This is a genomic window from Streptomyces sp. NPDC000594, from assembly GCF_040299965.1.
Classification (GTDB): domain Bacteria; phylum Actinomycetota; class Actinomycetes; order Streptomycetales; family Streptomycetaceae; genus Streptomyces.
Map to the genome: position 1 here is coordinate 1 of NZ_JBEPCY010000050.1, position 45,356 is coordinate 45,356.

A 45,356-nucleotide genomic window follows, 5' to 3' on the forward strand; every position below is an offset into this window, starting at 1 on the left:
CCCGGCAGATACCGTGCTCGCAGCAGACCTCCACGGGAAAGGGCCGACCGGATGCAGGTAAAGGAAAACTTCATGATCACGTGACAACGCCGCAGGTCACGAAGTATCCGCCCCGCCCGCGCAGGGGTAGTCCGACGCCGACCGGATGGACGCCATGGCCGAGGTCATCCGCCCCGCCCGCGCAGGGGTAGTCCCGGGAGCCAGTCACCTGCGGTCACTGCGGGCCGATCCGCCCCGCCCGCGCAGGGGTAGTCCGAAGGTGGACGATGTCCGCCGCTCGGCCAAGGAATCCGCCCCGCCCGCGCAGGGGTAGTCCCTCAAGACGGGCGCGCTGCGCTGGCTGGCGGCCATCCGCCCCGCCCGCGCAGGGGTAGCTCCACCACCCCGTACACAGCGGGGGCCCGGAACGCATCCGCCCCGCCCGCGCAGGGTCGTTCGAACGGCAAGACCACGCTGGGCGGCGGTATTGCGTCTCCTGTTGTCCATCAAAACGCGGAACCTGCAACGGCGTCCGCTGTGACGGCGCGGCGGTCCTGGAGGTGCTTGAGTTCGGCGAATCGGCCGCCTGCGGCGAGGAGCTGGCCGTAGGTGCCGGTTTCGGTGATTTGCCCGTTATGGAGGACGATGACGCGGTCGGCGACGGCGGCGTTGGCGAGGCGGTGGGTGATGAACAGGGTGGCCGCGCGGCCGTGGGCGAGGGTACGCAGGCGGGTGAAGAGCTGGTGTTCGGCGCGGGCGTCGAGGGCGGAGGTGGGTTCGTCCATGACGACGACGGGCGCGTCCTTGTGGAAGCCGCGGGCGACGGCGAGGCGCTGCCACTGGCCGCCGGAGAGGTCGTGGCCGCCCCACCAGGAGCGGGCGAGGGATGTGTCGAGGCCGTCGGGGAGCTGAGCGAGGACGGTGTCGGCGCCGGCGTTGCGGGCGGCTTCGTGGACGGCCGGGTCACCGTGGGGGTGGGGCTGGCCGAGGGTGATGTTCTGGCGGGCGGTGAGGGACCAGCGGGTGTAGTCCTGGGGGACGAGGGCGATGGTCTGCCACAGGCTGTTGGGGTCGAGATCGGTGGTGGGGTGTCCGTCCCAGGTGACGGTGCCGTGGGTGGGGAGGATCAGGCCGGTAAGAAGGCGGGCGAGGGTGGATTTGCCGGAACCGTTCTCGCCGACGAGGGCGATGACCTCGCCGCGCCGGATGGTCAGATCGACCGTGTCGACGGCGGGGGTGGTGGCGCGGGGGTAGGTGAAGGTGAGGCCGCGGGCTTCGATCACGTCCGGGCCGTGCGGTGGGGCGGGGAGTGTGCCGCGGTTCATGGCCCAGGCGGGGGCTGTGTCGACGAAGGCGGCCCAGTCGCTGACGTAGAGGCCGGTGGTGAACAGGGACGCCGACGCCCGGACGCTGCCGGTGAGGGCGCTGTTCGCGGTGCGGACGGCCAGGACGGTGGTCGCGGCGGCGGCCACGCTCATGTGCCCGTTCAGCATCAGGAACACAATGCACCCCCAGACGGCGGCCGTGGCGACGGCGGCGAGGAGGTCGCCGGTGCCCTGGGCGAGCGCACCGCGCCGCGCGCCGGTGTACTGCTCGGCCTCCAGGCGGCGGGAAGTCGCCCGGTACTGGTCGAGGAGGAAGGTGTCCATGGTGTAGGCGCGGACTTCCGGGGCGGTGGAGCCGTCGGTGGCGTACTGGGCCAGGACTCCGCGGAGCCGGCTGTCGGCGAGATTGCGGTGGGCGGTGGCGTGCTGGATCTGCGCCGCTTTCACCGCCCCCCACACCCGGGGGACGACGGCCAGGAGCATCACGGGCAGCAGCATGGCGTTCAGGGCGGCGACCACGGTGGTGGCGGCGGCGAGCTGCGCGGCCGCGGAGATGAAGCCCTGCGCGCCGTGGACGAGTTCGCCGCTCTTCTTGGCGCCCTCGGTCGCGGCGAACCTCGTCTTGTCGAATGCGGGGTCGTGGTAGGCGCCGAGTTCGGCGCGGGTGGAGGCGGTGATGACGGCGAGGTCGGCCTCGCGGTGGACCTGGGGGGCGAGGCGGGTGGCGGCGAGGCGGGTGCCGGCGTCCGCGAGGTAGGCGAGGCCGGTCGCGGCGGTGACGACGATCAGCGCCGGGGCCGCGTCCTGAAGACGCCCTGCTGCGCTGCCCGGGGCGAGGAGGTGGGCGAGGAGGTCGGCGGTCGCCCGCAGCGCGGCCGCGGTGAGCACCGCACAGGCGAGGGTTCCGGCCAGCAGGAACAGGACACAGCGCCGGTCGGCGTACCAGCCCAGGCGCCAGGCCCGGGCGAGCGCACCCGGCAACCGGGCCGCAATCGCCCGGGCGGTCACCGTGGCTTTGCGGGTCTCGTGTGTGTCTTCCTTCAGCCGCATCACCGGCGGCGCGCCCGCCCCGGCGGCCGGGGCGGTGGGGGTGGGCGCGGCTGGGGTCTGGGCGGGGAGGGGAGTCGTGGGATTCACGGCTCCATCGAAGGATCCCCGCCGAAGGGCGATCAAATCAATTCCCTTGCCCGGCTGCTGCGTTGTGGCTGCTCTCGGGGCCTGTGGGGTCACCTCGCCGAGCGGGTGATTCCACTCGTTCGGGTGAACTTCCAGTAGGGGTTCAGGTGCGGTGGACGGCGGTCCACGGGTGGTCGCCGCCGTTGTCCTCCTCGGTGCCGACCGGTGTTCCGTCGAGGGTCTCGGCCCAGGAGTGGAAGCCGGACGGGAGCGCGCGGGCTCCGTGGACGAGGCGGCAGCGACGGCCGGTCAGAGCGGTGGCCAGCACGGTGGCCGCCGCCCGGTCCTTGCAGTCGATCTGCCCCCGCCACCACCCCAGCCGGCAGGCCGTAACCGCGCGGTGCACGGCCTTGACGCGCGCCGCACCGGCGGGCGGGAGGGGCCGGGCGGTACGGGCCAGCGCGATGCGGGCCCTGATTCGCCAGCCTGGCGGAAGCACCCGGACGGCGACCACCAGGGTCAGGGCCAGGGCGGCGGTCAGCCGCAGCGGCCACCGCGACCGCTCGGGCACGACGAGCACCCGCGTCACCGCCGCCACCCCCACCACGAAGCACGGCGCCCCGGCTTCTTGCGGACGCTGGCGGTGAGAAGACCCGCGGACCGTATCTGGTCGAGCCCGGCGCCGACGGCCGCGCGCGTCGCCGCCGGGTCGCCGCCGGGGCCGGTCAGCTCCTCGGCCAAGACGTCCAGGTCCTCTCCCTCGACCGCGGCGTCCCAGATCCGGGCCATCGCACCGTCGAGGATCCACCAGGTGTCGGTCCGCAGGCTCAGAACGGCCGTCGCCCCCGGTATCCGGGCCCAGTGCACCCCGCGGTCCGGGGTCAGCACGCGACCACCGCCCCACGCCCGGCACCCTCGTGGTCCTCGCGGGCGGCGAGCCAGTGACACGCCATCACCAGCCGCTGCACACTGAACAACGCGAGCGATCCGTGCCCGCCGAGACCGGCGAGCGCCGCCACGGCCCGGGAGGCGTCCACCAGACCGCCCGTGACAAACGGGCTGGCGGTGATCAGGTCGGCGAGCTCCCGCTCCCGCCGCCGCGCACCGGCGATGAGCTGCCGGGAGAACGAGCCCTTCGACGTTGCCCGCCAGCCACACCGGTATCTCCGGGATCGCGGCGGCCAGCAGCGGCTTGAAGGTGGTGACGCTGCGCCGCTGAAGGGGGTCGATGGCGAACGCCGCCCGTGCGACCCGGTCGTCCAGGTAAGGGTGTGCGGGGCGGATGCCCCAGCTCGCGGCCAGTGGAAGGGTGTCCCGGCAGTCGGCGCCGATCATCCGCAGCGCGTCCCACTGCGCCGCGACATCCGCCCGCTCCTCCACCAGGCCCGAGGCGGCCTCCTCCACCAGTGCTGCCACCCGGTCCCGGCCCTCGCCGGTGAGCCAACCGGTGAACGGAGCTACGCGGCACCACTGCCACCACGGCGCCGGCACCGGGAACGAACCCGGCACGGACCGGCGGATGGCCGTCGCGGTCTCCCGCAGGGAACCGGCGTGCCCCAGATCCGCCGCCCGCACCACCGCCCGCCATGCCTGCTGCGGCGAGCGGTTACGCCCCCGGGCCCACATGGTCACCTCCCGCCGCGCCTCCCGCCGCCGCCCCGACTGCACCAAGGCGGTGAACCCCGCGCTGCACGAATCCAGCACCACATCACCCCCATGCCCGGATAAATGCACCGGCCACCCCGCGACCGGCCCCAGATACAGCCGCTGCTGGCCCATCACCAGACTCATCGCCGCCGGCCGCTCCGTCACCGGCTGCCCCGCCGACCAGGTGAACGGCAGCTCGTCCGCCGCGCCCTCACCGACCTGGAGCGGCACCCCGACATACGCCGCCACGCGTCGCGCGTACTCCAGGTCCTCGGCGCTGCAGTACGGATCGTGATACGTGACGGCGCAGATCTCCCCGTGTCCGGCGGCCAGGATCGCCACCGCCGAGGAGTCCAGCCCACCGGAGATGTCCACGCCCGCCCGGCCGCCCGCCATGCTCATCCGGGCACGGACTGCGTCCCGCAGTGCCTCGCCGAACGCCGGCGCCCCCTCGGCCAGGGACAGATGCGCCTGCGGGCCGCGCACATCCACCAGCTCCAGCCGCCCCGGGGCCAGGAACAACCCGTATCCGCCGGGCACGGCCCGGATGCCCTCATACAGAGTCCGCCCGGGCCAGTGCTCCGGCCCCACCGCCATCTGCGCCGCCACCATCGAGAGGTCGACAGCGGCGCCGACCTCACCGGCGAGCCTCCCGATACTCGTGGACCACACGACCCCGGACCCCGTCGGGGCGTAGAAGACCGGGTGCGCTCCGGACAGGTCCCCGCACACGAACAACTCCTCGCCTCGGTGCGCGAGCACCCAGCCGCCCCCGGCCTCGCCTGCGAGAGCGGCCAACTCAGCCCACCGGCCGTTGCCGGCCGTGTCCAGCAACGCCTCGCGGAGCGTGCCGATGGTCCCGGGATCAGCGGTCACGGCCACCCGGACCCGGTCCCCCGCCAGGAGGGCGATCCGCCCTCGCTGCCCGATACGGACACCGGGCACGCCGTCCAGGCGGTTGCCCGTACCCCGCCCGGCATCCGGCGGCCTCCCGCCCATGAGCCACCCCTCCTGCACGAGCCCCACCCCTGTTCTCTTCGCTGCGGAGACGGACCCGGGCGGGCCGGTGGTTCACCGGCCCGCCCGGACAAGGACGCGCTGTGTCAGTTGGAGCTCTCGAAGTAGTTGGTCCCGCCGGTGTCGGCATCGTTGAAGTTCTGCTGCCCCAGCGTGGACTCCTCAGCGCTGACGCCGGGCCGGAAGGCCGAAGACGGGGACCGGGGAGGTGATCGTCACCCCCGGCTCGGCCAGCTGTACGGAAGAACTGATGGACGTGGACATGGCACTTCCTCCAAAAGGGAGATCTCATCCGGATCGTGGAGCGCAGCCTGCTCGTGCTCCGGCATCCGGCCGGTGCGCGGGCTGCGGCGTGCCCTCACTGTCCCGGAAGTGCCCGATCCCCGTGAAGGGGAGCGCTGTTGCTCCGCGTTGCCTCCTGTTGCCTCGTGTTGCTTCCCCGAGGCGGGGTCTTCCCCACCGGCCCCGCACGCGGTAGGAGGAAAGGGTCCGGAGGGAATCCGGCTCCCGGGAGGCTATGTGTCCGTGCTCACCATCGACCACCTGCATCCGCTCACCGCGCTGATCGCCCGTGACGGCACGACCGCCGGTGCCTGGCTCCACCGGGTCGCCGACCGGCACCGCGCCCTCGACTTCGGGGCCATGGCCTGCCGCCGGGAGAAGGTCACCCGCTGGACCCGCGACGGCGTCACCCCCGACCGCACCGCCCTGCTGGCCATCGCCAGTCTCCACGGCATTCCCGAGGCCGACGTCCACCGCTGCGGATGGCCGGACTTCCTCCACCTCGCCCTCGACGACGACCGGCCCTACCTGGAATCACCGTGGACCGCGGAGGGTACGGTCACCCTACTGACGGAAGTGGGAGGCCCTGTGGACCGTCGCGGCGTTCTGATCGCCACGTCCAGCACCCTGGCCGCAGCCGTAGCCCAGTGGAGCACCGCCGAACCGGCCCTCGCCACCACAGGCCGCAACCGACGCGTCGGACACCAGTCCGCCGATCTCTTCGAGACTCGCCTCGACGCCCTGCGCCGCCTCGACGACGAACTCGGCGCCCACCACGTCCACGACGCCGCCCTCGTCGAGCTCCGCCTCATCACCGGCCTCCTGAAAAATGCCTCCTACACCGGGGAAACCGGCTGCCGCCTCTTATCCGCCGCAGCGGAAGCCGCCCGCATCGCCGGATGGTGCGCCTACGACACCGGCCACCACCGCGCCGCCGAACGTCACTTCCTCACCTCTCTCAGAGCCGCGGCCTCGGCGGGCGATACCACCCGCGGGGCCGTCACCCTCGCCTTCTGGGCCAACCTCCGCTACAGCAACGGTGACCCCACCGGAGCCCTCCATCTCATCGACGGCGCCCTCTCCCATCGCCGCACCATCACCTCACCCCGCGCGCTGGCCATGCTCCACGCCCGCGCCGCCCGAGCCCACTCCACGGCCGGAGACCACCGCGCCGCCTGGCGGCGGATCGACGCCGCCTTCGCCGCCTACACCCACGCCGACACCCCCGAAGCCGACCTCCCCTCCCTCTACTGGATCACAGCGGGCGAGCTCCACCAGGTCGCTGCCAGCACCGCCCTCGCCCTCCACACACCGAAGAAAGCACTCGCGCACTTCGACGCGGCCGTCACCCACCACGACCCCTACGACCCCGAGCGCGAGCTCCGCGGAACCGTGATCTACCAGGCCCGCCACACCGCGGCCCACATCGCCATCGGCGACATCGACGCCGCCCTCGACACCGGCCACCGGATCCTCGCCGCCATCGACGGCATCGACTCCCCCCGCAGCACCGCCGCCCTCCACCAGGTACGCGACCACCTCACACCGCACCGGCACATACCCGCCGTCAACGACTTCCTCGGTCAATCGAGCCGGCCACCCGCCCCACCGCAGTAGAGCCACACACGGCGCAGACACGCTCCCGGGAGCCTCACCGTCCACCGGCCCGACCCTACTCAGGACGTGGTCGGCCGCCTGCCCCGGGCAACGACGGGAGAGGGCCCCCAGAAAGGTCCGTCCCGCCCGCACAGGGCAGGGCCGGCGGGTGTGCCACCGATGAGCTGGTTCGAAGTGTTTTGAGCGCGGTGGCCTCTGGCCCGGGGTCGACCCCGGGCCAAGGCTCGACCACCGACGCCCTGGTCCACCCGCCAAGGCTGTGGTCGTCCTGGTCGAGGCGCCGAAGCCAGCAGGGTCCGTCGAATGCGGCTGCCAGGCCGACTGATAGCGAGGCCGGCCCGGCCGCCCGGTACAAGGCGCTGACACCAGATGCTCCGGTTCCGACGAACCGACCCCGCTGGCACAGCTCCGACAGATACCGTGCGCTCAGCAGAACCTCCACGGTGAAGGTTCGCCTAGATGCAGGTAAACGAAAACGGCATGATCACGTAACAACGCCGCAGCTCACGAAGTGTCTGCCCCGCCCGCGCAGGGGTCGCTCTCCCGCACTGTGGCCCCGCGCGGGGGCGCACGGACGACAGTGCTCTGTTCGTCGGTGCGTGGAGTCTCTACGCTGATGGGCAGAGGCGGGAACTGCCTGTGTGGGATCGGGAGTTGGCCGTTTCGGCGGTGCGGATCATGACAGCGCCTGTGGGGATGGCGGCCGGCCAGAGGGCGTTCGTACAGGAGTTGGTATGGGGGCGGCTGGGCCGGACCGCCCTGGGCGCCGCCGCGTTGACCCGGCTCCAGGAGGAGCCCTCGGAAGGCTCGGCGGGGATCGTCGTCTCCGTACTGGCCGACGAGCTCCGGGCCGATCCGGACTTCGCCGGGCTGCTGACCCGGCCCGCCCGGACACACCCGCCCGCGGCCGAGGTACGGAGGGTTTGGCTCCTGGGGGTCCTCGCGCCGGTCCTGCTGTATGTCGCCAACGCCGCCGTACCGTAAAACTGGCCGAGCGCGCTGTACCTCGTCCTCCTGCTCGCGTCCTTGGCCCTGACCACTTACGGAACCTGGCGCGGAGCCTCCCTGCTCCGGCGTCGCACGGACAGCGGCATGCTCAGGGCCGGGACACTGCTGTCCGCACTGATCCTCCTCAGGATCCTTCTCGTACTGGTGCTCGGCTGACACTCGCTGGATACCGGCCCGGGACCCGGCGACCCTGTCCTCGGCGGCCGGACCTCGCCCCACCGCCGGCCTGACAAGCCAGTTGACTGCAGGGGCCTACCCGTCCAATCGGTCGCGGAGGACCTGGAGCCCAGTGGCCCCATCCGCCCCACCCGCGCAGGGGTCGTCCGCTCTGACCCTTCCACCACTCGAAATGGCGCCCACCCGCCCCGCCTGCGCAGGGGCCTGGCGGGGAGCGCCGGTGGGTGCGCCACCAATGCACTGGTTCGAAGTGCTTCGAGCGCGGTGGCCTCTGGCCCGGGGTCGTCCCCGGGGCCAGGTCTCGACCACCGACGCCGGCGAAGTTGTCGGTACGCCCGCCCGGACACTTTATTGTCGGCGGCGGTTGAGCACTCCGATGAGAGCGGCAAGGTCGCCGGCGCCGGCCGGGTCATCCGCGTAGCGGGTGGTCTGGAGGGGACCGACCTCAGGAAGGACGATGCCCTCCCGGGTCAGAACATGGACCAAGGTCAAAAGCGCGGCGCGGGCATTGCCATCAGTGAAGGGGTGGAAGAACGCCACATCGAGGTAGGCGCGGGCCGCGCGGGCCGCCGGCGGGATGTCCGGGTCGTTTGTCTCGCGCAGGCAGGAATCAAAATCGGCTTGGGTGCGCGGAGTCAGGCCGTAGCGCTCGCGGCCGGCCTTCGCATAGGCGTCGCTCACGCGGAACGGTGCCTCTGGTGCACCAAGGACTTCGCGCTGCCAACCGGCCAGCAGGGCGAAGTCCAGCGGGGCGCGGCGTGCGGCATCTTCTCGGGCCAAGGCGTATGCGGCGAGCAGACGCTCGGCGCGAACCGGGTCGCGCCGACGCACCGGCCCCTCGCACCAGGACCGGAACCCATCACGGTCGGGCGGGACCCGCTGTAGGGCCGGTGCACATTGCCAGTCGACCTCGCGGCGCACGCGCAGCCAGATTGAAAGGCTGTCAGTAGCGGTCATGGAGTTCCTCCAGTGCCGCCCTCTCACGATGGTCCTGGTACGGGGTGTGGCCGGTAAGGCCGACGGCGAGGTCCTCGCCGACGGATTCGATCAGCGTCCGCTCCGGGTAGACCCAGCTCTTGAACCGGCCACCGATCGCCTTCTCCACTGCTTGCGCGGCTTGGGCCCGGTCCATGCCAGTGCTGGTGAGGAACCAGCCCAGGACGATCGAGGTCTGGCCGCGCCAGGCATTGTCCGCGCCCGAGTCCAGCGCGTGGGTCACGAGCCGGGCGCAGGCCCGTTCCAGGTGCCAGCTGCGATCCTCGGGTGAGGCGTCCGGCGGCGGCGCCAGCTCGGCGAAGCGCTGGGCCGTCCGCTCCAGCCACTCCCGCCACTCCCGCAGCGCGGCTACGACGCGTGCTGCGGTCTCGTCGGGAGTCGTCACCGAGCCCGGCCCGCTGACCCAGTTGCCGATGGGCCCGCCGTCGCGATAGCACCAGCTCCATCCCCACGCCCAGGTGCCGTATCGCTCCCGAAGAACCGCGTCTACCTGGCTCTCACACCAACGTTCGCCCTGCCACCAGCCGGCCATGCCGGAGAGCACGGGCGGCACCCACGCGCGGACCAGCGAGCGGAGACGAGCGTCTTCGGTCTCATCCCAGGCGAACGGGTGACGAGCCGGGTCGAATTCGTCCCAGTTCCGAATGTCCTCGTAGGTGACGTGAGGCACGCGGTTGTCGGGGAAGGGCAGGGTGTCACGGTTGTACGTCAGGGCTGGCCACTCTTCCTGTTCGATGTGATCGGCCTACGAGTCTCGGCTCGTAGCCCCTGCCATCGCGAATGGTTTTCGGACCCCACCCCGTACGGCCATCCGTACAGAACCTGTAGCCCGCTCTCATCGTCGCCGACCGATGGTTCGCGCAGGGGCCGGAGCCCGGCCCCGGCCGGGCGGAAGAACGCGTACCGGCCGAGGAAGTTAATGTGGTCGAACTGCGGTGGTGAGAGGTGGGCGAGGAGGTCGTCGGTGACGGGGAAGCCGTCGGCAGCCAGATGCTTGGCCGCCCGGTCCAGGTAGAGGCTGTTCCACAGGACTACAGCGCTCAGGGCCAGGCCGCGCGGGGAGCCCCCCCCCCAGCCACCGCCACCATCTCGGTGTGCGCAGTCCTCCCCGACCAGGCCCCTCCCGGCGGTCGATCGAGTGGTTGCCACCGTCGCGCTCGCCGCCGCCCTGGGCCTGCTGCGCTGCACTCCCGTCCGCGTTCCTCTCACCGCGGGCCGCTTCCTCGCTCGCCTCCCGTACGGACGGCTGGCCACCCCGGCCCGGGCCAACGTGCTGTTCGCCGTCCGCTGGGCGGCCCGTGCCTTGCCGGCCCACGCGGCCTGTCCGGAGGAGTCCGTCGCCCGCTACTGACTGGTGTGCTGCGCGGCCACCGTGTCGCGTGGGCGATCGGCGCCCGGCCCGCGCCCGCCGGCGCTCACGCCTGGAACGAGACCACGGACACTGTGATCGGGCAGAGCCCCGAGGACCGGCTCTGGAACCACCCCCCGCCCTGGGCATCTCAAGGAGCCGCTCGAACTTCTCGCCGAACCCGTAGGCCGTGCACACCGCCGGCCAGACCTGGCGGCACGGGATGCTCTGCCCGGACTACCAGTTCCCGCCTGTGGAGACCAAGGTGCTCGTCACCCGGGCGACATCCGCCGTGCCGAGCCCGGACACTGGACGGCGCACCACCATCTCCCGCACCAGGAACGGAGCGTAGACAGCCCACCGAAGGATTTCGCGCAACGTTCAGATGCTCCTCACCGTGGCTGAGCCCGGTGACCGTGTAGGGCGCCAGCCGGGCGACGCGTCCGGGTCGGGGCCCGACCTCGCGTACACGCCGAGACGGCCGTCCGGCGCTCGTACATCGCACCCGTGGTGATTACCGCCGGGAACGTCCACCGGCCGTGACGATGGAGGCTCAGTATCGCGCTGATCGAGCGAGCGCGGGCACTGGGAGGCGCAGATCTCACACCAGATCCCTGGGGAGTGCGATGGCTGGGCACAGCGGCCGTCCGGTGTACTCGTTCGGCTCATGTAACGGTGCCGCTGGCGAGACTGCGCGTGCGGATCGGGGCAGTGTGGGCGGTGGAGTCCGCCCGGGAGCCCTTCGCACGTCGACCGGGCGGACCACCCCAGCAGCGACGGCCTGGATTTCGACGGTGGCACCGTAGTGCGGGCTCCGCACGTCGGCGACTGCGCGGGCGGGCCGGGGTGTGAGCCGAGCCATGGGCATGGCTCGAGTAGAACTCGGGCCACTGGGTGATGTTGGTGACGTATATGGTCACCGAGATCAAGTGGTCGCCAATCCGTGCCGATTGCGGCCAAGCAGTTGTCGAGTTGTGCAGGACCATCCGCACCTGGGTGTCGAACGGCTCCGTCGCTGCGGGGGTGCCGTCTCCGTGGCAGCGGGAGCTGACCGGATACGTGGGCGACGCCGTTGTGGACCGCGACGTGCGAGTGGTGGCCGAGCGGGGCGATCACGGCAGTGCTGTTGGCCAGACCCACTTGGACCAGCCGCGCCCACAGGCTGTGGTGGCGGTCCGGGGTGTACTTACCCGTGAGGCTATGGACGCGGCGGCCCCGGAGCGGTCGTATGACGGCGAGAGGCTCCCGGTATGGCACCGGGCGCCTCTCGCGGGTACTCAGGGGCGGGCGCCGGGTTTGTTGACGACGCCCCAGGCGGCGCGGGCGCTGACCATCTCTCCGTCGTCGCGGGTCTGCCCGAGGTAGGCGTAGCTCTCGGGGTCGAAGAGGATCTCTTGTTTGCCCTGCCAGCCCGAGGATGTCTTCTCGGCGTAGTGCACGCTCACGGCGATCGCCGCGCGGCCGAGCGGGTCCTTGACACCGGTCGTCACCCGAGTGCCGGGGATCTTCGCGAGAGCCCGGAACAGGCCTGCCTGGACGTTCGGCGGGATCAGCACCGACCGGTACAGGACATCGATCTCCCGCCAGTCGCGCTGTGCGCGCGACTCCCCGCTGATGGAGCCGATGGCGTGCTCCTCGCGGATGCGCTTCATCATGCGGTCGGGGTCGCTCGGCAGGGTGGCGAGGAAGCGGTAGAACTGCCGCTGGGAGCGGTCGTCGTACCCCTCCCGCTTCCACTTCTCCTCCTGGTTGGGGCCGTACCAGACCTGGAGCTCGTCCGGGTCGAAGTCCGAGATGTCACCGGCCCTGGGGATGCCGGGCAGACTGGCATGTCCGGTGCCGTCCCAGCGGGTCCACTCCTCGCTGCTCTGCGGCTTGCCCCGGACGAAGAAGGTGCTCTTCTCGTACACCCACTGCTTAGGGCCTGGTTCGGTGCTGTCGTGCTTCTCGACGGTCGCGGCGGCCAGTTCGAGAGTGTCGGCGGAGGCTCCCGCAGACAGCACCTGGGGGCGCTTCCCGGCGGAGGTGCGGGGGCTGTCCTCGGGCAGGATCGCGACGATCCCGGCGGTCACGGCGAGGGCCCCTGCGGCGGCGACGCCGACCAGGACCATGCGGCGCCGGGGAAGAGCTGCCCGTCCTCGGCGGGTCTCCTGCCGGAAGGCTGCGGTGAGCCGGGCCCGAGGCGCGGTGAGCCGGTCGGCGTCGGGAAGGGGGACGCCGGCGCGCAGGTCGCGGATTTCGGAGAGCTCGTTCATGCGGGGTCACCTTCGTGTATGCGAGCTTCGATGAGGGGGCCGCCGGCCGCGCCGGTTGCGGTGCGCAGCTTGCGGCGGGCGCGGTTGAGGCGGGAGCGGACGGTGCCGACGGGAATGTCGAGGGCTTCGGCGATCTCCTGGTAGCTGAGGTCGGCCCAGGCGAAGAGCAGCAGGACGTGCCGGTCACCCGTGGAGAGGCGGGCCAGTGCCCCGGCCAGTGGGCGGGCGGCGGCCTCGGCGGCCAGGCGGTCGTCGGCGGAATCGGTCCAGGTGTCGGCGACCGGGTCGTGGCCGGTGCGGGCGAGCAGCTTCAGTGCCCTGACCTCCTCCCGGCGCTGTCGGCCGATCTGCTTGGCGGCGATGCCGTACAGCCAGGGCCGCGCGCCGGCGCGGGCCGGGTCGAACCGGGCCCGTATCCGAAAGGCCGTCAAAAACGTTTCGGCGGTGACGTCGTCGGCTGCGTCCCGGCCCAGTCGTCGGGCGACGTACTGGTGGATCGCCGGGGCGTGACGCTCGAAGAGCGCCGCGAAACACTCGGGTTCGGCGAGTGAGGCCGCGATGAGATCGGCGTCGCCGCCGGCCGAGTCGGTCATGGACTGTCCGTCCGTCGGTGGGGTCGGTGAGTGTCGGGATGGCGGGTGTTCACACCTGTACTTGCCGATCCGCGGCAAACGGGTTCACGCCTGGCTTCGTGGATGGAGACGGGCTGTGGCCCACTTCGTGTAACGGTGTCGCGCACCGTGCCCAAGGTGTCCGAGATCATGTCCCCTCTGGCGCCGCCGGCGACGACGTTGTATGACGAGCTCCAGTTCGCGGCGAGCTTCGCCCGCGCCCTGAAGCCGTCGGTGCCGCTCCCGTCGTACCGCCACAGGATTCGCCCTGAGTCAAAAGAATCACCAGCCGCACGGGACCCGTTCCGGCCGGGCACCGTACGCTGCTGGTCAGCCGTACTCGTCAACTTCCCACACGATTGACTCGTCGAGGGGCCGGGCCGCAGGCCCCTGTGATGACCCGTCTGTGCCTGCGCAGGGCCCGCCCACGGGGACAGCCAGCTACGGACATCCCGTAGCTGGTTGTTCTCCCCGCGCGGGCTGGTTCGCTCAGGAGCGTCGTGGTGGGGCCGAACCCGTCGAGGAGTCGACGGCATGGCCGGCCACGATGTCCTCCGGAAAGCCGCTCGCCTCTCGGGCCAGGACCGGCCGTCGGGGAACGTCCCACTCTGAGGGAAGCGCGCAGGGGATGCAGCCCCGGCAGGGCTCGGTCGGGCCGGGATCCTTGGACAACGGTGACCTCCCAGCCCTGGGGGTCGTTCCTGGGGTCCGGGGCTCGATCTTCGGCGCCCTGGTCCGCCCCACCGAGGGCGTGCCCGACCTGGCCGTGGGTGTTGAAGGTCTCGAGGTCATCATTCCCGGCTGTGTCGGAGCAGCTCACCGGCACCGCCGTCGTGAGGGAGTCGTCGCTCCTGGCCTGGGGCCTGGTATGAAGCTCCGGCGCCACCTGTCCGGTTCGGTGAACCACCGGCGCCGAGCTGCCCCCGGCAGATACGGTGCGCTCAGCAGACGACCACGGGGAAGGACTCGTCCGGATGCAGGTAAACGAAAACAGCATGATCACGTGACAACGCCGCAGCTCACGAAGGATCCGCCCCGCCCGCGCAGGGGTCGTCCCCCGGCGCGGACTTTCTGGACCGGCCCGACGGCATCCGCCCCGCCCGCGCAGGGGTCGTCCGCGCGGGCCTGGGTCGAGCACAACGAGCGGGAGATCCGCCCCGCCCGCGCAGGGGTCGTCCCAGGAAACTGCCCGGGGGGGGGGGGAGCTGGGTCATCATCCGCCCCGCCCGCGCAGGGGTAGCTCGTGCTGGCCTCAGCTTGTTCTTTGTCTACGGACTCAGGTTGATGTCGTGAGAGCCAGGATGCCTGGGCGGTCGTTAATGGTTTGCTGTGTTGTTCGGCGATCGGAAGACTTCCGCTCATGCTTACGACTGCACGTGCCCTGGCGCTTGAGCACTTCCAGTGGATCGGTGGTCACGCGGATGTGTGGGCGATCTTTCGGGATGCCAGGGCACTGGCCACGGTAGTCGCCGGTCTTGTCGAACCGTTCAGGGATGAGCAGATCACAGCAGTCTGCGGGATCGAGTCGCGGGGGTTCCTTCTCGGCGGTGCCGCGGCCGTCGAGCTCGGCGTCGGTTTCGTTCCCATCCGGAAGGGCGAGGGTCTCTTCCCAGGCGACAAAGTGGTGCGTCAGTCGTCTCCCGACTACCGACGCCTTCGTCATACGCTGCGACTTCAGCGGTCCTCGCTGGGACCGGAAGACCGGGTTCTGCTGGTTGACGACTGGATCGAGACCGGAAGCCAGGCTGCGGCCGTCAAGAGCATGGTCGAGGAGTGCGGATCCACCTGGGTGGGCTGCAGCGTCATCGTTGATCAGCTCACCGGTGCGCCGAGGAACCCCCTCGGCGCCATTCGGGGGCTGTTGACTGCGCAAGAACTTCCTCCGTGCGAGTCCTGAGCTCAGCCTCCCAACTTCGAACCGATCTCGAACTTGAGGCAGTTTTGCGCAGTTCACCGGACCGGTGACGTTGATGTCGCCCCAGGCGGTGCCCGTCATGATGTTCGTCTGGTCGCCCTCCTCATTGATCCGGACGAGGCCGCCTCAGGACCGCCACCGTTCTGTGGCCGACGGCCACCCACCGAGCTCGGGGATTCCTGGCCTGGAAGGAGTCGCGTCCCTCAAGATCGTGGCCTCCGGGTTTGCGGGAGGCGCTCGGCCGGCAGGCTTTCCCGTTTGGCGTCGTCCCCGTCCGCCCGGTACGGCATTCCGGCATCAGCTGGTTCGGCTTCGGGTGAACCGGCGGCGCAGAGGCAGCCCCGGCAGATACCGTGCTCACAGCAGGCCTCCGCGGGAAAGGACCGACCGGATGCAGGTAAAGGAAAACTCCATGATCACGTGACAACACCGCAGCTCACGAAGTACCCGCCCCGCCCGCGCAGGGGTCGTCCGCCGCTCGGGCGGTAGCATCGGGCCCACGTCCCACCCGCCCCGCCCGCGCAGGGGTCGTCCACGCCGAGCCCGCGCCGCCGAACTCCGCAGCGAACCCGCCCCCGCCCGCGCAGGGGTAGCTCGCTCAGCCGGGCGGCGGCGACATGGTCCAGCCGCATCCGCCCCGCCCGCGCAGGCGTAGCTCGGGGGAACCGCAAGTGACCGCAACCCTTGGTCGCCTCCTGCCTGCGCGGGCTCGATCCCTCTGCGCGACCAGCGCGCCATGGCCGGCCCTTCGTCGGACTCGCCATGGGTGTGGGTGCTGGGGCTCTCAAGATCGTGGCCTCCGGGTTTGCGGGAGGCGCTCGGTCGCCGGGCTGTCCACTTTGGCGTCGTCCCCGTCCGCCCGGTACGACGGTCCGGCATCAGCTGGTCCGGCTTCGGGTGAACCGGCGACGCAGACGCAGCCCGGCAGATACCGTGCCCACAGCAGACCTCCCCAGGAGAGGTCCGACCAGATGCAAGTAAGAGGTCGCGCGGATAGGCGGCCGCTTGGCCGGCGTTGAGGGCGTGGACTCCAGCTAGGCTCAGAAGACCACCGGTTACAGAGCGCTATGAAGGAGCCATGGCCGTCACCTACTTGATGCTCGCGCGGCTGCCTGAAGGGGGCTTGGGCGCCTTCGACGCTTATGAAAGGGCTGTCCTGCCCCTTCTTGCCGAGCATGGAGGGCGTCTTGAGCGCCGACTTCGCACTCTGGACGATCAGGTCGAGGCCCACCTCATAACCTTTCCCAACAGCGAGGATCTCGCTGCCTACCGGGCGGATCCCCGGCGTGCTGCCGCTGCACCGCTGCTGGAGTCGTCCGGGGCAGCCGTCGAACTGCTCGCGGTCCGCGACATTTAGTAGGTGTCCTTCAACCGGGGGCGCCCCGAGTTCACCACCATGCCATCGATACGATCATGACCATGACGGCAGCGGAACCGACCATCGTCGCGACCTCCGGAGGACACCGGATCGGAGGCCGTACCAGGGTGGTGTTCGACGCCCTGGTACATCATGCGATCGACCTCTCCGGAGTCCATGGCCGACGCCCGCGCATCCTGTACGTCGGCACCGCCATCGGAGACGCCGAGCACTTCACCGCCCGTATGGCCGAGGCTGCCCGGGTAGCGGGATTCGATCTGACGCCTCTCCACCTGTTCCCCATGCCCAACGTGGAGGACGTCGAGGGCACCGTCCTCGACCACGACGTGGTCTGGGTCATGGGAGGCTCCGTGGTCAACCTGCTCGCGGTCTGGAGAGCGCACGGCCTGGACCACATCATGCACAAGGCATGGCAGGCCGGCGTCGTACTCAGCGGCGTCAGCGCGGGATCCCTCTGCTGGTTCCAGGGAGGCCCCACCGACTCGTTCGGACCAGAGCTGCGCCCGGTCACGAACGCGCTCGGGTTCCTGCCGTACAGCAACGGTGTCCACTACAACTCGGACGAGGGCCGACGTCCGCTGACGCACCGGCTTGTGGCTGAAGGCACCCTGCCGACGGCCCACTGCACGGACGACGGAGTCGGTCTGGTCTACCGCGGAACCGAGCTGGTGGAGGCCGTGACAGAAATACCGGGACGCGGCGCCTATCTGGTCACACGTGACGGGAACAGAGCCGTGGAGGAACGCATCGAGCCCCGCAGGCTGCCCGCCCACCGAGGATGACCCGCATCCCCACCCACAATCCCGACCGTCCGGCCGGGAATCACCCCGAAGATCCGGCACCAGATGCTCCTGATTCCGGTCCCGGCGAACCGGCGACACAGACCCGGCCCCGGCAGATACGGTTCGCTCAGCAGAAGCCCCACGGCGAAGGAGTCCGCGCGAAGGCAGGTAAAGGAAAACAGCATGATCACGTGACAACGCCCCAGGTCACAAAGGGTCTTCCCCGCCCGCGCAGGGGTCGTCCCTCGCTCCCGGGGCCAGTCCTCACCGGCCGGGTGTCCGCCCCGCCTGCGCAGGGGTCGCTCGTACTACCCCACCGGCAGGGGCGTTGTTGTCGAACTCCTACGACCCACCTGACCGGATCCCAGACGCTGCTCATGAACCTCACGTTCATGAGCAGCGCTCCCGGGGACGCCTTCCCCGCCACCGAGTACAGGGCTGCCTCGCCCCGCACGGATCGGAGCAGTCCTTGTATGTGCTCTCCGGCCCGAGGCGCGGCGTCGCGACTACGGAGTCCGGTGCCGACAGCCGCCTCCGCCGACCGGTTCGGTTCCCACCCGCCTCGGGCTCCTGCGGGGAACTGGTCCCATGGAGCTTGCCTGCTCCGCAGCGCTGGAGGGTGCCGCCCCGGCGGGCGTGATCGAATCTTCGACAGCCGTACGGTCATCCCCGGCCCAGCACCACAGGAGCAACGCGTCGGTGACGACCTCGCCCGAACTTGTCCCGTCGATGGGCGGTGTCTGCTCCAACTGGCGCCGCCGCGCAAACGGATGCCGCCGACCGGGGAAACCAGTCCGTGCCGGTCACCTGCCGGAGGTCGCCGCCGTGGTGGGCTTGACTGCGGCCAGTCTCTGGCGAGCCCGCCAACGCCGGTGGCCGGCACGGCCGACCCTGCGCTGGAGGACCTGTGCCCGACACCCCCACCCCGATCCCCATCCCTGTGTTCACCGAGTACGCCTGGCACCTCCCGTGCCCCCGGTGTGACGCCGAGGCCCGCCAACCGTGTCACGCTCCCCGCAAGCAGAGCCGGCGCGACCGGATCAACCGCCTCCTGGCCCGGAGCGGCCGTGACCCGGTTGCCGCGCCCGAGTACGGGTTCATGCACGCGGAACGTGCCCAGGCCGGTGTCCGTCACCGCGCCCGGGACATCGGTGCCGCGCCCTGGCCCGAGGACCGAGTCCCAGGTGTCCGGTACGACACTATCGATCGCGGCGAACCCCGGGACCTACCATCACGCCCGGACTTTCCCGAGCTGATCCTGGACCCTCATGATGTCGACCGGGTCGGTCGTGCCCGGCTCGGCGCCAGCCGGTACGAACGGGGGGCCGTTGCCTGGCCGTACGGCTTGGACGATGGTGTGGTCCGCGCGGTACGGAAGGACCCCGAGCGCCTGGCCACCGCTCTCACTCGTCTGGCTGTCGCCCGGTCCACCCTCGTGTCCTGGGCCGAGCACTACGGGCTCAAGTCCTCCCGCCGGGAACCGTGCTGCACACGCTGGCTCACCCGACCCGCTCACCGGGTATGCCGCCGCGACCCGATGACCGGCGACCGGGACTGCTGGGACGGGGACTCCTACGGCTGCGGCTGGCGTGACCATCCGATGGCCTGGACGACCAGCGAGGGACGGCCCGCCGCCCTCACCTCGGCCCCGTATCTGCCCCGCGAGGACGTTGCCGCGGAACTCGACTCCCTCACCGCGCGGGACAAGCGCCTGGCCTGGACCTCGGGCGGGCCCGGCTGGTACGGATTCCACACCCACCAGGTCATCACCTGGCGCCGGGACCTCCTCGGCGACATCGCCACCGCCGACCAGATCCGCAACGCCACCCAAGCCGCCCTAGACCCCACGCCAGCCGGAATCACTCCGCCCGAACGGGGGTAGGTCCGCAGACGGGTCACCTGCTCACGTGAGCAGGTGACCCGCCCCGCCAGCACGGAAGCGGCTCGGCATCAGAGCGAGCGAAAGCATGCCGGCGTACCGGACCAAGCAGGCCGCGTCGTGGGCGGACCGGCTGCCCGCGCTCACCGCGCGTCCGCTGGACGGCGACGCCACCGGGGCGGTGATCGCATGACCACCGGGCTGAGCGGTGTCGACCTCGCCCGCCAGGCCCTGGTCGCGGCCCGGGAAGCGGCGAAGAAGAACGGCGCCGCCAACCAGGAATCCGAAGCGGCGCACCACCACCGTCGTACGGCGCGACGGGCGTGAGCCGCTCGGGCTCGGCGGGGCGATCGTCATGATCATGACCGAGCGCGGCCTGATCGCCCTCACCGCCCCTCTCGGGGCATATCGCCACTTCCGAAGACGGTCCCCGCCAGCCCCGTCACCGATGTGTCCCCGGTCAGTTCACGCTGCGGCAAGGGCCTTCCACGCGGCGGTGACGCACCCCTCCTCCCAGTGCCACCAATCCTTTGCCTCACCGTGGACCAGGAGCCTGCGGATCTTCGGAAGATCCGCAAGAGGCGGGACGTCCAGGGCGACCATCCGGAACCGGTCGATTCCCTCACCCGCCGCACCGAGCCCGTGGAAAATGTTCAGCACGCTCTGACGGGCGGCGGCGGAGCCGCCGTCCTTCAGCACGATCAACCTGATCGTGCAGTGCTCCGAAGCCCGGACCGTGGCCCCCGCCCAGCGCACACCTTCCTCATCGGGCTCCACACGGAGGACGTCCCCGCAGGCCACCCCGCGGACGAACCAGGGCGTGTTGTCCAACCGCACCGTGCCATCACCGAGATCCACAGCCCACAGGCTCTCGACACTCGCAGGCGGCCAGCCGCCCTCATCTATGTCCATTCGGAAGTGGACCTTCACGTGGCCATCACTGACGCTCGTCATCGCATCATCATCCACAGCCATCGGCATCACGGGGAACGATCACCTCACGGACGGGAAGCGATCTTCAACGCGTCGCATTGCCCCTGATCAGCCTCACTCGTGAACACCCCTGCCGAGCATGATCGGCGACTCGGCGACGGTGCTGGATGTCCGGCTGTCTCCCCGGGCCCGTCTGCTGTACGCGGTGCTCCTGGCCAAGCTCGCCAGCACCTTCAGCCGCGAGAGCCGGGAGGAGGAGCTGCTCCAGGAGCTGCCCGTCCTCGTCGGCCTGGCCGACGAGGCGGCGGCGGAGGTTCAGTTGCTGGCGGGGGAGCTGGTCGAGTACGGCGTGCCCAGCCGGGTCGACCACGTGGTGCGGAACCGGGAGCCGATGTGGCGGGTGCATCCGGGCCCCCTGCCGACGGGGAACAAGCGGCGGGTGTGCCGTCCGTGCGCGGGCTGCGGCGCCTGCGTCTGCGCCGAGATCAGCATGGTGCCGTTCCCGGGCTTCATGGAGCCGCAGCGCGCGCCCTGTAGGGAGATCGCTGCCCGCTGAGGAAGAGGAAACTGCGACCTCCGGCGCCGGTAGGCCGGGGGCGGAGGCGTTCTGGAATGGAGGGGCCGGGTGGGGGAGAGGCGGGTGTTGGTGCAGGGGGTACGGCGCCAGCCGGGTCTACAACGGGGACTCGCACGGTCGGCGTCGGAGCGGAGGAGCACGGCATGTACGGGAACTGGTGGCGGGAACGCCCAGGTGCGGAGGACTGGAAGGCGGAGGTCGACGCGGCGGACGCTGTACGGGGCCCGGGGGTGCCCTTGGAAGAGCTGCCCCAGTTCGTCGAGAGCCAGCGGGCGTCGGTGCGGCTGGTGTCGCTGCTCCACTTTGGTCCTCCGGAGCCCGGTGTACTGAAGGAGGCAAGGTCGCTGAGCCGACGGCTGACCGGGCTGCTGCCCCAGCCGGGCCCGGACCTCTACTGCTACCAGGAGCGCTGGAAGAGCCGCGACCGGGAACAGCGCCTCGGGGCACTGGTGTGCAGCCGGCGGACCTGCGGCCGCTGCCTCCCGCTGAAGGCCGCCCTCGAACGCGGCGGCCTCGCGGGCTGAGGACCACCGGCCGGATCCTTGTGGCCTTGGCTTGGAGAGGTGAGCAATTCCGGAATCTGCTCACCGGCTTGGCGTCCGGGGCTACGGTGCCGGGACGGAGAACCGGGAGACCGCCATCACCACCGCCCGTGTCGGCCAGCGCGGGCGGCTGATCCTGCCCGCCCAGGTCCAGCGCGCCATGCGCATCACCCAGGGCGCGGTCGTCGCGCTGCGCACCGAGGCGGACGGCACCCTCGTCGTCGAGCCGCTGTGGGCGTTCCGGAACCGGATGCGTGAGAAGTACGCCGCCGCGCTCCTGGCGGACCATCTGCCCGCCGGACCGGCTCAGCTGTACGGCGGCGGCCGCGGCGCCGACTCCGCCGGAGACCGAGGAGCCGGCCGCGAGGCTCGGGCCGGTTCTTCAGCCGCTGCCAGAGCGTGATCCGGGTACAGGCCGCCGGGTGTACCAGGACGACACCCGGCTGGTGCTCACCGCGGGGGCGGTGCTCGCCTGGCTCGCCGGTCGCGATCCTCCGCCGGGTCCTCAACGACGACTCCTTGCCCCTGCGGGCCCGGGTCGCCGCCGCGCTCGTTCTCCTCTACGCGCAACCCGTCAGCCGCATCGTCCGCCTCACCATCGACGACATCACCGACGACGAAACCACCGGCACCGTCCAACTGGGAGACCCGCCGTCACCACTGCCGGAGCCCGTCGCCGACTTGATGCGGGCCTACATCCAGTCCCGGCAACACCTGCCCTACGCCAGCAGTAGGAGCTCACAGTGGCTCTTCCCCGGCCGTCAGCCCGGACAGCCGATGAACCCGGTCAGCCTGCAAGTCCATCTGCGTGAGATCGGCGTCCCTCCACAGCGCGGCAGGACCTCCGCGATCCGTCAGCTAGTCCTCCAAGCCCCGGCCCCGTCATCGCGAAAGCACTCGGCTACCACGGCAAGACCGCCACCCGCCTGGTGACCGAGGCTGGCGGAACCTGGAGCCGATATGCCCCCGGCGACCACACACGCTGACAGGGCTTCCGTCACCCCGGAGGAAGAAGCGATGCCTCAACATGTGGGCCTACCAGTTGGTCCCGAAACCCGTCGCGACCGCGTCACGGTGCTGCCACACTCGCGCCCATGAGCCATGACAGCGCCAAGACCATCGACGGAGTCACTGGCACTCACGTCATGGTCATCACCTACGAAGTGATGGACTGGGCAACGGAGGCGCTCCCGACGCACGTACCGGCGGACGGCCTGAAGAAGTTGAAGCTGGCCGCAGGCCAGCATCTCGCGGCGATGCTGACGACCGCCTATCTCGGCATCGTGCCGGTCGCCGTAGACGTCCACGGTGGCGTGGATCTTGTCTACCGCGTGGCGGACTCGGACAGCGACGTGCTGTCTTCGCTGATCGGCCGCAACGGTGTCGAGTTCGCTGACTTCGAGGTGAAGTCGATACCCGGTGGCTTCCGCGAGCACAACGCGGCGGCCTTGCGGGCACTGAAACGAGGTGAGGCGCCAAACACTCATTGGTCGACGGTCGTGTCAGCGAACGATGTCGTCGAGGCGGCCCAGCCAATGATCGCCAAGGCCGCGAAGCAGTTGCGGGACAAGTCATCGCCCGACAGGGCGCGGGTGGTGTTTATCGTGTCCCACTTTTTCGACCGGCCCTACGTGGGATGTCTCGACCCGGTGATCGCGCACACCTTGACTGCCCCGATGCTGCCAGACGAGGTCGACGCCGTGTGGGTGTTCTTCGCGCCCTCGCACCTGGTGGTGTGGGCAGCTGTCGAGCAGCACTGGACGCAGCTTCTTCTCGGCAGTTTTAAGGAGGACGGGGCGGCCCCGGAGGTCGACTTCGGCATGGAGCTGCTGCAGCACTACGAGGGGCTGTTTCTGCAGCGGGCGGGGATCGACGGGCCCTCGCCCTTCTACTACGGCGTCGGGTCTGCTGAGCACCCATCCGCGGTTAACGCAGAGTGACGGCGGCCCGCATCAGTCCGGAATACGCGACACCTCAACATGCGAGCGCACTCCCACGGCCGGACTCGCCATAAGAGGCGTGTTGCCGTTATGGCAACGGCAGTTGTTGCTCCATCGGCGGTGGGCGCAGCCTGATGTCCCGCCGACAGGCGACCGACATCGAGGAGGCCCCATCATGACCACCCGCGAGGACACCGGTACGACGCCGAGCGCCGCCGGCGCCGCGACACCGCCCAACGACCGCGTCCATCACATCCGCTCCGGTGAGCTGGACGGCTGGACTGCCATCAGCGGCAGCACGGTCGGCTCGAAGCAGCTCTGGATGGGGCTGGTGGAGAACCCGCCGGGGAGCGCGACGGACAACCACCACCACGGGGCGTCGGAGGCGGCGGTCGTCCCGTGTTCGTCTACCACGATGGCGCCCGGGAGGTGCGGATCACCGCCGCACCCGGCGACTTCCTGCTTGTCCCCCCGTTCGTACCGCACCGCGAGGAGAACCCCTCCCCGGACGAGCCCGTCGTCGTGGTGATCGCACGGACCACGCAGGAGCCGGTGAAGGTCTCGCTGCCCGAGCTGTACCGGCTCACGGAGACGGAGACCCGCTGAGAGGCGTGCCGGACGGCCGGAGAGTGCCGCGAGCGGGCTCCCCGGCCGTCCGGTCTCACGGGCAGACGCGCCGGTGCCGCTGGTCCGGCAGATAGAGCGACCGCTCGGCCGGGGTGAGGTTCCGGCCGAGCGCGCGGCAGATCTTGCGCATCGCCTCGGCGGGGCCCGGCGGCGGGGACCAGTGGAACAGCCAGTAACGCTAAGCGGTTGATCTTGGCCGCCTAGCACAGATGATCAGTGCTGTGCGGGGGTTCGGGGGAAGACCCTCGATCACTGCCGGGGAGTGGCTACCGTCCGGCCATGCCGGTGGAGTTTTTAACTGATGAGCAGGCCGAGGCGTACGGGAAGTTCGCCGAGGAGCCGACGAGGCCCGAGCTGGAGCGCTTCTTCTTCCTCGATGACGAGGACCGGAAGCTGATCGGGAAGCGGCGTGGGGATCACAACCGCCTGGGGTTCGCGGTCCAGCTGACGAGCGTGCGGTACATCGGGCTGTTCCTGGAGGACCCCCTGGCCGTGCCGTGGTCGGTCGTGGAGCATCTGGCCGAGCAGCTGGAGATCGGGGACGCCTCCCAGATCAAGCGGTACACGGAGCGGCGGCCGACGGCGTACGAGCACGCGTGGGAGATCCGGGAGGCGTACGGCTACCACCTGTTCGAGGACCGGTCCCAGGGCCGGAGGTTCCGGGCGTTCCTGCACGGGCGGGCGTGGACGGCGCACGCCGAGGGGCCGAAGGCGCTGTTCGACCACGCGGTGGGCTGGCTGCGCCGGCACCGGGTGCTGCTGCCCGGGGTGTCGGTGCTGGCCCGGCAGGTCGCCGAGGTCCGCGCCGTCGCGGACAGGAGGCTGCACACCACGGTCGCGCTGGCCGCCCGGCGGGTCGATCCGTCGCTGCCCGGGGACCTGGTGGCGACGTTGAAGAGGGTGGAGGGCAGGCAGTTCTCGGAGCTGGAGATGCTGCGCCGGCCGCCGACGCGGACCACGGGCACGGCGATGAAGGGCGCGTTGCAGCGGGTGGAGGACATCGCGGCGTTCCGGCTGGGGCGGGTGAAGCTGGACAAGGTCCCGCCGAACCGGCTGGCTGCGCTGGCCCGGTACGGGCTGGGGACGAAGGCGGTGAAGCTGGAGCGGGCCCCGGAGCCGAAGCGGACGGCGATGCTCACCGCGGTGATGCGGCACCTGGAGGCGAAGGCGATCGATGACGCGCTGGACCTGTTCGAGATCCTGATGGCCACCCGGTTGATCAGCACGGCGAAGAGGTCGAGCGAGAAGCAGCGGCTGGCGACGCTGCCGCAGCTGGAGAGGTCGTCGCGGATCGTGGCCAGGGCGGCGAGGGTGTTCATCGGGGAGCTGGAGCTGCTGGAGGAGACCGGCTGCGACGTGGACGTGGCCGCGTTGTGGCGGGCGCTGGAGGAGGTCGCGCCGCGGACCGCGCTCTCCAGCGCGGCGGCCGTGGTGGTGAGCCTGGTGCCGGAGGACGACGACACGGCGGAGACCGCGCTGCGGGGCGCGCTGGCGCTGCGCTACAACACGGTGAAGCCGTTCCTGTCGCTGCTGGGGGAGTCGAAGGCGCTGGACGCGGCGACGGGTGGGAAGCGGGTGCTGGCCGGGGTGCGGCGTCTTCCGGCGCTGGCGCGGCGGCGGGTGGGTGAGAAGCCGCTGCTGCCGCGGGAGGTGGACGACAAGCTGGTGCCGGGGCACTGGCGCCGGGTGGTGTACGCGAACGCGGAGCTGCCGCAGGGGGCGGTGGACCGGGACGCCTATGTGGTGTGCGTGCTGGAGCAGCTGTTCCGCGCGCTGAAGCGGCGGGATGTCTTCGCGTCCCCGTCGCACCGCTGGTCGGACCCGCGGGCCCGGCTGCTGGACGGCAGGGGCTGGGAGGCGGTGAGGGAGGACGTCCTGGCCGGGCTGAGCCTGGATGAGGACGCCGCACAGCACTTGGCGGAGCTGTGCGCGGTCCTGGACGCGACGTGGCGGCAGATGGCCGAGCGCCTGGAGGAGGCGGGCGCGGACGCGAAGATCAGCATCGAGGTCCAGCCGAACGGGCGGGCGAAGCTGAACGTGGAGAAGCTCCACGCTCTCGGCGAGCCGAAGTCGCTGAACTGGCTGCGCAAGACCGTGGAGAAGATGCTCCCGAAGGTCGACCTGCCGGATCTGCTGTTCGAGGTGCACGGCTGGACCGGGTTCCTGGACGCCTTCGTGCACCTGGGCGACGGGAAGACCCGGATGAAGGACCTGGCGACCTCGGTGGTCGCCCTGCTGGTGTCGGAGGCGTGCAACATCGGCATGACCCCGGTCATCAACCCGAATCTGGAGGCGCTGACCCGCGCCCGGCTGGTCCACGTCGACCAGTTCTACCTCCGTAGCGACACGATCGCCGCGGCGAACGCCGCCCTGATCGAGGCCCAGGCGAAGGTGCCGATCGTGCAGCACTGGGGCAGCGGCCTGCTGGCCTCGGTCGACGGCCTGCGCTTCGTCGTCCCGGTGCGGAGCATCAGCGCCGCCCCGAGCCCCAAGTATTTTGCGAGGAGGACTGGCATCACCTGGCTGAACGCGATCAACGACCAGGTGATCGGGATCGGGCAGATGGTGGTACCGGGCACGCCGCGCGACTCGCTGTTCATCCTGGACGCGCTGCTGAATCTGGACGGCGGGGTGAAGCCGGAGATGGTGGCCACCGACAACGCCTCGTACTCGGACATGGTCTTCGGCGTCTTCAAGATGCTCGGCTACCGCTTCTCCCCGCGGTTCAAGGACCTTGCCGACCAGCGGTTCTGGAAGGCGCAGATGCCCGGTGCCGAGGCGGCGGGCGGGTACGGGCCGCTGGAGGCGCTGGCCCGTAACAAGGTGAACGTGCGGAAGGTGCTCACCGCCTGGCCGGACATGCTGCGGGTGGCCGGTTCCCTGGTCACCAACCAGGTGAGGGCCTACGACCTGCTGCGGATGTTCGGCCGGGAGGGGCACCCGAGTCCGCTGGGGCAGGCGTTCGCCGAGTACGGGCGGATCGCCAAGACCCTCCATCTCCTGGCGGTGGTCGACCCGGTGGACGACACCTACCGGCGGCAGATGCACAAGCAGCTCACCGTGCAGGAGTCCCGCCACAAGCTCGCCCGCGAGATCTGCCACGGCAAGAAAGGCACCATCCACCAGGCGTACCGGGACGGGATGGAGGACCAGCTCGGATCGCTGGGCCTGGTGCTGAACGCCGTGGTGCTGTGGACGACGCGGTACATCGACGCAGCAGTCGAACAGCTCCGCGCCGAGGGCCACGAGATCCGGGACGAGGACGTCGCCCGGCTCTCCCCGCTGAAGCACAAGAACCTGAATGTCCTGGGCCGGTACAGCTTCACCTCCTCGACCCCGGCCGGCGGCGGTCTGCGCCCGCTGCGGGACCCGGACGCGGCCGAACTCGATGACGACGAGGACGGAAGCGACCCCTGGACCGGCACCCCGGGCGGCGGGACGTCGTTGGAGGGAACATGACGGCTTGTGATGCCTCGGGGAAGTCCTCCGGCGACGTGTTCACGGAACTGACGAAGGCGTGTCTCCACCTCAACGCGGCCAGAGCCCTGCTGGGCCCCAGTGCTGAGATTCCGTACGCGCCTTTGAGTCTGCTCACGATGTCCGACCAGGCCCAGACCTTCCTGGACGAGATCCGCGCGCTCCTGGTGGCCATGGGGCTCACCGACGCCGATCTCCAGGCCCTCCTGGGCCGGGACGAGTGACGGCCGTCGCTCACGGTGATTCTCATAAATGACCAGTTGCGAGAGTTCTGCGACAGCCCTGGGGGCGGCCGTGTTCCTGCGGGTCGCCATTCGCAGAACCCCTCTCAGAACTGACAGGTTCTGAGAGACAGTTCTGACAGACTGCCGGGGTGGATCTGACGCCCGAACAAGCCGCAAACGCGGTGGAACGAAACAACTGTCCGAAGTGTGAGGCCCCGGCGGGGAGCGCCTGCCGGACCCGGAGCGGGAAGTGTGCGACGAAGTACCACACCGCCCGCTTCATCCTTGTCCCCGCGCTCCGCGAGGAACTGGCGGTCGCCGTGCCGGACGACCGGGGCCCGGGGCACCCCTGGAAGCCGGGCCTGTCCCTCGAAGCGGTCCCGGCCGCCGCGGCGGCGAAGCCGATCCGGATCGGGTACGCCCGCTGCTCGACCGCGGGCCAGGAACTCGCCTCCCAGCTCGCCGCCCTCGAACCGGTCTGCAAGCGGATCTTCTCCGAGAAGATCAGCACCCGCATCCGGACCCGGCCCGAGCTGGAGAAGGCCCTCAGGCTGGCGTACGACATCAAGGAGGCCGCCCCCGACCAGGAGGTCATCCTCACCGTCCACGAACTCAAGCGCCTCGCCCGCAACGCCGCCGAGCTGATGACGCTGTCCGGCCAGCTCCAGGACGCCGGCGTCCAGCTCGAACTGCTCACCGGCCCGCTCACCGGCATCTACGACCCGGGCGGTATGGGCGCCATGTTCTTCGCCGTCCTCGCCGTGGCCGCCCAGCTCGACCGCAACTACATCCGGGAGAAGACCCTGGAGGGCCAGCAGGCGGCCACCGCCAAGGGCAACCACGGCGGACGGCCCAAGGTCATCGACGACGACTCCCTCGTCTTCGCCCGCGCGCTCAAAGACCGCGGCGTCCCCGTCCCCGAGATCGCGGGCAAGCTCACCATCAAGACCGGCAAGAACGCGGGCGACGCCCCCTCGGTCGCCTCCCTGTACCGGGCGCTCGCCGAAGCAGAGGCGAACGACGCGCCCGAGGGCGCGACGGTCATTGGCCCCCGCCGCCCCCACCAGCCCCGCCCATGAGGATCCGCATTCATCCCTGGACAGTGCGGCTCACCCCGGTTCCAGCCCCGTAGCCGGTCACGCGCTCGGATCTCCGGGGGGCGCGCGGCCTGCGGGTTTCGGAGGGGCGCCTGCCTCACGGGGTGTACTCGACCTGGTCCGCGCGGATCCACCAGAGCTGGACGGCGTCACGGAGGAACGAGGTGCTCGACCCGATGTGGCCGAACCCGCACGGCTCCCAGATCTCAATGGGGTCGCTGCCGTTCTGGCAGTACTTGTCCAGTCGCTCGTCCAGGCCCAGACAGGAGTTCTGATGGATGTTCCAGGTTTCGCGCTCGATCAAGCGGTCCCCGAGCTTCCAGAAGGTCGGCGCGCCGTTGAGGGGGGTCACCCGGTACTGCCCGGACGCACACTGCACAGCGGGCGTGCCGGCCGGGGCGGACTGCAGGGTGGGCGCACCGGCCGCAGTCGCGCTCGTCACCGCCCCGGTCAGCATCAGCACCGTGGCGCCCGCGGCAAGGATGTGCCGCCGGGACCGGGCACCCCAGTGTCCGCGCATCAGACCAGTCGGCGTTCTCTCACGCATCTCCGCACATCTCCGCGCTCTGTCCAGGCCCCCCTTCCCGGCCGACGCTAGACCGGACCCGGCAGGGCCGCCAGCGGGACCGTGGCCGCCCGCTTCCTCCACGATCTGCTCAAGACGCGCGCGTTCGAGGCGAGCCCGTCGGGCGAGCCGGTGCTCGACGCGCTGGCTGATCAGCATCTTCCGCATCCCGGGGGAACCTCAGGGGTGGGAACACGGCAATGTGTCCCCACTGCCCGGCGAAACTTCCCCAGCGCGCCGAAGCGCACCTCGTCTGGACCGTCATGGCCCTGATGACGCGGCGGCCGGCGAAACCGGTGGCGGACTGGCGTGCGCCCTCACCGTCTTCACCGGCACCGCCCCGGAGCGTCCGCCTCCGCCCCTGGACGGTCCGTCTCACCGCCACATCTGCTCCAGCCAGGTGAGTCGGCCCCGGGCCGACGCCCAGCCCTCCGGCTCTGCCGCGGCGACACCGGCCGTACTACGGCAGAGCCGGGAAGGAGGTACGCGGACGGCCTGCGGGGGTCAGGAGACGGTGCAGTTGGTGACGGTGCCGGTGCCGGCTGGGCGGATGTCGCATTCGTTGGTGCCGCCCCCGCCGTCCACGGTGCCCGCGTTGCCGGTGTTGCCGGATCCCAGGAAGGTCTGGCGGAAGCCGCCGTTCAGGTTGAAGGTGTCGTCGGCGGGGCCGCCGGTGATGGTTCCGCCGCTCGCGTTGCCGTCGCCGCCGAGCGCGAGCGTGCCAGCGCCGCCGGTGACGGTGACGGTGGGCGCGCCCTGTCCGATGGTGATCCTCCCGGTGTTCCCGGCGGCTCCCCTCCCCGTGAGGAGCTGGTATCCGCCGGTGACGCTGACGGTGCTGGGGCCGGATCCTGTTTCGATCACTCCTGTATTCCCGGCACCAGGTGTGGTGCCGTATCCCCCGGTGACCTCAACGTGGCTGGTGAGGCCGGCCAGGGTGCTGATGGTGCCCTCGTTGCCGGGGTGGGGCACAACGGCCACGAGCCTTCTGGCTGGCTTGAGGTTGACGGTGCTGTCGGTGCCGGAGCCCCGGATCGTTCCTGTGGGGGTGTTGGGCCGCTGTCCGGTGACGGTCGCGGTGGACCGGGCGGCCTGGCGCAGGTCGATGAGGCCGGCGTTGCTCCCGTCCCGGGTGAGCAGACTCACGCTGTGAATGCCGCTCGCGGTGGAGACGATGGTGCCGTTGTTGCTCCCGTCGAGTTCGAAGTTGACGGTGCCCGCTCCGAGATTGACCACGCCGGTGGCGCTGACGCCCACCTGGATGAAGACGGTGTCGTTGGTGCCGAGGGAGGTGATCGTGCCGTCGAGGGTGTTGGTGCCGATGAAATTCTCCCCGCCGCTGCCGCCCTGGACGGTGTCTCCCGCTCCGATGCCCTGCGGACATTCGATGTCGTTGTTCCGCCCGCTCGGAGCGGTGATCGTGAAATTGTTCGCGGCCGTCGCGGACTGCGCGGTGCCGTTGACGGTGCAGGTGGTCGTTCCCGCCGCACGGGCAGGAGCAGCGCCGGCGAACGCGGCCACGAGCACGGCAGCGGCGCCGAGCAGGACCGGCCGCCCGTAACGGGCCGCTGGGGGCAGGGAGCGCGCGGCGGTCGATGGCATCATGGTGATCGTTCTCCATTCTCCGGTGCGGCCCCGTGACGCGGCGACGGGCCGGCACGCACACGCCCGGGCAGGGATGTCGTCCTCAGCACACTCCTGTATTACGCACTGCGCACACACGGCGCCGCCGAACGGGCAGCACGGACCCGTGCCACGCCGTCCGGGAACGGTGAGTTGTCTCGTCGCGGACGGTACCGGTGAATTCCACTGTCCGTGGGGGTTGTGCGGCGGCACCGGTCACGGCATCGGGATCCTCCACGGGGCAGTCGCCGCCGGTGTGCGCTGACCGGCTTCGCTGGCGATGAGCTGGGCTGCCGTCCACATGGTGAGCGGATCACGGTCTGGCGAGCGGTCTTCGGACCTGGGCCTGTCAGCGATCCGTCTGCCCTCGCCGCCGTTCCAGCCCTCCTCACGGCAGTGGCGCCACGGTCTCCGGTCTCCGGGGTGTCGGCTATGCCCGCGACGCCTACCCCCGGACTGGACTGCGTCAAAGGAACCGGCTGTCCGCGGTCCGTTTCCGGTTCGTCCCTTCGGCCCCGCCGGGTGTTTCGGCGGGCGGGAGTGCACGGTAGTCATGAGGCCATGAACGCGCAGGAGCAGGGCCAAAGGGCCACCGAAGGGGCCGGGTCCGCTTTTCAGAACGTGTCGTTCCCGAGTGCCGGCACGACCGCACACGGCTATCTCGCCGTGCCGCCCGCCGGGCACGGCCCGGGCGTCATCGTGATCCAGGAGTGGTGGGGCCTGACCGCCCACATCAAGGACATCGCCGACCGCCTCGCCCGGGAGGGCTTCGTCGCACTCGCTCCCGACCTGTTCGGCGGCCGGGTCGCCCACGACTCCGGCGAGGCGGTGCGCATGATGGGCGAACTGCCCACCGTGAGGGCCGTCGGACTGCTCTCCGGCGCCGTGGACTATCTGCTCGCGCGGCCCGAGACGGACGGTGACACGATCGGAACCGTCGGCTTCTGCATGGGCGGGGGATTCGTCCTCAGCCTTGCCGCCCAGGACCAGCGGATCTCCGCGGCCGTGCCGTTCTACGGCGTCAACCGGGACGGCATCCCCGACTTCTCCCGCCTCACGGCACACGTCCTCGGCCACTACGGCGGGCAGGACGACACCGTTCCTCCCTCTTCCCTCGGCGAGCTGCGGACCGCGATCGAGTCCCAGTCCGGCAGCACCCCGGTCCTCCACCTCTACCCGGACGCGGGCCACGCCTTCTTCAACGACACCCGCCCCGAGGCATACCACGCCGAATCCGCCGCGCTCGCCTGGCAGCGTACGACCGACTTTCTCCGTTCCCGGCTCGGCACCTCCGCCTGACACAGCGGCTGCCGGCGTCCCGCACCGCACGGGCGAGCCACCACGCCGTCCTGCCGAGTGGGCCGGCCGGAGCGCTCGGCCCGCACGCTTCGCGTTGCGCTGTCCGGGACCGGCTCAGGCCGCCAGAGCCGCGTCGGGAGGTGAACGCCCCACCACTTTCAAGCTGTCCCTGCCGCCGGCGCCTCGTGCCCGGCCGGCCGTCGGGTCCATGCGCTTCGGGGTACGGCAGTGTTCTGAGCTGGACCTGACATTTCGACTATCGTTGTCTGTATGTCAGCACTCCCCGCGGCGCGGCGTGACCGCTTTTTCCAGGCGGCCGTCGACTGCTTCGTCCGTTACGGCTACCGGCGCACGTCGATGGAGGTTCTCGCGCAGGCGGCGGACATGTCCCGCCCTGCCGTCTACCAGTACTTCCGCAACAAGGAAGAGGTGTTCCGGGCCGCCGTCGCATGGGGTCTGGAGGGCTTGGCCGAGGAGGCGGAGCGGGAGGCGGGAGGGCCGGGCGGAGCCGCGGAGCGGCTGTCGGCCGTGCTGGGGGTGGTACTGCGGATCCACGGGGACGATGTCGCCGGCCGTCGGGAGCACGCGAGATTCCACGCCGAACTGATGGACGAGACCTACGCGCGTGCGCGTGACATCTGGACCGCTTTCGAGGGCCGGATCCTGGGTGCGCTGCGCTCGGTCCTGGCGGACGGCGGCGCTCCTCTTCCGCGGTCCGCGCCGCCCGCGCGCACGGCGGACGTGGCGACGGTGCTCCTCTGCGGAGTGCAGGGCATCGCGCTCCACCCCGGAGCCGTGAAGGAGCGGGAGCGGCTTCTGGGCCTCTTGATCGCCATGACCGTCGGAACCTGACCCCTATTTCACTCTGACATTTCTCGTCTATTCTGTCAGGATAGTCCGGCCGCGTCCACGCTCCATGCCCGTGGCCCCCGGCCGGGAATCAGTCAGGACGGAACGAAGGAGTCCTCATGACGACATCCAGGCAGGCGGCGGCCGAGGGCGCGGGCCCGGTGGTCCGCACCGTGTCCGGCGTGGTCCGCGGACGCACGGAGGAGGGCCTGGCCGTGTTCCGCGGCATCCCCTTCGCGCGGCCACCGGTCGGCGAGGCGCGTTTCGCCGCGCCCCGCCCTCCGGAGCCCTGGGACGGGGTGCGCGACGCGTTCTTCTTCGGCCCGCCGCCGGTGCAGACCCCGCTGCAGATGGTCGCGCCGGCCACGACGGAGACGGATACACCGGGCGGCGACGACTGGCTGACGGTGAACATCTGGAGCCCCGAGCCCGCTGCGGGTGCGCGGCTGCCGGTCATGGTGTGGATCTACGGCGGCGGCTACACGATGGGCATGTCCGGCGAGTACGACGGCGCCAGGCTCGCCCGGGAGGGCGGGGTCGTCCTCGTCACCCTCAACTACCGGGTCGGCTTCGAAGGGTTCGGCCACATCGAGGGCGCTCCCGCCAACCGCGGCCTGCTCGACCAGATGTCCGCGCTGGAATGGGTGCAGGGCAACATCGCCGCCTTCGGCGGCGACCCCGGCCGGGTCACGGTCTTCGGCGAGTCCGCCGGAGCGGGTTCCATCGCCGCCCTCCTGGCCGTCCCGCGCGCCCGGGGGCTGTTCGGCCGCGCCATCGCGCAGAGCGTGCCGGGCACCTTTCTTTCCCCGGAACTGGCGGCGGACATCGCCTCCACCATCGCCTCCTCCCTGGGCGCGAAGGCGACCGTGACGGACCTCGCCGCCGTGTCACCGGCAGCCCTCGCGCAGGCCGCCGGCGCGCACGCCGCCGCATCCCGGCAGTACGCCGGGCGCTGGGGCGCCATCGCCGACACCTCCATGCTCATCTGCCCCGTCGTCGACGGCGACGTCCTGCCGGCGGCGCCCTGGCAGGACGTGGCCGCGGGCTCGGCCCGCCAGGTGGACCTGATCGTCGGACACACCCGCGACGAGTTCCGCCTGGCCCTCGTCCTCGGCGGGCTCCTCGGCACCGTGACCGGGGACCAGGCACATGCCGCGCTCAGCTCCCTGGCCCCCGCCCCGGACGGCGAGCGCGCCTATCGCCAGGCATTCCCCGAAGCCTCGGACGAGCACCTGTACGAACTGGTGCACTCCGACTGGCTGTTCCGTATGCCCACCGTCCACCTCGCCGAAGCCCAGGCCGCGGCCGGCGGACAGGTACACGCCTACGAACTCACCTGGCCCGCACCCGCCTTCGACGGCCTGCCCGGGGCCTGCCACGGCCTGGACGTCCCGCTCACTTTCGGCGACTTCACCACCGAGGCCAGCGCGACGCTCATCGGCGGCGACGCCCGCCACGACGCCGAGGCCCTGTCCGCCCGCTTCCGCCGGGCATGGACCTCCTTCGCCACGGACGGCGACCCCGGCTGGCCCCCCTACCGCCCCCCGGGCCGCCTCACCCAGCTCATCGACACCGAAACCCGGACCGCTCCGTACGCCAACGAGGAATCCCGCCGGATCTGGGCGAACCACACCTTCACCGCAATGCCCCTGCTCCACCCGTAGAAGGCACCGGCAGCCGCGACGGGCGCGAACCCGGGCCAGGACACCCCGGCGGCGCAGAGCCCCGACAAGGGCAGCCGTCCCCGGAGTCCCGGAGCCGCACAAGGAGAACCCGAAATCACCCAGCACCGGGCACCGGACAGGATGGACCGCATGTCTCGCGCTCCGCACCCCGCTCCTTCCCTGTCCCGGCCCCGAGGCGGGGCTGGTGGGAAAGGAGCACTCCGATGGTCAGGCACTCTCCCCGCCAACGGTGGAAGGGTCACGATCTGATGTGCAACGAGCACAAACTCAAGGGAGCGGGACGGGCGGCCAGGACACCGTGGCGCGAACTGCGCAAACTCGGCCACAAGCGGCGCGTCTCCCGCCGCTCCCCGGGCGACTGACCCGTCTGCCCGGAGTCCCGGAACGACGGCCGCTCCGGCGGTATCGCGGGCAGCGGCAGCCGGCTCGGCACACCGCAGGGCGGGTGGACAGCCCTCATTCCGCAGACCCGGCGCGGCGATGCCCGCCGGGTCCGTGTGGGGTGAACGCGCGAAATGTCAGAAACTCGACGCCGGCTTCTCCGGAGCCAGCGAGTTGCCCGCGGGGATCCGGCCGCAGTCCGATGGCGGGGTCCTGCCCGCGAACCGGTCGTTGAGCCAGTCCATCGCGAGGGGCGCCCAGGGCACAGCGGCGCCAGCGTGGCTGAGCAGGCCGTACTGCCGGTACTTGATCGACTTGTTGCCGTCGCCGCAGTACTGCCGGGCCAGCGTCCGCACGTCGCCGGCGACCATGACCCCGTCACCGGTGCCGATGCCCGGAAGGTTGCTGAGAGTTCCTTCCAGTACGCCCCCGTTGCCCTGCGCGATGAAGCCGGGGATGGTCGGGGTGGGGGCCGAACCGAGGTTGAGCTTGTTCACCGCCTCGACGAACCCGGGTACGGAGTTCGGGTCGGCGTACTGCGGCTTCGCCAGCTTCTTCCACGTCAGCCCGGGGTACTGCCCCAGCACATTGATGATCGATCCGCGCTCAAGCCTCTTGTACACCTTCAGCCCGTAGCCGCTCATGTAGGGCTTCAGGTCGATGTCGTAGGCGCGCGCGGCCCCGATCAGGGCCATGGGGATGACACCGGCCCAGACGAGACTGCCGGAGACGTACTTGAGGTTGTGTGCCGGGGCGACGAGCAGACCGCCCTCGGCGAAGCCCACCAGCCTGCGGTTGACCTCCGGCGCGTAGCCCGGCGCGAGCACGGAGGCCCAGTGGGTGGCGATGGCCCCGCCGGAATAGCCGATCAGGCCGAACCGGGTACCGGTGTTCATGCCGGTCTCCGGGGACCGGCTGGCGGCCCGGATCGAGTCCAGCGTGTTGGTTCCGTACTCCGGACCGGCCGCGAAATTGGCGTTCTGCCCCTGGGTGTCCGGGATGACGACGTCGTAGCCCTGCAGCAGCAGCGGCACCAGGACGAGGGACTCGGCGTTCGGGATGAGTCCGCCGAGCGTGACGTCACCCGCGATGGCCCGGGACGGACCGTCCGCGGGATTGAGGGAGTCGTAGGCCGACTGGTACGACACCGCCTTACGCCCGTCACCACCGGGGCTGCGCACCACCGAGGTCACACCGGCGGACGGGCGGCCCTGGGCGTCGGTGGTGCGGTAGAGCAGCTGGATCGCCCTGACCGGCGTCGGAATGCCGACGACGTGGTACGGCAGCGTCCGCGTTTTGAGCACCGCGCCCGGCGCGAACGAGGACAGGGGCCTGCCGCCGTCGTAGGTGTAGAACGAATCGTCCGACCCGGCCGTCGACGGCGCGGGCGGGGCGGCCACGGCCGCGCTCACCGGAGCGGCGCTGATGGCCAGCGCGGTGGCGACTGCGGTTGCCAGTGGCCTCATCGCGATCGTGTGCATGACTTCCCTCGGCTCGGTGACGGGATCACAGGGATGACTGCTGCGAGTTACCATGGGTAACAGTCATGCAAATTACCACTGGGTAAGGCGGATGCCCAGAGGTGCGACAGGCCCCGGGACGGGCATCGCGAAGTCCTCCGCGCGGATGCCGGATATCACTGCCGACGTAGGGGTGGGTAACTCGCCGGCGAGCCGGTGCCGACCGGGTCCGGCACCCGGGGGCGCAAGCGGCCCGTCTTCCCCGTTGGCGACCCGGCACCTCCCGAGGCGCCGGCCGAACCGCCGTCGGCGCGGGCCGGCCTCGGGGACCAGCGGAACAGGCAGTGACACCAAGCACGTGTTCCTGGGCTTCGGGCAGGTCAGGGCGGGATTGTTGGGCAACGGGGAGGGCTCCGGCAGATGGTCTGCCGGAGCCCTCGTGATGGCCAACAATCCCGCCCGCGTCCGGCTTCCTTCGTGCGGTACGGTGCGGGGCCCGGGGAGTCCCGGCCGGGCAGGGCGTCAGCGGTCGATGCTCGCCCGTACGGTGCGCACGAGGCCGGCGTCGTCGCGCATGACGGAGGGGACCTTGGCGTCGAGGCGGCCCTGGCCGTGGTCCTCTCCGCAGGGGCAGACGCTCCACCAGTCCTTCTCGATCCGCTGAGCGACCCGTTCCAGGATCTGCGCGGTCTCGTCCCAGACCCCGGCGGGGATGGGGGCGAGTGGCTGGTCCAGTTCCGCGATGGCGGCGCCCATCTCGCAGATCAGATCGATGGCGTGCTGGGCGGTGCGGGAGTCGCCGTTGCTGGTGGCGTACTTCGCGGCTTGGGCCAGGGCCATCAGCGGGCGGCCGGTGACCGTCCGGTCGGTGGGCACCGTACGGGCATCCCGGCGGAAGGGGCGGACGCCGTGGGCGCCCTCCGAGCCGTCGGTGGACTCGGCACCGGCCCTGGCGATCCGGTCGGCGACGTGCGCGGGGTCGATGTAGCGCAGGGCGGAGCGGGGCTGGATGTCCATCCGTTCGGCGACGGTCGTCACCGTGTGGGCGAGGGCGTTGCGCACCCCGACGGGCACCACGTCCAGGCTGCGGGTGAGCAGTTCGGCTTCGGTCTGCGCGAGGAGGGCCTTGAAGCCCTGGGTGTTCCTGATGTCCGCCACGGGGCGAGCCTACGGGCTGCCACGTGACGGCCTGGCCCGTTGACGCCCCGTCGGTAACCAGCGGGCTCGTTGCCCACAATCGCGCCCTGACGTGCTGGAAGCCCAAGATCACGCGCTTAGCGTTACTGGCTGTTCCCCTGGTCCCCGAGGCCGGCCCCGCCCGCGCAGGGGTAGCTCTCCGCAGGATGCGGCGGCGGCTGCTGGCAGAGGATCCGCCCCGCCGGCGCAGGGGTAGCTCCTACAGAGATGTGTACCAAGGTGGCTCCGTTCCGTGACCGGGTGCGGTCCCGTAATGTCTGCTCTCTCAAGATCGGAGAACGGTGGAAGGGGATCTTTTGGAGGAGAGTGAAGCGCGGAGACGTGCGGAAGAGTTCGGCCGGGCCCTGACCGACCGTTGGGATGAGTGGGCCTTCGAGCTTGGCCTCGTGGCGACCCCGTCCAGCAGGGGTGTCTATGGCTTTACCTGGTATCCCACGGTGAAGGACGAGCGGGGGCGCCGGATCAGCGTCGGGGGGAACTGGCCCATCATCGTCGACCAGAACACCGGGGCATGCCGACTCGTGCACGGGACGGAGGAGATGGCCGCGCTCAGGGGCAAGTCCGGAGCTGATGTGGTCCGTTTCCACGACGCCCGCACTCGTCGCCGGCGCCGCAACAGTCGCTAGCCCGGCGGGCCCCCGCCGGATCCGACATCCTCATCTTCCCCGCCCGCGCAGGGATGGCTCAGTTGTTGGGCCCGGCCCCTGGTCGGCTTTACGAGGAGAGCGACGCGGTCGGAGGTATCCGCCCAGCCCGCGCAGGGGTCGCCCCGCGCACTACACCGACCCGATGGTCGTCCAGCAACCCGCCCCGCCCGCGCAGGGGTCGTCCGACCCCCACGGGTTGAATGCCAGGCTCAGGCGACTTCGCTCTCCCACTTCCCACGCGCGCTCGATGGCCTTGAGCCGGTGCTTCAGCCTCAGCCGGTAGCCGGGGGCGTTGATGACGATGACTTCGCAGTGGTGCGGGAGGCGGTCGGAGATGGGGGTGGTGAGGACCTCGTCGCCGAAGACCTGGACCCCGTTCCTTCTGCATCCTGGAGTTGGAGGAAGATCATCTCGTGGACGACTTTCTGAGATTCCTTCATGCCCGGAACGAGGCGGACAACCATGCCTATGCCTACGTGGCGCACTGCTTCGGAGGCGAGGCCCTCCTCGACAGTCACCTGCCGATGCTCGACCTGGTCGGGATGCTGGCGCGCGAGTACAAGGCCATGGATCCCTCCGACAGCCGCTCCGCCGGACTCAAGTATGCCCTCCGCGTCCTTGCCCAGTCCTACGCCGACCACCCCGGCTACCGTGAGGAGTGGCGACCCTAGACGGCTGAGCCGGCGATGAGCCTCAGGAGCAGCCGCAGGTCACGGTCGGGCTGTTCGGACATTCCAGGCGCCACGGGTACGGCACCGGGCTTCGCGTCGGCCACGGTGCAAGCGGGCGTGATTCAGCGGCCCCAGGGCGGGTACCGCGCTTCACCGCGTGTGATCACCGGGGGCTTATCGGCTCCAGGCGATCACACGTGGTGAGTGTCGGGGTGGTCTGGCCAACGCCTCACACCACCGATGCCCGGAAAGGATCAGTGGGATGGATCTCCGCGTCGTCGAAGAGCTGCTCCAGCTCCTCATGACCCGAGCGTCTGCGGAAGTCGATTTCGGCGGCCGTCACCGGCAGGGCCCACAGGATGCGGGCGTGCCCTGCGGGCAGCGGGCAGTGCTCAAGATCGGGACCGTGGAGATAGGGCAGGCTGATCAGCAGATGGTCGCAGGCCGAGCCCGGCACCCATGGTTCACCGATCGGCATGCTGTGCTCCAGATCGAGCCGGTGCCCTCCGCGGTGGTAGGAGGCGATCATGGCCATGAGGTCGATGAACCGCTGGTCCCGGACGTGCGCGGTGAGGACGAACTCAAGCCCGTGGCCGTCCTTCTCCGTCGCGGCCCAGCACCCTGCTGTCACATAGGCCCAGCTGGCGCTGCGCGGACCGGGGCCGACGACGAGAACCCGCAGGCCGGGCACGGCCCCGGGTCGGTCCGGCCGGGGGCTGAGGACAACGGCCTCGACGGAATGCCCTTCGAAGAACTCACGGACATGTGACTCGACGACCTCTGCGGCCGGTACCTTCGCATCACTCACCGCGCGATCATGCCAGACCTCAATCAACCGGCCCGGCGCCTCACCCGGTGTTCAGGACGCGTGAAGTCAGCACCGCTCGCGGCATCGGGACCGCTCCGGCATCCGGCGGTCCGGTCGGCGCTCGTGAATCCGGCTCCCGGGCGGCAGGGTGCGGGCCGCCCGGCCCGGGGGCGGACTGAGGCGGTCAGGTGTGCTGATCCCTCGTGCGGTGTTCTTGGGTGTGGCGGGCGAGGTGTTCCAGGGCGTCGGTGATGCCGCTGGTGTGGGTGAGGCGGCTGCGGGGGCGGAGGATTCCGGTGGAGCCGGTGGTGTGGAGGTCGTGGCAGCGGTGGGTGAGCCATGCCCAGTCCAGGCCGAGGTGGGCGGCGAGGGCCTCAAGCCGTCCGGCCGGGTGCCCGGAGGGAACCCGGGGCGGAGCCTGGGGTTCCTGCTACTGCGCCGAGAACGGGAGGACGGGCTTCTCATCCGCCGTGAGAAGCCCGCTCCTGTTCATTTAATCTGAAGGTCTACCGCACTGGTCAGACCTGCAGGATCAGCGCTTCCACCTGTTCGAGCGCCGTCACGCTGGCCTGTGCCGCGGCCCGGGCCTTCGTCAGCTTCTCCATCCACTCGATCCGCTGCTCGGCCGGGAGCGCGTCCTTGTTGAGGTCGGTGCGCAGGCGGTGCGCCTCTTCGAAGTCCGTCATCAGGGTGTGGGCGGAGTCCATGGCCTGCCGGTAGCTCCCTTCGACCAGTTCGACACGGGCGGGCAGCTCCCGGCGCAGCGCGGCCAGTTCGTCGCGCGGGTCAGCCGGGGGTGCGCCGTGTGCGGTGGCCGCTGTGGGATTCGTGGTGCTGCCGGCGGGCGGGGGCGCGGTGGCTCCCGGGGACCGGCCCGGCGCCGGACGGCCGAGTTCCACGGGGAATGTCTCGTCGAACCATGCTTTGTCGGCGATGAAGGCGGTGGGCCGTCCCTCGGTGTCGGGGGCGATCACCATTCCCGCGGTGATCGGTGTCCGGCCCTCGGCCCAGTGCCGCTCCCCGTAGCAGATCAGAGGCGTACCGTCTTCGGCTTCGGGCGGCTGCGCGGCGTCCGGGTGCTCCAGCACAGCCCTGGCGAACGCGAGGAGAAGTGCCCGGCTGACACGCGGTGCGCCCGTCGTGTACGCCAGGGTGAGGGAGGCGAGGGCGCTTGTGGGGGTGCGGCGCACCCCCTTGCGGCCGTCGCCCGCTTCGCTGCCCTGACCGGCGGTGATGAACGGCTGCGGAGCGTGGATCAGGGCTGGGGCCATGCGCTTGACGAGGGTGTTCCAGGCGGTCGCGTCGCCGGCTTCCGCCCCGAGGAGGAGCTGCCTGAGCGGCCGCCGGTCGTGCCCGGCGCCTCTGGTCTCCGAGGTCCCGAAGAAGCCCAGGGCAGAGAGGATGTTGCCCCGGTGCACGAACAGCTGGGCGATGGCGGCGGACCACAGCCGGGTGCGTGCCTCTGCTGCTCTGCCCTTGATCTGGCTCCACGCCGGCTCCTGCAGCGTCCCCCTGACGATCGGCCAGAAGGGCCCTGTGTCCCGGACTGTGCGGGTCTTGGTCTCCCTGGGGGCCTCGGGCGGGATCTCGGGGAACACGAGCGCGGTGATGGCGTGCACCGCGATATCGCGGAGTACCGCCGGAGAGACAGTGTCGCCTGCGGGCGCGAGCGGAGCGAGCGGGTCGAGCGGTCCGTTGGCGGTCAGGGCGTCGCGCACCCCCACCAGGTCGAGGAGATCCGCGCCCCGTGCCTCGGGGAACGCGTCGGCGAGCGCGGCGGCGAGGAGTGATTCCCTGGCGTATGCGTCGACGAGCGTCGCGAAGAGGGCGATCAGGCGTGCGTCCTCGTCGTAGGGCTGGATGCCGCGCAGGTGGTCGTTGACGTTCAGGGTCCGGAGGACGTGCTCCAGCGCGGCCGGTTTGGTGCAGCCGATGACGATCTCCGCGGAGACCGCGGCGATCTTCCCGGCCCGGACCGACGGGTCGGTCGCCTCCGTCTCAGGTCTGGCGGCCAGCTCGTTGAAGCGGTCGGAGAGCCGGTTCAGGATCTCCCGCTGGCACAGCAGCAGCAGCTCCGGATCCGTCTTCCTGCCCTTCGGCGCGGGCAGGAGGGACTGGGGCATCCCCGTGACCAGGTGCTCCGGACGGACACGGAAGACATCGAGACGGGCCAGCGCACGGTTGTTCCCGGTCACGGCGGCCAGCCGCCACAGCTTCGACACCGTGCCGTCGGGATGCGTGATCCGCCACTGCTGCAGGACGTTCATGCCCTTGGACAGCTGCCCCGCGTCGACGAGGGACTCGGCCAGATCGTAGCCGCGGGTCTTGCCCGCGCGCTCCAGATTCTCGGCGGCGTACCGCTGCATGTGGACGGCGACCGCGTACGGCTGCTCGGCGAGCGCGAGGGCCGCTTTCGGCTCCCCGTCCTCCTCCACCGCGCGGACCACGGGACGCGGTCGCCGGCCACCGAGGGCGGTGAGGAGAGCCCGGCGCTCACCTTCGAGCTGCCCCACGCGCTTCTCGGCGTCCCCGTGCTTCTGCACCGCTGCCGCCAGGGCGTTCGCGGCGTAGGTGGCGTCACCGGCGGCCCGGCGGGCGTTCTCCCGCTCGCTCTCCGCGGCCCTCTGCGTCTTCCTGGCTTCGTGCAGCGCCAGTTCCACGGCGATGAGGTCCTTGATGCGCTGACTCGCTTCGGCAACGGGCGGCGACCAGCAGCTGGCGGTGCGGTCGTTGAGGTCCCACGGGACCACCGCGGCACCGTGGACGTCGCACATCAGCAGGAGTACCTGCTCGTCGCCGGCCTGTACGAGGCGGTATGCCGAGGGCTTGAGCACCTTCTTGCCGCCCCGGGTGGCGATCAGGCTCTTGATCTCGGTGTCCGGAAGAGCGGTGGCCAGCCCTTCGGTGATGGCCTGCCGGGGCGGCGGTACGACTTCGAGTTCCGCGCAGGTGTTGTTGATGGCGTCCGCAAGATTCCGGCCCCATATATCGGTGCCGATGCGTGGGAAGATGCCGTCAGGTCGTCTGCTGACCACAGTGGTGTTCCTTTCACCCGGGCGTACCGGGCGAGCACAGAGACTCCCGTCTCTCGGGAGCGTGTCACGCGCCCGAGCGCCGAAGCCTCGTGCCGGCAAGGAACGGGCACCCTCCGGAAAGAAGTGGGAGTGCGGCGGTCCTCGCCCCGTACGGTCCACCTGCCGACGTCCGAAGTGCGATCAGTCCCAACAACGCCTCGGTGGCGCCTGGACATCTCGAAACTCGCTCCTGCTCCGCCGACGGCGGCATGAGGCGGACGCCGGTGATGAGCCACCGACGTGCACCGCAGAATCTGCCACCCCGTTGCGTGTGGGGACGCACCAGAGCAGCGGAGTTCATCAGATCAGATGAATCACAGCCAATCATGCTGCCTGAAGGGCGTGTTGAGGTAGCGGCGCAAGGATGGTGGAGCGGCGTAAGCGGGTCAGCGGGGCTGTGCAGCTGCCGGTGCGCGCGATACGGCTCGGGTGGCCCCTCTCTCAGGCGTGCTGATCCCCGGTGCGGTGTTCTTGGGTGTGGCGGGCGAGGTGTTCCAGGGCGTCGGTGATGCCGCTGGTGTGGGTGAGGCGGCTGCGGGGGCGGAGGATTCCGGTGGAGCCGGTGGTGTGGAGGTCGTGGCAGCGGTGGGTGAGCCATGCCCAGTCCAGGCCGAGGTGGGCGGCGAGGGCCTCAAGCCGTCTGGCCGGGGGCGGGCAGGGCGTGGTCGAGGGCGTCGGTGAAGGGCTGGGTGGCGGCGGTGTCGGGCATGGTCTCGGTGTGCCAGAGGATGTCCGCGGCGGGGCTGGGCGTCCAGTGGGCGATGTGGGCGCGGCCGCCGGCGATCACGAACTCGTCCACGCCCGTGTCCGCCGTCTCGGTGGTGATCCGGACGGCCTGCCCATGGTGTTCGAAGAAGGCGGCGGTCAGCATCAGCAGCACCCGCTCCCAGGGTTCGCTGTCCTTGACAGCCGTCTCGGGGAGGTTCAGCACGGCGGTGCCGCCCGCCGGGGCGAGGTGGCGCAGCAGCATCCGGCGGGCGGGGAACAGGAGCCATCCGCAGGTCTGTTCGCCGTTCTGGGCGGCCAGCCACATCCGCACCGGACCGTCGGCGGCCGTGATCCGGGTGGTGAGGTGGCGGGCGCCCGCTTCGGAGCCGAGCCACATCCCGCCCGCGCGCGACAGTGAGGGCACCGAACCGGCGGTCATCGCGGCGCGGGGCCGGGAGGCGAGAGCGTGGACGACCGGTACCTGTGCCCGCAGGGCCCGGTCATCGGCCTGGAGCGCGTCATCGACCACGGTCAGCGCCCACAGCAGCCCGTAGGTGAGGTCGTCGACGCGGTAGGCGCGGGGGATGAGCAGACCGGCCGGTGGAAGGGCCCGGCCGGTCACCTGGCGGGCGAACGCCGAATCCAGGGCATACACCCCATCACCCGGCCGTGAACCGTCCGCGCCCAGGATGATCCCACGGCGCAGCGGCCGGGTGAAGGCGGCCAGGTGCTCGGCGTCCTGCTCCGCGAGCCGCAGGCCCTGAGGGGAACGCCGATGGGTGTGCCACCAATGATCTGGTTCGAAGTGCTTCGCGCGCGGTGACCTCCACCCGGGTCGCCCCGGGGGCCAGGTCCTCGACCACCGACACCCTGGTCCGCCCACCAAGGTCGTGGTTGCCCTGGTCAAGGCGCCGACAGTAGATGCTCCGGCTCCGACGAACCGACAGCGCCGGCCCAGCCCCGACAGATACTCTGCCTCAGCAGTCCTCCATCGCCGAGAGGCTTGCTCAGATGCAGGCAAACGAAAACACCATGATCACGTGACAATGGCGCAGGCCACGAAGGCTCTTCCCCGCCCGCGCAGGGGTCGTTCGAGGTCCAGTGCCGGCCCCGGACGCGGACGCTGATCCGCCCCGCCCGCGCAGGGGTAGCTCGTTTCACGATCAGGTCGCGGGCGCCTTCGCAGGACCCGCCCCGCCTGCGCGGGGAGCTCGCCCAGGGCGACATCCGACTTGTAGCCCGAGCACGCGGGCAGCCGGTGGGCGCGGACCTGTTCGCCTGTCGTGTCGGGCCCGGTCCTCAGCGCCGAACGCCACGACGACGCCGGTCCTGGTGGACCGTCAACCGGCGCCTGCCTGGACTCTCGGCACGGGACGTACGCCCCCCTGGGACGTCGCCCTCGGGCTGTGAGCCCGGCCTGAGCCTCTCCCTTGTGTGGGCTCCGGCGCTGCGGCGGCCCCTCCGGTCGTTCTCCGGCGCGGAGACACCGGGCCCGGCACCGGATAAGCGGTCGTGAACCGGCCGCCGCTGCCAGCTCGCCTCTCACGCCGCGAACCGCGCTGCCGGGCACGCAATGCGCGCATACCGTGCCTCCGGGGAAGGCCGCGTGCCTAGACTTGACCGATCGGTCCGCCTTCAGG

39 protein-coding genes and 1 pseudogene are annotated in these 45,356 nt (G+C 70.7%); 23 read left to right on the forward strand and 17 right to left on the reverse strand.

What is annotated here, in order from left to right; all coding sequences use genetic code 11:
* Positions 1-485 precede the first annotated feature (485 nt).
* The 3 genes from ABT354_RS35760 to ABT354_RS35770 all read right to left on the reverse strand — a co-directional run bounded on the left by ABT354_RS35760 (position 486) and on the right by ABT354_RS35770 (position 5,066).
* Positions 486-2,441 carry an ABC transporter ATP-binding protein gene (locus tag ABT354_RS35760; RefSeq protein ID WP_351501755.1) on the reverse strand — a complete coding sequence of 652 codons (1,956 nt, stop codon included), beginning with the start codon at positions 2,439-2,441 and terminating at the stop codon, positions 486-488.
* A gap of 142 nt (positions 2,442-2,583) precedes the next feature.
* Positions 2,584-3,009, reverse strand: coding sequence for a lasso peptide biosynthesis B2 protein (locus tag ABT354_RS35765; RefSeq protein WP_351501757.1), 426 nt, complete (start codon positions 3,007-3,009; stop codon positions 2,584-2,586).
* The gene (locus ABT354_RS35770) at positions 3,006-5,066 is read right to left on the reverse strand and encodes an asparagine synthase-related protein (protein ID WP_351501759.1); all 2,061 of its coding nucleotides are present in this window, start codon (positions 5,064-5,066) and stop codon (positions 3,006-3,008) included. Before ABT354_RS35770 ends, ABT354_RS35765 begins: the two co-directional genes overlap by 4 nt.
* Positions 5,067-5,603: 537 nt before the next feature.
* On the opposite strand from ABT354_RS35770, the gene ABT354_RS35775 reads away from it, so the two are divergent.
* From ABT354_RS35775 to ABT354_RS35785, 3 genes are all read left to right on the forward strand, one after another.
* Positions 5,604-6,983: an NsdA family TPR-like regulatory protein gene (locus tag ABT354_RS35775; RefSeq protein ID WP_351501760.1), complete on the forward strand. Its 1,380-nt coding sequence runs from the start codon at positions 5,604-5,606 to the stop codon at positions 6,981-6,983.
* 678 nt (positions 6,984-7,661) lie between these two features.
* Complete coding sequence (locus tag ABT354_RS35780) at positions 7,662-7,967, forward strand: hypothetical protein (RefSeq protein WP_351501762.1); 306 nt, start codon at positions 7,662-7,664, stop codon at positions 7,965-7,967.
* Between the two features lie 42 nt (positions 7,968-8,009).
* Positions 8,010-8,147, forward strand: a complete 138-nt coding sequence (locus ABT354_RS35785) for a hypothetical protein (RefSeq protein WP_351501764.1) — start codon at positions 8,010-8,012, stop codon at positions 8,145-8,147.
* Between the two features lie 369 nt (positions 8,148-8,516).
* On the opposite strand, the gene ABT354_RS35790 is transcribed toward ABT354_RS35785, so the two are convergent.
* The 3 genes from ABT354_RS35790 to ABT354_RS35800 form a co-directional block, all read right to left on the reverse strand.
* Entirely contained in the window at positions 8,517-9,125 is a 609-nt protein-coding gene (locus ABT354_RS35790; RefSeq protein WP_351501766.1) for a Fic family protein, read from the reverse strand.
* The gene (locus ABT354_RS35795; RefSeq protein WP_351501768.1) at positions 9,112-9,708 is read right to left on the reverse strand and encodes a hypothetical protein; all 597 of its coding nucleotides are present in this window, start codon (positions 9,706-9,708) and stop codon (positions 9,112-9,114) included. The genes ABT354_RS35790 and ABT354_RS35795 overlap by 14 nt, the downstream gene beginning before the upstream one ends.
* Before the next feature lie 164 nt (positions 9,709-9,872).
* Positions 9,873-10,373: a Tn3 family transposase gene (locus ABT354_RS35800; protein ID WP_351501770.1), complete on the reverse strand. Its 501-nt coding sequence runs from the start codon at positions 10,371-10,373 to the stop codon at positions 9,873-9,875.
* On the opposite strand from ABT354_RS35800, the gene ABT354_RS35805 reads away from it, so the two are divergent.
* Together ABT354_RS35805 and ABT354_RS35810 are read left to right on the forward strand one after the other, a co-directional pair.
* Positions 10,303-10,515 (forward strand): hypothetical protein, encoded by a 213-nt coding sequence (locus tag ABT354_RS35805; RefSeq protein WP_351501830.1) that lies wholly within the window; start codon positions 10,303-10,305, stop codon positions 10,513-10,515. The genes ABT354_RS35800 and ABT354_RS35805 overlap by 71 nt on opposite strands.
* Positions 10,516-10,702: 187 nt before the next feature.
* Complete coding sequence (locus ABT354_RS35810) at positions 10,703-10,864, forward strand: hypothetical protein (RefSeq protein ID WP_351501772.1); 162 nt, start codon at positions 10,703-10,705, stop codon at positions 10,862-10,864.
* 925 nt (positions 10,865-11,789) lie between these two features.
* Here the strand turns inward: ABT354_RS35810 and ABT354_RS35815 are convergent.
* Together ABT354_RS35815 and ABT354_RS35820 are read right to left on the reverse strand one after the other, a co-directional pair.
* The gene (locus ABT354_RS35815) at positions 11,790-12,767 is read right to left on the reverse strand and encodes a CU044_5270 family protein (RefSeq protein ID WP_351501774.1); all 978 of its coding nucleotides are present in this window, start codon (positions 12,765-12,767) and stop codon (positions 11,790-11,792) included.
* Positions 12,764-13,360: an RNA polymerase sigma factor gene (locus tag ABT354_RS35820; RefSeq protein WP_351501777.1), complete on the reverse strand. Its 597-nt coding sequence runs from the start codon at positions 13,358-13,360 to the stop codon at positions 12,764-12,766. The genes ABT354_RS35815 and ABT354_RS35820 overlap by 4 nt, the downstream gene beginning before the upstream one ends.
* 1,378 nt (positions 13,361-14,738) lie before the next feature.
* Here ABT354_RS35820 and ABT354_RS35825 point away from each other — a divergent pair.
* From ABT354_RS35825 to ABT354_RS35845, 5 genes are all read left to right on the forward strand, one after another.
* Positions 14,739-15,275 (forward strand): phosphoribosyltransferase family protein, encoded by a 537-nt coding sequence (locus ABT354_RS35825; RefSeq protein WP_351501779.1) that lies wholly within the window; start codon positions 14,739-14,741, stop codon positions 15,273-15,275.
* Positions 15,276-16,371: 1,096 nt separating this feature from the next.
* The gene (locus ABT354_RS35830; protein WP_351501781.1) at positions 16,372-16,650 is read left to right on the forward strand and encodes a hypothetical protein; all 279 of its coding nucleotides are present in this window, start codon (positions 16,372-16,374) and stop codon (positions 16,648-16,650) included.
* Positions 16,651-16,712: 62 nt separating this feature from the next.
* Positions 16,713-17,453, forward strand: a complete 741-nt coding sequence (locus tag ABT354_RS35835) for a Type 1 glutamine amidotransferase-like domain-containing protein (RefSeq protein ID WP_351501783.1) — start codon at positions 16,713-16,715, stop codon at positions 17,451-17,453.
* Positions 17,454-18,798: 1,345 nt separating this feature from the next.
* Positions 18,799-19,335, forward strand: a complete 537-nt coding sequence (locus ABT354_RS35840) for a hypothetical protein (RefSeq protein WP_351501785.1) — start codon at positions 18,799-18,801, stop codon at positions 19,333-19,335.
* Positions 19,336-19,521: 186 nt separating this feature from the next.
* A complete protein-coding gene (locus ABT354_RS35845; protein WP_351501787.1) occupies positions 19,522-19,659 on the forward strand; it encodes a hypothetical protein in 138 nt (45 codons plus the stop codon).
* A gap of 138 nt (positions 19,660-19,797) precedes the next feature.
* On the opposite strand, the gene ABT354_RS35850 is transcribed toward ABT354_RS35845, so the two are convergent.
* Complete coding sequence (locus ABT354_RS35850) at positions 19,798-20,286, reverse strand: DUF4265 domain-containing protein (RefSeq protein ID WP_351501828.1); 489 nt, start codon at positions 20,284-20,286, stop codon at positions 19,798-19,800.
* A 118-nt stretch (positions 20,287-20,404) separates the two neighbouring features.
* Between ABT354_RS35850 and ABT354_RS35855 the strand changes: the two genes are divergently transcribed.
* The 8 genes and pseudogenes from ABT354_RS35855 to ABT354_RS35890 all read left to right on the forward strand — a co-directional run bounded on the left by ABT354_RS35855 (position 20,405) and on the right by ABT354_RS35890 (position 28,731).
* A complete protein-coding gene (locus ABT354_RS35855; RefSeq protein ID WP_351501789.1) occupies positions 20,405-20,821 on the forward strand; it encodes a hypothetical protein in 417 nt (138 codons plus the stop codon).
* 164 nt (positions 20,822-20,985) lie between these two features.
* Positions 20,986-21,366: a hypothetical protein gene (locus ABT354_RS35860; protein ID WP_351501791.1), complete on the forward strand. Its 381-nt coding sequence runs from the start codon at positions 20,986-20,988 to the stop codon at positions 21,364-21,366.
* Between the two features lie 115 nt (positions 21,367-21,481).
* Positions 21,482-21,787, forward strand: a complete 306-nt coding sequence (locus tag ABT354_RS35865; protein ID WP_502983569.1) for an AbrB/MazE/SpoVT family DNA-binding domain-containing protein — start codon at positions 21,482-21,484, stop codon at positions 21,785-21,787.
* A 691-nt stretch (positions 21,788-22,478) separates the two neighbouring features.
* Positions 22,479-23,324, forward strand: a complete 846-nt coding sequence (locus ABT354_RS35870; RefSeq protein WP_351501795.1) for a hypothetical protein — start codon at positions 22,479-22,481, stop codon at positions 23,322-23,324.
* 175 nt (positions 23,325-23,499) lie between these two features.
* A pseudogene (locus tag ABT354_RS35875) lies at positions 23,500-23,930 on the forward strand (cupin domain-containing protein).
* A gap of 300 nt (positions 23,931-24,230) precedes the next feature.
* Entirely contained in the window at positions 24,231-27,410 is a 3,180-nt protein-coding gene (locus ABT354_RS35880; RefSeq protein ID WP_351501797.1) for a Tn3 family transposase, read from the forward strand.
* Positions 27,407-27,652 carry a hypothetical protein gene (locus tag ABT354_RS35885; protein ID WP_351501799.1) on the forward strand — a complete coding sequence of 82 codons (246 nt, stop codon included), beginning with the start codon at positions 27,407-27,409 and terminating at the stop codon, positions 27,650-27,652. Before ABT354_RS35880 ends, ABT354_RS35885 begins: the two co-directional genes overlap by 4 nt.
* A 149-nt stretch (positions 27,653-27,801) precedes the next feature.
* Positions 27,802-28,731, forward strand: a complete 930-nt coding sequence (locus ABT354_RS35890) for a recombinase family protein (protein ID WP_351501801.1) — start codon at positions 27,802-27,804, stop codon at positions 28,729-28,731.
* 115 nt (positions 28,732-28,846) lie between these two features.
* Here the strand turns inward: ABT354_RS35890 and ABT354_RS35895 are convergent, their stop codons facing one another.
* Both ABT354_RS35895 and ABT354_RS35900 read right to left on the reverse strand, forming a co-directional pair.
* Positions 28,847-29,296 carry a hypothetical protein gene (locus ABT354_RS35895; RefSeq protein ID WP_351501803.1) on the reverse strand — a complete coding sequence of 150 codons (450 nt, stop codon included), beginning with the start codon at positions 29,294-29,296 and terminating at the stop codon, positions 28,847-28,849.
* A gap of 522 nt (positions 29,297-29,818) precedes the next feature.
* A complete protein-coding gene (locus ABT354_RS35900) occupies positions 29,819-30,919 on the reverse strand; it encodes a hypothetical protein (RefSeq protein ID WP_351501805.1) in 1,101 nt (366 codons plus the stop codon).
* A 579-nt stretch (positions 30,920-31,498) separates the two neighbouring features.
* Between ABT354_RS35900 and ABT354_RS35905 the strand changes: the two genes are divergently transcribed.
* The 4 genes from ABT354_RS35905 to ABT354_RS35920 all read left to right on the forward strand — a co-directional run bounded on the left by ABT354_RS35905 (position 31,499) and on the right by ABT354_RS35920 (position 35,132).
* A complete protein-coding gene (locus ABT354_RS35905) occupies positions 31,499-32,236 on the forward strand; it encodes a dienelactone hydrolase family protein (protein WP_351501807.1) in 738 nt (245 codons plus the stop codon).
* Between the two features lie 270 nt (positions 32,237-32,506).
* Positions 32,507-33,088, forward strand: a complete 582-nt coding sequence (locus ABT354_RS35910) for a TetR/AcrR family transcriptional regulator (RefSeq protein ID WP_351501809.1) — start codon at positions 32,507-32,509, stop codon at positions 33,086-33,088.
* A 116-nt stretch (positions 33,089-33,204) separates the two neighbouring features.
* The gene (locus tag ABT354_RS35915; RefSeq protein ID WP_351501811.1) at positions 33,205-34,749 is read left to right on the forward strand and encodes a carboxylesterase/lipase family protein; all 1,545 of its coding nucleotides are present in this window, start codon (positions 33,205-33,207) and stop codon (positions 34,747-34,749) included.
* A 224-nt stretch (positions 34,750-34,973) separates the two neighbouring features.
* Positions 34,974-35,132 (forward strand): hypothetical protein, encoded by a 159-nt coding sequence (locus ABT354_RS35920; protein ID WP_351501813.1) that lies wholly within the window; start codon positions 34,974-34,976, stop codon positions 35,130-35,132.
* Positions 35,133-35,288: 156 nt separating this feature from the next.
* Here ABT354_RS35920 and ABT354_RS35925 read toward each other — a convergent pair whose 3' ends face one another.
* The 3 genes from ABT354_RS35925 to ABT354_RS38165 all read right to left on the reverse strand — a co-directional run bounded on the left by ABT354_RS35925 (position 35,289) and on the right by ABT354_RS38165 (position 38,887).
* On the reverse strand, positions 35,289-36,617 hold the full coding sequence (locus ABT354_RS35925) for a lipase family protein (RefSeq protein WP_502983568.1): 1,329 nt from the start codon (positions 36,615-36,617) through the stop codon (positions 35,289-35,291).
* A gap of 516 nt (positions 36,618-37,133) precedes the next feature.
* Positions 37,134-37,769, reverse strand: coding sequence for a hypothetical protein (locus ABT354_RS35930; RefSeq protein ID WP_351501817.1), 636 nt, complete (start codon positions 37,767-37,769; stop codon positions 37,134-37,136).
* Between the two features lie 815 nt (positions 37,770-38,584).
* Positions 38,585-38,887: an ATP-binding protein gene (locus tag ABT354_RS38165; RefSeq protein ID WP_502983570.1), complete on the reverse strand. Its 303-nt coding sequence runs from the start codon at positions 38,885-38,887 to the stop codon at positions 38,585-38,587.
* Here ABT354_RS38165 and ABT354_RS35940 point away from each other — a divergent pair.
* A complete protein-coding gene (locus tag ABT354_RS35940) occupies positions 38,869-39,126 on the forward strand; it encodes a DUF6221 family protein (RefSeq protein ID WP_351501820.1) in 258 nt (85 codons plus the stop codon). The genes ABT354_RS38165 and ABT354_RS35940 overlap by 19 nt on opposite strands.
* Before the next feature lie 229 nt (positions 39,127-39,355).
* Here ABT354_RS35940 and ABT354_RS35945 read toward each other — a convergent pair whose 3' ends face one another.
* The 3 genes from ABT354_RS35945 to ABT354_RS35955 all read right to left on the reverse strand — a co-directional run bounded on the left by ABT354_RS35945 (position 39,356) and on the right by ABT354_RS35955 (position 44,371).
* The gene (locus tag ABT354_RS35945) at positions 39,356-39,934 is read right to left on the reverse strand and encodes a suppressor of fused domain protein (protein WP_351501822.1); all 579 of its coding nucleotides are present in this window, start codon (positions 39,932-39,934) and stop codon (positions 39,356-39,358) included.
* Between the two features lie 518 nt (positions 39,935-40,452).
* Positions 40,453-42,969 carry a hypothetical protein gene (locus ABT354_RS35950; RefSeq protein WP_351501824.1) on the reverse strand — a complete coding sequence of 839 codons (2,517 nt, stop codon included), beginning with the start codon at positions 42,967-42,969 and terminating at the stop codon, positions 40,453-40,455.
* 670 nt (positions 42,970-43,639) lie between these two features.
* Entirely contained in the window at positions 43,640-44,371 is a 732-nt protein-coding gene (locus tag ABT354_RS35955; RefSeq protein ID WP_351501826.1) for a hypothetical protein, read from the reverse strand.
* Between the last annotated feature and the right edge of the window lie 985 nt (positions 44,372-45,356).

Coding starts and splice junctions, on each gene's coding strand:
- ABT354_RS35825 (WP_351501779.1), top strand. CDS start 14,739: ATGCTTACGACTGCACGTGCCCTGGCGCTTGAGCACTTCCAGTGGATC.
- ABT354_RS35885 (WP_351501799.1), top strand. CDS start 27,407: ATGACGGCTTGTGATGCCTCGGGGAAGTCCTCCGGCGACGTGTTCACG.
- ABT354_RS35880 (WP_351501797.1), top strand. CDS start 24,231: ATGCCGGTGGAGTTTTTAACTGATGAGCAGGCCGAGGCGTACGGGAAG.
- ABT354_RS35770 (WP_351501759.1), bottom strand. CDS start 5,066: ATGGGCGGGAGGCCGCCGGATGCCGGGCGGGGTACGGGCAACCGCCTG.
- ABT354_RS35780 (WP_351501762.1), top strand. CDS start 7,662: ATGACAGCGCCTGTGGGGATGGCGGCCGGCCAGAGGGCGTTCGTACAG.
- ABT354_RS35895 (WP_351501803.1), bottom strand. CDS start 29,296: ATGCGTGAGAGAACGCCGACTGGTCTGATGCGCGGACACTGGGGTGCC.
- ABT354_RS35925 (WP_502983568.1), bottom strand. CDS start 36,617: ATGAGGCCACTGGCAACCGCAGTCGCCACCGCGCTGGCCATCAGCGCC.
- ABT354_RS35835 (WP_351501783.1), top strand. CDS start 16,713: ATGACGGCAGCGGAACCGACCATCGTCGCGACCTCCGGAGGACACCGG.
- ABT354_RS35905 (WP_351501807.1), top strand. CDS start 31,499: ATGAACGCGCAGGAGCAGGGCCAAAGGGCCACCGAAGGGGCCGGGTCC.
- ABT354_RS35920 (WP_351501813.1), top strand. CDS start 34,974: ATGGTCAGGCACTCTCCCCGCCAACGGTGGAAGGGTCACGATCTGATG.
- ABT354_RS35870 (WP_351501795.1), top strand. CDS start 22,479: ATGAGCCATGACAGCGCCAAGACCATCGACGGAGTCACTGGCACTCAC.
- ABT354_RS35790 (WP_351501766.1), bottom strand. CDS start 9,125: ATGACCGCTACTGACAGCCTTTCAATCTGGCTGCGCGTGCGCCGCGAG.
- ABT354_RS35850 (WP_351501828.1), bottom strand. CDS start 20,286: ATGACGAGCGTCAGTGATGGCCACGTGAAGGTCCACTTCCGAATGGAC.
- ABT354_RS35900 (WP_351501805.1), bottom strand. CDS start 30,919: ATGATGCCATCGACCGCCGCGCGCTCCCTGCCCCCAGCGGCCCGTTAC.
- ABT354_RS35860 (WP_351501791.1), top strand. CDS start 20,986: ATGTACGGGAACTGGTGGCGGGAACGCCCAGGTGCGGAGGACTGGAAG.
- ABT354_RS35830 (WP_351501781.1), top strand. CDS start 16,372: ATGGCCGTCACCTACTTGATGCTCGCGCGGCTGCCTGAAGGGGGCTTG.
- ABT354_RS35915 (WP_351501811.1), top strand. CDS start 33,205: ATGACGACATCCAGGCAGGCGGCGGCCGAGGGCGCGGGCCCGGTGGTC.
- ABT354_RS35845 (WP_351501787.1), top strand. CDS start 19,522: ATGACCACCGGGCTGAGCGGTGTCGACCTCGCCCGCCAGGCCCTGGTC.
- ABT354_RS35855 (WP_351501789.1), top strand. CDS start 20,405: ATGATCGGCGACTCGGCGACGGTGCTGGATGTCCGGCTGTCTCCCCGG.
- ABT354_RS35820 (WP_351501777.1), bottom strand. CDS start 13,360: ATGACCGACTCGGCCGGCGGCGACGCCGATCTCATCGCGGCCTCACTC.
- ABT354_RS35910 (WP_351501809.1), top strand. CDS start 32,507: ATGTCAGCACTCCCCGCGGCGCGGCGTGACCGCTTTTTCCAGGCGGCC.
- ABT354_RS35815 (WP_351501774.1), bottom strand. CDS start 12,767: ATGAACGAGCTCTCCGAAATCCGCGACCTGCGCGCCGGCGTCCCCCTT.